This window comes from uncultured Dysosmobacter sp., from assembly GCF_947631635.1.
GTDB lineage: Bacteria > Bacillota > Clostridia > Oscillospirales > Oscillospiraceae > Oscillibacter.
This window is the reverse complement of the sequence record NZ_CANRMB010000024.1, coordinates 1-53,152: the sequence shown is the minus strand read 5'-3', so window position 1 is coordinate 53,152 and position 53,152 is coordinate 1. Positions and strand designations below refer to the sequence as shown.

Here is a 53,152-nt window from a genome sequence, read left to right as displayed (position 1 = left end):
CATTTCTTCCATGCCTCTTTTGTCTGTTTCCTCATATCCCTTATTATATCATCAAATCTTTATTTTGGACACTCCCGGGGCATTCCGTAAAAAAATGCAAAAAACGGAGAGGCGCGGCCTCTCCGTTTCCATCGCTGCCAGATCAGATTCCCAGCTTGGCCCTCAGGGCGGCGATCATCCCCTGATACTCCCCGTCACTCAGCAGGACGGGCTCGGGATTGGTGATGGCAAAGGCGCCGCCGAACTCAAAGCCGCCCTCGTACTTGGGGACGATGTGGAAATGCAGATGGGGATTGGTGTCGCCGAAGGACCCCAGGTTGATCTTGGTGCAGCCCCACAGCTCCTTGACGGCGCCGGCGGCCCGGGCCAGATCGTCGGCGTAGTCCGCCAGCTCCTGGGGCGTGCACTCGCACAGCTCCTTCTTGTGGTCCTTCAGAGCCAGGGCACAGCGGCCCTTGTGGGCCTGGTCCTTGAATAAGTAGAGAACACCGGCCTTCATCTCGCCGACCTTGAACATAATGGCCTCCCGGCCCTCGTGATGCTCGTCACAGTAAAAGCAGCCCATGGGTGATATCCTCCTGTCAAGATCCGGGAACCGTCCCGTTTTCCATACCATACAACCATCGGCGGTTTCCGTCAAGAGGAAGAGGCAAACCCAGCAGCCCTGAATCGGCGGAAACGCCTTGCCAGGGACGCTGTAAAAATGGTATCATGGAGAAAACACTGGAAATGGAGGCTGCGCCTATGCGGTGGAAGACCGTCCTTTTGGCCGCTTTATCTGCGGCGCTTTTAGCCGGATGCGGCGGACAAGTCGCGAGGGAGCCTGCTGAACAGGAGGCTGTGCCGCTCCAGAGGGAACCGGCGGCCCAGGAGCCAGCGGCGGAGACGCCGGAGAATGAAAATGCTCTGCCGCAGATGGCGGACGGCCTACCGGACTGGGCAGAGGCATATTTTATACAGGCGCTGGCCCATGAGACGGAAGTCCCGGAGGCGGAGTATGCGCTGATCGATCTGACCGGCGGAGAGATCCCGGCCCTGGCGGCGGGACACAGCGGATATGAAGCCAGTTTGTATCAGTACGGCGGCGGGGAGCTTCACACACTGATGGATCACTGGCCCTATGGCACCTGCGGGAATGGCGGCTATGCGTATCTGCCGGGGCGGAGCGTCATCCGCAATTACAGTACGGGTTCAGCAGGAGCGATCCTCTACACCAGCTATCATCGCGTGACGGCAGATTGGGGTCTGGAGGGCTACACTCTGGAGCTTTGGAACTTCCAGGACCAGAACCAGAACGGTGTGCTGGATGAAGAGGAAACAGAGACACTGGGGCAGACGGCCTATTACTACTATGACCCGGGAAAGCTGCCCCTCACCGCGGAGGAATATGACAGCTATGCCATCGGCGGGAAATTTGACTACGAGGAAATTCGCGGCGGCAAGTGCTGCCGGGAATTTTTAGAGGAATTGAACGGCCTGACGGTCAAAAACAACGAGGAGGACCTTTCATGAAACTGGGATTGGTAACAGACTGCCTGGCGGATAAGACGCTGAAGGAAGCGGCTCAAATCTGTAGTTCACTGGGGCTGGAACAGGTGGAGCTGGGCTGCGGCAACTGGTCGCCCGCGCCCCACATCGATCTGGATGCTCTGATATCGGACACCGGAAAACGGCGGGAGCTGACGGATACCCTGGCGGCTCACGGCCTCTCCATCTCCGCGCTGAACTGCTCCGGCAACCCCCTGTTCCCCGGTGAAAAGGGTGCGCGGGACCGGGCCGTCATGGAAAAGACCTTTCTTCTGGCGGAACAGCTGGGCTTAAAGACCGTGGTGATGATGAGCGGCCTGCCCGGCGGCTGTCCCGGCGACGCCATGCCAAACTGGGTGGTGTCCTCCTGGCCGCCCGAGACCCAGGAGATTTTGGACTACCAGTGGGGCGTGGCCATCCCGGCGTGGGAGAAGATCGCAGAGCAGGCCAACCGCCATGGTGTGGAACGGCTGGCGCTGGAATTCCACGGCTGGCAGCTGGTGTATAATGTGGAGACCTTCCGCCGCCTGCGGAGCGCGGTGGGCAGCATTGTGGGTGTCAACCTGGACCCCAGCCACCTGTTCTGGATGGGCGGAGACCCCCTGGCCATTGCCAGAGAGCTGGCGGGGTGCATCTACCATGTCCACATCAAGGATGTCCGCCTGGAACCCGCCGCGGGGGCCAACACCCTGCTGGACACCAAGGGCGTGCTGGAATTCGCCGCCCGCTCCTGGAACTATGTCACCCCCGGCTCCGGCCACGGGGAGGACTGGTGGCGACGGTTCTTGGCGGCCCTGGGGGATGTGGGGTACGACGGTCCGTTGAGCATCGAGCAGGAGGACTACACCATTCCCACCATGGATGCGCTGCGCCAGGGCGCGGCGCTGATGCGGCGGATATTGGCATCGTGAACCGCCGCTTTTTATATAGTCAATCAACCCGAAAAATCGCAAGGGACGGTAGCGCTTTTGCTGCCGTCCCTCCGCTGTCTGTCTGGAAAACCGGGCGGGGCTGTCGGCGGCGGGCAAAGCCCGCTCATCTTGGCCGTTGACCGGCTTGGCCGGGTCTGCTATTCCCTCGGCAAGCTGGAATTCCATTCTCCGCCCGTCAGCCCTTCAGCTTGCATTCGTATCACATAAAATACCCGCACCCAATCCAGCTCCTGTTCCATCGTTTCCGCCAGGGCAAGCAGCCGTCTCTTTCCCAGCCGCCGGTCAAGCAGGGCAAAAATGCGGACCAATGGGTTTTCACATGCAAGGCTTTTCTCGATGCTCTGGTTGTCGAAGATGTGGAACGCCTCATAGAGCGTCCAGTTGTCAAAGCATCCGGCCCGCAGGGCGCCCATATGGGCAAGCTGGAAGGTCCTTCGCGGCGTGTCCTCTTCGGGGATCCTCTCTTTTATTTCCTGATACCTTGTCCAGTATTTTTCCGCATAGGCGTAATAGTTGCTCCGGAGCACTTCAACACCGTCCAGCAGGATCGCGGCGCGTCCCTCATGGTCGTCGCTTTTGCTGTAACTGACTGCGTAATACCGGATATGTCCCCGCAGGGAAGGACACAGATAATCTTTTTCCAGCTTATTTCGTATCCCGCTCCAAGTGGATACTCTTTCTGATCCCATGCCGTCACTCCCCCTAATCCCCCATTTGCCCCATGGTAATTTGAGTTAAGTATATCATATTTCGAATGTTTTTCCAGGTATTTCCCCCCTCGATTTTTACGGAACAAGGGGTCTGCTGTTTTATGGCACATGCGCATTTCAGGCTGACAGCACACAGGCCGGGCAGAAGAGTGAAAGGCGCACAGCCATCTCGGCTGTGCGCCTTTCACTCTCACTATGATCCGATCACTTGAAACGTGGTCAATTTCCTTTTCAAGCTTCACAGCGGGCGATATCATTTACCATACGCCGCACGTCTTGCCGGCAGAGAGGCCCTTGGCCCCGGCAGGATATGCTCCCTGCGGTAGATCTCCCGCAGATGCTCTCCCACGGCCTCCAGGCTCCGCGCCTCCGCCACCTTTCGCCCCTCCGCAGTCAGATCCGGCAGGGAACCGTCCAGCAGACCCATTACGTTTCGTTGAAATCCATCCAGGTTCGACGATTTGTATATATTTTCTCCATGCCTGAGCCACCTCTGATACACCGGAATGTCCCGCACCACGGTGGGGATCCCGCAGGCAAGGGCCTCCAGCACCACGATGCCCTCCGTCTCCTCATGGCTCATAAAGGCGAACACGTCCGCGCCGCAATATGCCTCCCGCAGCCGCTCCCGGTCCACAAAGCCGGGGAACCGCACATTGGCCGGAGCCGCCGCCATGGCCACCCGGGTCCCGGCGGGGAGCAGGCGGGGGTCTGTCCATCCAAACCAGAGGAAGCGGACGTCCGGCATCCTCCCGGCCAGTTCCAGGAAGTCCGGCAGGCCCTTTCGGGCGATGGTGTGGCCCACGGAGATCACGCACCGCTCCCCCTCCTTCATGCCGTACCGCCTGCGGAAGGAGGCCCGCAGGGACGGGTCCGGATGGAACCAGGTAGTATCGACGCCGTTGGAGATGCTGTATACCGGCGGCTTCAGGCCGTAGCCCGTCAGCAGGTCCCGGGCGTATTCCGTGGGCGTCAGCACCACGTCGCCCAGACCGTAGCAAAAGGTGATCCACCGCCGGAACAGCGGCGCCAGCAGGTCGGAGCCCCGGAAGGAGCGGCGGAAATCCTCCTTGGTGGAGTGGCCGTACCAGATCACCTTCCGCCCCCGCAGACGGGCCGCCAGCGCCGCCGCCACGGAATCCGGCAGGACGGTATTGATATGGACGGCGGACACATCCGCTGTCCAGCGGTCCGTGACGGGGATCTTTGCCCGGCGGAGGCACGCCTCCTGCTGGCGGATGGCCTGTCCCACGCCGCTTTTGCCCACCAGCTTTTCGCCGCCGCGATAGATGTAGATGCGCATATTGGTCTCCTTATCCGATGAAGCGATTCCAAACCACTGTCAGCCCCAGGCTGTACAGGGCGATGGCAAAGGGCTTGCCCAGTAAAATGATGGCGGTGTAGCGCCGCCAGGTCATATCCGTGGTCCCCGCCAGATAGCACAGGAAGTCGTCCGGCGCCACCGGCAGAAAGATCGCCAGGGCGAACAGCCGGGCAAAGCGGTCCCGCTCCTCAGACCAGCGGCTGTACTTTTCAATGGTCTTTTCCGAAAACAGCAGGGACAGCAGGGGCTTGCCGCAGTTCCGCGCCACGCCGAAGGCCAGCAGGGAACCGGCGCAGATCCCCACATAGTTATAGGCAAAGCCCCACACCGGGCCAAACAGCAAAACGCCAGCCAGGCACCCCAGCCCGCCGGGCAGGATCGGCACCACCACCTGCACCGCCTGGAACACGGTGAACAGCAGCGCACCCGCCATGCCAAAGCTGGACACCAGCGCCTGCAGCCGCTCCTGAGAGGTCAGCACGCCTGTCCTCCAGCCCCAGACGGCCACCAGCACGCACAGGGAAAACCCGATGAGAGACATTGCCCGCAGGACCGTTCTTTCCACCGGCCTGCTCATGCGGGGACCGCCTTTCCCCGCCCGCTGCGGCGGGCGATCTGCGCCTGATACACGGCCTCCACGCTCTCGGCGAACCGCTCCGCGGAAAACGCCTGGGCGGACCGCCGGGCATTTTCAGACAGCTGCTTCCGGCGGTGGGGCTGGGCCAGGAAGCTGTCCAATTTTTTCTGAAAATCCGCCGCGTCCCGATACTGCCAGCCGTTCTCACCGTCCCGGATGACGTTGGTCAGGCAGGGGTCCATCCGGCACAGGGCCGGGACCCCGGCGGCCAGGGCCTCCACATAGGTCAGGCCCTGGGTCTCACTGGTGGAAGCGCTGACGAACAGGTCCCCCAGCTGATACCAGTCCGCCACCTGCTCCGGCGGCACCATCCCGGCAAACACCACGTCCGGCGCCGAGAGGCCCAGCGCCGCGGCAGCCCCCTCCAGCCGGGAGCGGTCCGGGCCGTCTCCCACCAAAAGGAGCGTCACGGCGGCGCCGCCCATGGCGGCGCGGATGCGCAGCAGCTCGTCGATATTCTTCTCCTCCGCCAACCGTCCCACAGACACCAGCACCAGGCGGTCCTGGGGAATATCCAGGCTGGCCCGCAGCACCGCCATCCGCCAGGGGTCCGGCTCTCTGCCGAACCGCCGCAAATCGATGCCGGAGGGCACCACGAACACCGGCTTCTCCACCCCGTAATTCTTCAGCAGGAGCCGCACCTTTCCCGTGGGGGCGATCAGGCAGTCCGTCTGTCCCGCCACCCAGCGGGAGAACACCGCCACCGCCTTTTTCCCAAAGCGGACGCTGGGAGAAAAATAGTGGGTGTAATCCTCATAGACCGTGTGGTAGGTGTGCACCAGCGGGATCTCCAGCTCCTCCGCGATGCGGCGGGCCAGGAAAAAGGTGGAGAATTCACACTGGGAGTGGACCACATCCGGCCCCCAGGCCACCAGCTCCCGCACCCATCCGCCCGCCAGAGCTGTCCGCAGGCGGGCGCCGGGATATATCAGTCCCGCGGCCACGGAGCCCAGATAGGTCACGCCGTCCTTCTCCCAGGAGCGTGTGGTCTGGGACAGGGTGAGCACCCGGACCTCATGGCCCCGGGCCTCCAGCTCCCGCCGCAGGTTCTTCACCGAGGTGACCACGCCGTTCACAGCGGGACTGTACCAATCGGAAGTGATCAAAATTTTCATCGGCTGTTCCTCGTTTCTTGCCATCTGTTTATCATACGATATTGCCGCGGGGATTTCTTCAAACTCCAGCTTGATTTTTAACTGTATTAACTATAATAGTACAGTTAATACAGATTGTCAAGCCCCGTGTCGCCGCTCTTTCTGTTTCCAATCTTATGCCAACTACTATGTATTGTCAAGTACTAATTTATACCTAGTAATGGCATCCCGCACAGGCACCTGGCTTTCAGGCGCTGTACAGGCGTTTTCGTTACATCTGCAAAATTTCCGACGGTCCGGCCGCTGCCGCGCCGCCCACGATCCGGTCATAGGTCCGGGCCGTCAGTCCAAACACCAGGGCGTAGATAGCGCCGAACACCAGCAGGCTCCCCGCCGTGCAGGCGGCGAACAGTCCCACATTGTCAAGGCCGAACAGCTCCAGAATGCGGCACAGCATCTGGAACGCCGCCAGGATATGCAGGCCCGCCGCCCCCAGGGGCAGGAAGAACACCAGCAGGATCTGGCTGTGGATGGAGGCCCGCACCTCCCGGCCGCTCATGCCCACCTGCCGCATGATCTGATAGCGCCGCTGGTCCTCATAGCCCTCGGAGATCTGCTTGTAATAGATGATGAGCACCGTCGCCAGCAGAAACAGCAGGCCCAGGAACAGCCCCAGGAACAAAAAGCCGCCGTACATGGCATAGAGGTCCTGGGCATTGTCCTGGCGGCTCTCCACCCGGAACACCCCGCCGGATGCCTCCTTCAGCGCATCGGCGCAGGCCAGCTTTTCCGTTTCCGTGCCCTTTAGATCGATCTGGACCCGGAACTGCCGGCGGAGATTTCCCTCCGGTGCCAGGGCCGCGATGCGCTCCAGCGTTCCGCTGCCCGCCACCAGCCCCAGCACTCCGCCGTCCCCTGAGATGATCACGGAATCGCTGTGGTCCACAAAGGCGGCCAGCCGCTCCCGCACCTGAAACGCCTGGTCCTGGATATAGAAAATATCCGGCAGGGCGATGCCCTCGGCATAGGCCAGGACCTCGCCGTCAGCCAGGCTGGTCTCCCGCCCGGTGAGGCGGCTGTAATCCTCCGCCGCTATCAGCTCCACCCGGGTATATACCCCCTCGCCGGGCTGGAAGGCGAGGGTGTTGCCGCCGTAGTTTCCCGTGGCGAAGCACCGGATGTACCAATTCAGCTGCTCCGCGCTCTCCGCCGTTATGGCCCGGACCTGTTCCAGCGTCTCCTCAGGCGTCTCATCGGGCGTCTCCAGCGTCTGGATGGCCTCCACATCGTGCGGATACATCCGCGCCAATGCATCCTCCATGCCCAGGTACAGGCACATGGTTCCGGACACCGTCACCAGCACCATGGAGGCCAGGATGCAGATGTTGGCAAGGCCCACGGCGTTCTGCTTCATCCGGTACAGCAGGCCGGATACCGCAGTGAAGTGCTTTGTCTGGTAGTAAAAGCCCGGATCTGCCCGCAGGCGCTTCAAAAGGGCGATGGAACCGGCGGTGAACAGGCAGTAGGTCCCGATCATCACCAGGAACACCGCCAGGAAAAACTTCACCAGCGCCTGCACCGGGTCCCTGGTGGTCAGGGCGATGAGATAACCGGCGCCCAGCGTCAAAACGCCCACAGCCGCCAACAGCCGCTTCGTCTTGGGCTCCCGCTCGCCGGCCGCGCTGCTGTGGAGCAGCTCGATGGGCCTGGCGCGGCCCAGCCGGACGAGGTTGCACGCCAGTGTCAGGACGAACAGGCCGCCGAACAGCGCCGCCGTCTCCGCGATGCCCTTTCCGCTGACGGAAAATCCGAATGCCACCGGCAGCCGCACCAGCCTGACGATCAGGCCCAGGATCAGCCGGGACAGCAGGATGCCGCCCCAAATGCCTCCGGCGATGGTGGCGGCGGCGCACATCAGCGTCTCCCAGAGCATCATGCGGGCGATGTGGCGCTTCTCCAGGCCCAGGATGTTGTAGAGTCCCAGCTCCCGCTGCCGCCGCTTCATGACAAAGCTGTTGGCATACAGCAGGATGACCACGGAAAACAGCGACACCACCACACAGCCGATGGACATCATGGCCTGCAAATAGGCGGCGCCCCGCACGGTGTTGATGACCTCGTTCCAGGTCAGAAACCGGAGGATATAATACATGGCGGCCACAGCGCCGCAGGAGAGCAGATACGGCCCGTAAAACCGGCTGTTCCGCGCCAGATTCACCAGGGCCAGCCGTGGGAAAAAGCCGGTGTTACGCATGGGCGGCACCTCCCTGGGGCAGCTCCGTCAGCGTCTGGGAGATCCGGCGGAACTGGCTCTCACGGCTCTCTCCGCCCCGCTCCAGCTGGTGGTAGACACGGCCGTCCCGCAGAAACAGCACCCGCCCCGCGTGGCTGGCGGCTTTGACGCTGTGGGTCACCATCAAAATGGTCTGCCCCGCCTGGTTGATTTCTCCGAACAGCTCCAGCAGGCTGTCGGCCGCCCGGGAGTCCAGCGCGCCGGTGGGTTCATCCGCCAGCACCAGCTGCGGGTCGGTGACCAGCGCCCGGGCCACCGCCGCCCGCTGCTTCTGCCCGCCGGAGACCTCATAGGGGTACTTGTCCAGCAGCTCCGCGATGCCCAGCCGGTCCGCAATGGGCCGCAGCTTTCGGACCATCTCGCCGTGGCTCTTCCCCGCCAGGACCAGCGGCAGGAAAATGTTGTCCCGGAGGGAGAAGGTGTCCAGCAGGTTGAAGTCCTGGAACACAAAGCCCAGGTGCGCCCGCCGGAACGCTGCCAGGTCCCGCTCCCGGACTTTGGACAGGGCCTTGCCGTTCAGCAGCACCTCTCCGGCGGTGGGGCGGTCCAGCGCCGCCAGGATGTTCAGCAGGGTGGTCTTGCCAGAGCCGGACTCGCCCATGATGGCCACATACTCCCCCGGCCCCACGGAGAAGGCCACATCGGCCAGGGCCTGGACCTGGCTGCCGCCGAAACGGGTGGTGTATACCTTTTGCAGATGCTGTACCTCCAGCAGTGACATGACGGATTCCTCCTTGATTTTTGTATTGTTGCATTAGTGTATTAGTTGTATAATACAAATAACACCTGAAACAGGATTTGTCAAGGGGAAACAGAAAAAAAGAGGATGGAGGGCATCCCTCCATCCTCTTTTTTCCGGCATTCACTGGGGGTCCTGAATGATGAACGTCTTGCTGCCGCCTTCCTCCACCTCTGTAACGGAGAAGTCCGGGGACCTGCCCTCCGCCAATTCCTCGTCGGTGATGGGCTCCGCCGGAATGCCCACAGACTGGACAAAGGACTCCGCCGCCGCAGGGTCGGCCTTGCTCTCATCCAAGGGCATGGTGAACATGACGCCCACCACACCGTCACGCATAGAGATCGCGCCATCCTTGGTCATGGAGAACAGGTCCACGGAGGGCGTGCTGCCCTCATAGACGGCAAAGTACACCCTGTGGTCGGCGAACATCTCCAGATTGCGGGTGTCGAACAGGTGATAGGCCACGCCGTCCCGGAGGAAGGACATCTGCCCGCCACCCAAAGTCCAGGCGTTGACGGCGCTGACATGGTAGCCCTCCACCAGCGGTGTGTAGGTCAGGTCCGGATAATCCTGCAGGGGTTCTCCGTCGGTGCGGGCCACATGGTATACGGCATACGTGCGGTCGCTGATGATCTCGCCATTGTACTCAGCGGCCTCCCTGCTCAGATCCGCACCGGAGACCATGCCGTCCATGGTGACGGTGTACTCCCCCACCTCGGCGGATTCGTTGATGGCTATGGCGCTTTCGCTCTGGAACGCGGCGGCCAGGGCCGGCTCCTGCGCCTCCTCCGCCACGTCGGCAGGGGACAGGAACAGCACAGCGGCGGACACGGACACGGCCAGAGCGGCCACGGACGCGGCGATCAGCACCGCCATTTTCTTGGTTGTTTGAATTGCATCATCGGTTTCTCCTTTTCCAGTTCACGGGCGCGCCGGCGCAGCAGGGCTTCGGTCCGGGACTGGAAGTCCGGTGAAAAGGAGAGCTCGTCAAAGGCCTTGCGGTATTCCTCGTGGTTCATCATACTTCCTCCTTCAGCATCTGCCGCAGCCGCTCCCGGCCACGGGCCAGCCGGGTGCCCACCGTGGGGGCGGGCAGGCCCAGCATGGCTGCGATCTCTTTGATGGAATAGCCCTCGTAATAATAGAGGTGGATGACCGCGCTGTACTTCTCCGGCAGGCCGCGCACGGCGGCCAGCAGGTCGCTCCCCCGCTCTGGTGCGGCGGCCTGAGCCGCTTCCTCCAGGGGCACGTTCCGCCTTTCCGCCAGACGCCGGATATCGCTGGCGCGGTGAAGGGTGGTTCGGATCAGCCATGCCTTCTCATGCTCCGCGTCCCGGAACACGGGCCGGACCGTCAGCAGCTTCAAAAAGGTCTCCTGCACGGCGTCCTCCGCGTCGGCGGCCGTGTCCAGCCGGGTGCTGGCCAGCCGCAGCAGCATGGAGCTGTATGTCTCTACCACACGGCAGATGGTCTCATCGGTACCAAATGGAACCACGTTCCTCACTCCCTTCACCCTAAACACGGACCAGGCCCGGGATTTTTTTCATCCCGCCGCAATTTTGCCTCCGCAAAAGGGAACGCCCGCAGATCCAAGGACCTGCGGACAGATGATCTATGGGTGCCTCTTCCGGCGGAACACCAGCGCCAAACTCCCCAAAAGGATGGCAAAGTCCGCCAGATTGAATACATACCGTTTCAGCCGTCCCGGCGCTCTGGGGAACTGCACGTAGTCGTACACCTTCCCCCGCCGCAGCCGCTCCAGCAGATTGCTGCCCCCGCCGCCCAGGATCAGCCCCACGCCCAGCGGGCTCCGCCGCCGCTGGCGCCACAGCAGCCACAGGGCCGCGCAGGAGGCCGCGGGCAGCAGCTTTCTCTCAATGGGCAGGCCGAAAGCCGCCCCCTCGTTCCACAGCGTCAGCAGACGGATGCGGCCTTTGCCCCACGCCGTCTCCCGGCGGCTGCTCCGGTCCAGATACCAGCGGGCGGCGGTACAGGCCCCCAGGATCACCAGCGCCGCGCAGATGGTCAGCATGATATCACCCCTTCTCTTTCGCCGCTTTTTCCATGGCGCTCCGCACCGCGCCGCTCTTTGTTGTCCGGTTGTTCCGCTCCAGCGCCGCGGCGATCTGCCCCTGGACCTGCTCCATCTCCGCGCGGAAGCTGGAGGCGGACATCCGCAGGGCGCCGTGGCCCAGGATGATGAGCTGCTCCGGCCCGTCGGAGGTGGCCACCTTCACCCGATGCTTCCTGCCGATCTCATAGGTGGCTTTTTCGATATAGGCGTCGGCGGTCTCCGCCTCTTTCGTATAGACCACGTGGATGTTGTGGTATTTCTCCACAGAGCCCAGGCCGCCCTTGACCTTGTAGGCGTCAAACACCGCGATGACCACGCACTTCTGATAGCCCTGATAGTTGCAGAGCAGGTCGCACAGGGCCTTGCGGGCGGCGTCCAGATTGTCCCGGGCGATGTCCTTCAGCTCGTCCCAGGCAAAAATAATGTTGTAGCCGTCCACCAGCAGGTATTCCGGCCCGGAGAACTGCTCCCGGATGGAACGCCTCTCCGCCGCCTCCCCCGCCGGGGCCCGTTTGGGCTCTCTGGGCTGGAGAAAGGTCCGCCGCTTGACCGGGCCGTAGGTCCGCTCAAAGATGGCCTGCAATTCCTTGTCCTGTTCAAGGGTCCCCGCGTAGGTGCTGGTCCGCCGGGGCTGGGGCGCTCTCTCCGGCTCCGCTTTTGCCTCCCCCAGCCGCAGGCCGCTGTCCACATGGGCGTGTTGGGGCACCTCGTCCCACTTCACCGTATAGCCCGCCCCATGGCCGCAGAACACGGAGTCCGGCGTGTTGTCCACGTCCCGCTCCGGGTCGTAGCCCATGGCCCCGATGACCTCCGCCGCGTTGGCGCAGGGGCGGTATCCCGCCAGCTGGCACAGCAGGCGGCCCTGGCCCCGGGTGTAGGCCGTGACCTCCCGGGCGTAGTCCCGCAGGGCCGCCACCGGGGCTGAGCCGGTGAGGACGGTCTCCTCCCCCGCGGTCTCCGGCGGCGCCGCCTCGCCGCTCATCCGCTGCAGGTCGCTCATGGCCCGGCCCACCTGCTGGCTGGGCAGCTCCAGACGGAAATCGTACCAGGGCTCCAGCAGGACGCTCTCAGCCTGCATCAGCCCCTGCCGCACCGCCCGGTAGGTGGCCTGGCGGAAGTCGCCGCCCTCGGTGTGCTTTTCGTGGGCGCGGCCGGCCACCAATGTGATCTTCATGTCGGTGATGGGAGAGCCGGTCAGCACGCCCAGGTGGGCTTTTTCCTCCAAATGGGTCAGGATCAGCCGCTGCCAGTTCAGGTCCAGCGTATCCGTGGGGCAGACGCTGTCAAACACCAGGCCGCTGCCCGCCTTGCCGGGCTCCAGCAGGAGATGGACCTCCGCGTAGTGCCGCAGAGGCTCAAAATGCCCGATGCCCTCCACGGCGCCGGCAATGGTCTCCCGGTAGCAGATGGCTCCCGCGCCGAAGGCGACCTCCATGCCGAACCGCTCCCGGACAAGGCGCTGGACGATCTCCAGCTGGACCTCTCCCATCAGCTGGATGTGGATCTCCCGCGCCGCCTCGTTCCAGACGATATGGAGCTGCGGGTCCTCCTCTTCCAGCTGCCGCAGGCGCAGCAGGGCGGTATGGGGATCTGTGCCGTCCGTCAATTCCACCTGATAGGTCAGGACCGGCTCCAGCACCGGCCCCGTCCAGGCGGTCTCAAAGCCCAGGCCCTCGCCGGGGGCAGTGCGGCTCAACCCCGTCACCGCGGTGACCGAGCCAGCCGGAACCTCCTCCACCGTGCGGAACTTGGCTCCGGAATAGATGCGCAGCTGGTCCGCCTTTTCCTCCCACACCGCCTCCTCCGGCACGCCGGAACGGCGGTTGGTCAAAAGGTCCTTCACCCGCAGGGTGCCGCCGGTGACTTTCAGGTATGTCAGCCGGTTCCCCTGACTGTCCCGGGCGATCTTGAAGACCCGGGCGCCGAACGCCTCCGGGTATGCGGGCACCGGGGCATACCGCTCCAGGCCCGCCAAAAGCGCGTCCACGCCCTCCAATTTCAGCGCCGAGCCGAAAAAGCAGGGAAACAGCTTCCGCTTCCCGATCATGGCGGACATGTCGCTGTCGAAGACCTCCCCGGCCTCCAGATACCGCTCCAGCACCTCCTCGTCGCAGACGGCAGCCTCCTCCGCCAGCTGCTCCGCCGGAGCGCCGAAGTCCACACAGCCGCCGTCCAGGTGCTGTTTCAGGTCCGCCAGCACAGCCGCCCGGTCCGCGCCCGCCAGGTCCATTTTGTTGACAAACAGGAACACCGGCACGCTGTACCGCTCCAGCAGCCGCCACAGCGTCCGGGTGTGGCCCTGCACGCCGTCGGTGCCGCTGATGACCAGCACGGCGCAGTCCAGCACCCGGAGCGTCCGCTCCGTCTCGGCGGAAAAATCCACATGCCCCGGCGTGTCCAGCAGGGTCACCTCCGTATCCGCCAGAGGCAGCACCGCCTGCTTGGAGAAAATGGTGATGCCCCGCTCCCGCTCCATGGCGTCGGTATCCAGAAACGCGTTTTTATGGTCCACCCGTCCCAGCTTCCGAATGGCTCCGCTCTGATATAAAAGGGCCTCGGACAGGGTGGTCTTTCCCGCATCCACGTGGGCGAGAATGCCCAGACAGATCTGTTTCTTTGGTCTATTTTCTGATGTGGCTCCCATCGGAAATGCCCCTTTCTGCTGCGTCTATCATATATGCACTATCATAGCACAGAACGGAGGATAAGTCGATAAGTTGCTGATTGAGCTTGCAGTATTCCCCGTTTTCATATATAGTAATGGTAGGCCGATCCTGTTGCCAAAGGGGGATATATTATGAATAAACATATGTTTTTAAAATCCATCCTGCCCCCTTTTCTTCTATTCCTATGCAGTATCCTGGTTTTACCGGCGGATGTATCCGCTGCGCCGGCAGATCCGGAACATGTATCCATCAGCCTCTCGGCGGAGGAGCTGGCCTATCGTGACCGGGCCGGTGAAATTATCATAGGCTGTCCAGTCAACAACTGTCCCATGCTCTTTCAGGATGAAAAAACGGGACAGCTTGAAGGCATTGCCATCGATATTCTGGACATGATATCGGAAATGACCGGCCTTACCTTCCGCTATCAGGCACTGCCCTCCGGCAGTATTACATATGAAGATCTGCAGCAGCTTCAGGTGGATATGCTGGCAGGCGTGGAATGCAATGAATTCAACGAGCATTCCCGCGGCATTGCCCTGACAGATGCCTATTTACATGCCGCAAAAGTATTTGTGTGCAAAAGGGGAACGGAATTCCATCCCGACAGCGCGATGACCATTGCCGTCCACTCCGGCTCACAGACGCTGGAAAAAATGATCCAACAGCAGTATCCCCTGTTCCAGATATTGTTTTATGACTCCACGGAGGATGCATTATCGGCGCTGCTCTCCGGGAAAGCGGACGCCGTTTTGCAAAATCAGTACACAATTGAACGTATCCTGCGCAAGCCCATCTACGACGACCTGCAAATCGTAGCTACGGCATCCATCGGCGACAGTCAATGTCTCGCGTGTCTTGTACCGATCAGCGGAGACGGGCAGAATCTCATATCCGATGATACGGCGCTTCTCCTGTCCATCTTAAATAAAGGCATCGGCAGTCTCGATCAGAGTCAGGTTTCCTTTTGCATTATCAAAGAGACGGCCGAAAACGCCTACCAGTTTACCATATGGGATACGATGTACCACTATCGTTTTGCAATGTTCGGCCTGTTTATCAGCCTGCTGCTGATCCTTGTCCTTCTGCGCAAAAATCGTATTCTGCACCTGAAACGCGCGGAGCAGATCGCAACCCAGCAGCGCGCAAAAGAGCTGGCGGCGATCAACGCACAAATGCAGGAGCAGCAGCTTCTTCTCATGGATGCGCTGAAACGCGCGGAGGAGGGAAACCGCGCAAAGACCTCCTTCCTGTTCAACATGTCCCATGATATCCGCACTCCGATGCATGCGATTTTAGGCTTTACAGAGATCGCCGGGCGCAACATAAACGACACTGCAAAACTGACAGACTGTCTGGAAAAAATACAGGCTTCCGGCAAACATCTGCTGCAGCTGATCAATAATGTCCTGGATATGACAAAAATCGAAAACGGAAAGGTCACGCTGACAGAGGATTGCTGTGATCTTCAAGAATGCATTGAAAAGGTCCGGGATATTTTACAGGCAGAGATCGACCAGAAACATCTGACGGTCCAAACCGATATGTCAACCGTAAAAAACGAATTGGTTTACTGCGACGTTCTTCGTTTTAATCAAATTTTATTTAATCTCCTAAGCAACGCCGTAAAGTTCAGCAAGTCAGGCGGCAATATTGGGGTCACCCTCCATCAGGAGCCATGCGCCATGCAGGAATATGCCGCATATGAAATACGTGTGAAAGACAACGGCATCGGAATGTCCCCGGAGTTTTTGTCGCACATTTTCGAACCGTTCGAGCGGGAACACACCTCCACCATAAGTCAGACACAGGGCACCGGTCTCGGCATGTCCATCACGAAAAATCTTGTCGATCTGATGGGAGGTACGATCCAGGTAACCAGTGAACCCGGTAAGGGGACTGAATTTGTCCTGCATTTCACGTTTAAATTACAGGAGACGCAGCAGCCGGAACAGCCGTCTTCCACGGAAGCTGTCTGCACAAGCGATTTTTCCGGAAGACGGCTTCTTCTGGTCGACGACAATGAGCTGAATATGGAAATCGCCCAGGAGCTTCTCTGCGAGGCAGGTTTTCTGGTAGAGACAGCCTCAAACGGGCAGATTGCCGTGGAAATGGTCCGGAATTCTGTGGCAGGATACTATGACGCAATCCTGATGGACATCCAGATGCCCGTAATGAACGGATATCAGGCTTCCCAGGAAATTCGAAGCCTTGAAAACAAAGATCTGGCTGAAATTCCGATCATTGCGCTGACTGCAAACGCTTTCGACGAAGATAAAAAGGAAGCCCTGGCCCATGGCATGAATGCCCACATTGCCAAACCGTTAGATGTTGCATTGCTGTATGAAACACTGAAAAATGTCCTGAAAAGCAGATAAATATCAATAAAATATCGCTCACGAATCATGATTGACACCAGCTTTTATTGGTTCTGATCTCTCTATTGTCTCTTCCCACAGTTCATTTTTTATTTCCAGGAAACCCCAGTAACCGCTGTCCCATCATTGCTCCCATTTCGGGCAATCCACGGCATCGTCTGCCTATCCGCCAGTTTTTTCCATTTTTTTGTGTTGAATAAAGCAAAGCTTTCTCACACAATTCCGCATCAAGATCTGCCGCCGGCGAATTTCTTTCTGGAAAGATCGCGGATCAAATTCTTTCACTGTCCTGCAGTTGTTATCATTAAAGAAGTGCCGCCCAATACTGCCGAAGCATTTTTTCTGCATGGAACATGGACTGCATCCGCATTCGCGGATCCTTGGTCTTTCTCCGGGCGTATCGCTTTATGGCATTCTGAAACACCCGGAATTGCTCCGTCTGCGAAGCAATTCACAGATTGTCCGCTCCACATCATAAACCGGCACTGTATAGCCAAACCGCGTCCACCTCATGCGGTTCCTTTTCCTCCGTATAGTCAAATAACTTGAAAAATAGCAAAGCTATTTTTCAAGCGGGCTACGCCCGCCCGCGTGTGAAACACGCAGTTATTGACTATGAAATCCAAATGATGGCCGCGGACCGCGGCCTGCCACAGCGCTTACGTGCTGTGGCACTTGAAAAGTGGTTTTACCACTTTTCAAGTTATTTGATTATAAAGACCTGAGCGCCGCCTTCCCGGCTGTGGGAAGGCGGCGCTCAGATTGTTTTTACAGAAAAGGAGCATCTTGGCGGCTCCCGGTCAGTCAGGCGGCCCGATAAACCGCAACCGGCATTTCCGTATCAGAAATGATCCGTTTTTCTCCATCAATCCCCATTACTGCCGCTGTTCCTCCCGGTTCAGCAGCCGCACCGTGGCCGCATCCCGGCGGAACACGTGGAAGTTGGCCCAGGACAGGCCGCTGTCCGCAAAGAAGTCTCCGGCCGCATGCAGGACGGCGGGCAGGTCCCAGGCGATGAAGTCCAGATAGCCGCAGCAGATCCCAGAGGCGCCGCCCAGGAACGTCACCGCGTCCGCTCCGGCGTTCTGCAAAATATCCGCTTCCAGACTGTCCCGGAAATCCAGCACCGCCTTGCCCCGTCCCTCTCCGGTGAAGCCGTCCAGGGGATAGCAGAGGAAGCCCGCCGCAGCGCCGTCCGCATGGTAATCGTCTATCGTCCCGCTCTGCGCTTCCAGATACTCATTGATGAGGGCGGGCAGGCGGGTGGAACCGGCGTATACGTCCAGCCGCCAGTCGGCATCCGGGTCCTCCACCGGCTCCAGCTGATAGACCAGGTAGCTGTTTTCCAGATAGGCCTCCGCGTCATTGCTGACAGACAGTCCCATCCCCTCCACCGCCTCCGGCAGCGCGGGCAGGGGGATGGGGGTTCCCTCCTTGGGCGTGTCCACCACGTCGAACCCACGGATCAGGGCAATGGACGCCACCTCGCCCAAAACCTGGTCGGTGAGGGTGGAGAGCAGCCACCACACCCGGTTCTTCTCCTCCCGAAGCAGGGGGCGCAGCTTCTCGCAGTACAGGGTCAGGCCAACGCTGTTTTCATTCAGCTTTTCCACCCAGACCTGCACATCATCGCTGGAGACGTCCCAGCCGCCGGACCGCAGGCCCACGCTCTTCATGGGCTGGCGGCCCACCCAGATGTTCCAATGCTCCAGGACGGCGGCCGGGGCGCGGCGCTGGAAGTAGACCAGCGGAAACAGCTTGGCCCGATCCCCCTCCGGGGTAAGGGTCAGCTCATATTTTTCTCCGTTGAAGCCCAGCTCAAAGGAGGGGCTGTTCAGCGCAAGCTCCAGCGCCTCGCCGCATTTCGCAATCACTTCATCGACCCGCTCACGGTTTTTGTCCTCGTCCATGATGCGGCGCAGTTCCGCCTCCATTCCGGCAAAGGCCGTCCAAGCCGCCTGCACACGCTCCCGGAAGTTCTTCTCAAACCGGGGCAGGGACAGGCGCCGGCGGCAGTCGTCGATGAGCTGCTGCGTGTCCTCGTCACCGGGGCGGGCCTCCAGCGCCTTCTCAAAATAGCGCAGGGCCGGGCCCTCCTGGTCCAGGAAGTAATAGGCATACCCCATGCGGAAATTCCAGCAGTGGTCGCCCTGGAAATATGCCTCATGGGGCTTCAGCAGGGCGAGGGCCCTGCGGAACATCTCCCTGTCCTCCGGCTCCGCCTGGTTGTTGTAGGCCCGGGCCAGTTCGCTGTCCTCTTCCGGGGTGCGCTCTGCGGCGGGAATGGCCTCCAGCGCGTCGATGATCCTCTGGTATTCGTCGTTCTCGTGCCAGATCCGGCACTGTTCCAGGATGTTCATGTCGGCTGCTCCTTTGTTGAAAATTTTTATCATCCACTGATAATCTTCACTTCAATTTCCGATTCACCGCTCTGTCCAACCCTCCGATCAAGCGGAATTTTCATCTCTCCGTCCATGCATCAAATCTTGTCGAGATCTGCGGGTCATATAAAGGACAGCCGTACTCGAATAAAATGTCCATCAGGGCATTCATATCAGCCTCCTGCATATGATAGCAATCGAACCTTACGATCTGCGGGGTTGTGAAGATCTGAAACGCCCCATGTCCTCTTTTTTCAAAATCTTTTCCATCATCCTGAATGGTCCAATCTGAAAAGACAGCGGCAACTTTCTCCATGATCTCGCTGATGGGAAGGGATTCCAGCACCTCCATCTGCTCGCCGTCACAGCAGGCTGTTTGATACACCGCTTCATTGTCATGGTCAGCGTCCGCTTTATATCTCCAAAAATTCAGGTCCATGCTCATTGGAAAATCCTCCTCATATCTGATCCCGATTGATTTTATTCTACCACCATGCCGAGCCGCCTGCAACCACGCCCATGGGGAAAAGCAAGCGAGATGACTCTTGATCTCTGCTGCCCGACAGCCATCTCCTGAAAACGCTCCGTCTCTTTCCCAGCAGCCCGCAAAAAACACGCCGGCAGGAACATCCTGCCGGCGTGTCTCTGCTGTTTTCAGATGCGGTTTCTGATCTGTTCGCCCATCTCCCGGCAGCCCACCAGGGTGCCGCCGCTTTGCAGGATATCGCCGCAGCGGTATCCCGCCTTCAGGGCGGCGTCCACGGCAGCCTCGATGGCGTCGGCCTCCGCCGCCATGTCAAAGCTGTACCGCAGCATCATGGCAGCGGCCAGGATGGTGCCGATGGGGTTGGCCTTGTTCTGGCCCGCGATGTCGGGGGCGGAGCCGTGGATGGGCTCGTACAGTCCCCGGGTGCCCTTCCCCATGCTGGAGGAGGGGATCATGCCGATGGAGCCGGTGATCTGGCTGGCCTCGTCGGAGAGGATGTCGCCGAACAGGTTCTCCGTCACGATGACGTCGAACTGGCTGGGGTCCCGGACGATCTGCATGGCGGCGTTGTCCACATACATGTGCAGCAGTTCCACGTCGGGATACTCCTTTGCCACCTCCGTCACGGTCCTGCGCCACAGGCGGGAGGTATCCAGCACGTTGGCCTTGTCGATGGAGGTCACCCGCTTCCGCCGCTTCCGGGCCATCTGGAAGGCCACGTGGGCCACCCGGCGAATCTCATGCTCCGTGTAAGCCATGATGTCCGTGGCCTTCTGCTCGCCGTCCACCTGGGCGGTGGAGTGCTCACCGAAGTACACGCCGCCGATCAGCTCCCGCACCACCACGAAGTCGATGCCCCGGGCGGCGATGTCCGCCCGCAGGGGGCAGGCGGCGGAGAGGTCGGAGAACATCCGGGCGGGCCGGACGTTGGTGTACAGGCCCATGGCGGCCCGCAGCTTCAAAAGGCCCCGCTCCGGCCGGTTGGCGGAGGGCTGGGCGTCCCACTTGGGACCGCCCACGGCGCCCAGCAGCACGCTGTCTGAGGTCAGGCAGGTCTCCAAGCTGGCCTCCGGCAGGGGCACGCCGAAGGCATCGATGGCATTTCCGCCCATCGGGGCGTCTTTGTAGGTGAAGGTGTGTCCGAACTTGGCGGCCACGGCGTCCAGCACGCCCATGGCCTCGTTCACGATCTCCGGGCCGATGCCGTCGCCCTTGATGACAGCGATCGTCTTGTTCATATTACGCCTCCTTGGCCTTCAGAGAGGCCATCAGTCCGCCCTTGGCGATCATGTCCTTGATGAAGGGCGGGAAGGGCTCGGCCTGGTAGGTCTCGTTCTTTGTGACGTTGGTAATGACGCCGGTGTCAAAATCCACCGCTACCTCGTCGCCCGCATCGATGCCCTCGCTGGCGGCGGGGCACTCCAGGATGGCAAGGCCGATGTTGATGGAATTGCGGTAAAAGATGCGGGCAAAGTTCTTGGCGATGACGCAGGAGATGCCGCTGGCCTTGATGGCGATGGGGGCGTGCTCCCGGGAGGAGCCGCAGCCGAAGTTGACGCCGGCCACCATGATGTCGCCGTCCTTCACCTTGGCGGGGAACTCCTTGTCGATGTCCTCCATGCAGTGGGCGGCCAGCTCCCTGGGGTCCTGAGTGGCCAAATAGCGGGCGGGGATGATCACGTCGGTATCCACGTGATCGCCGTATTTGTGTACAAATCCATGTGCGTTCATAGTAATCTCCATTCTGCCGGATAAACGGCGGGTATTGCAGTCAGTTTTCACCGCGGCGCGCTGGGGCGATCCGCACTGCGGCGGTTCCCCCGCTGCACGGGATGAAAAATCTCTCTCGGCCTGTGTGCGGGGGTGTGGAATCTGCCTGATGCGGATTCTGGAAAAGCGGAGCTTTTCAACGATCAAAGCTCATCAGGATGGCAGATATGGCCGGCCACGCCGGAGGCGGCGGCGACGGCGGGAGAGGCGAGGTAGACCTCGCTGTCCACGTGGCCCATGCGGCCCACGAAGTTGCGGTTGGTGGTGGAGACACAGCGCTCCCCGGCGGCCAGGATCCCCATGTAGCCGCCCAGGCAGGGCCCGCAGGTGGGGGTGGAGACGATGCAGCCCGCGTCTACGAAAATATCGATGTAGCCCAGGCGGATGCTCTCCTTGTAGACCGACTGGGTGGCGGGGATGACGATGCCCCGGACGCCGGGGGCCAGGTGCCTGCCTTTCAGGATGGCGGCAGCGGCGGCGATATCCGGCAGCTGTCCGTTGGTGCAGGAGCCGATGACGATCTGGTCGATGGCGATGTCCTTCCCCTCCCGGGCGCTGTGGGCGTTCTCCGGCAGGTGGGGCCAGGCCACGGTGCACTCCACTTTGGAGAGGTCGATCTCCACGGTGCGCTCGTACTCCGCGTCGGGGTCCGCCTCAAAGGCGGTCCAGGGGCGGTCCACCCGGCCCTCCACATAGGCCCGGGTCACGTCGTCCACCGGGAAGATGCCGTTCTTGCCGCCGGCCTCGATGGCCATGTTGGAGATGGTCAGGCGGTCATAGATGGTCAGTTCCTTGACGCCGGGGCCTGTGAATTCCAGGGACTGGTACCGGGCGCCGTCCACGCCGATCATGCCGATGAGGGTCAGGATCACATCCTTGCCGGAGACATAGGGTCCCAGCTTTCCGGTCAGATTCACGCGGATGGCGGAGGGCACCTTGAACCAGGTCTGGCCCGCGGCCATGGCCGCGCCCAGGTCGGTGGAGCCCACGCCGGTGGAGAAGGCGCCCAGCGCGCCGTAGGTGCAGGTGTGGGAGTCGGCACCGATAACGGTCTCACCGGGAGCCACCAGGCCCTTTTCCGGCAGGAGCGCGTGCTCGATGCCCATGGCGCCCACATCGTAATAGTGGTCGATGCCGAACTTCCGGGCAAAGGTGCGGCACTGCTTGCACTGGGTGGCGGACTTGATGTCCTTGTTGGGCGCGAAGTGATCCATCACCATGGCGATGCGGCTCTTGTCAAACACCTTGTCAAAGCCCGCCGCCTCGAATTCGTTGATGGCCACCGGGGTGGTGATGTCGTTGCCCAGCACCAGGTCCAGCTTTGCCTGGATGAGCTGTCCGGCCCGGACGCTCTCCAATCCCGCGTGCTGTGCCAGGATCTTCTGTGTCATTGTCATTCCCATGCTGATACTCTCCTTATTCTGAAACAATTGTGTTCTTTCTGCCTCGGGAGCCGCCCCGGAGGCAAACTAAAAAGGCCTCCGTCTCCTGAAAAAGAGACGAAAGCCTGAACTTCCGCGGTACCACTCTCATTGGCATCAAGATGCCCGCTCCCGGGATCGGCACAGCTGTGCGAACCCCGCCTCTCTGATAACGGTGAGGAGACCCGTTTTCACCTAAACCGTCCGGTCTCAGCGAAAATACTCGAGGGCCAGTGACATCCCCCCACTCTGCATTGCCTCGCAGCGTCCGGCAACTCTCTGAAGCGTCTGTGAAAGGACTTTTTCCCTGTCAGCGTATGTATCCTATTTGCTGTTGGGATATAAAATACCGGACAAATCGGGATTTGTCAAGTCCATTTTTTTCCTTTCCGCCGTTTTTTTCCGGCTCGTCCCATCTTTTGGGGAGCTTCCTTACACCCGGGAGGCTCCCGTGATAAAATAAAGCGTTCAAATTGGCGGCGGTCTGCCGCCTTGGAAGAGTCGTGAAGACAATGGGTGACCATGTTCAAAAATTTCAACAGATGGATGCACTGGCCCGGGAGGCTCTGCCCCTGTCCAGAAGCACATTGCTGGTGAACCTGCGGTTGTTCACCGCCCAGGCCATGGACCGCCGCTGTGCGCCGGGCATACGTCGAAGGGGAAGCTGTCTCTTTCGAAGTCAGCCCCAGCAGGATAACGAGGCTGTTTGCCCTTTCCATAAAACGCCGGACCGGCCTGCAAATGCAGGCCGGTCCGGCGTTTTGGGAGAGATAGGAGTATTTTTGCAATCAGATCAGGGTATCCAGGACCGCCTTGAAGTCGGCGATGATGTCCTCAGGATCCTCCAGGCCCACGCTGATGCGCACCAGGCCCTCAGAGATGCCGGCGGCCTTCAGCTCCTCCGCCGTATAGGTGGAGTGGGTCATGGTGGCGGGATGCTCCACCAGAGTCTCGGCGTCGCCCAGGGAGACGGCGATGGTGCCTAGCTCCAGCTTGTTCAGCGCGGCGGCAGTGGCGGCCTTGTCAGCCTTCAGCTCAATGGAGATCATGGCGCCGGGCAGTTTCATCTGCTTGGCGGCGATCTCATGGCCCTTGAAGCTCTCCAGCCCGGGATAATAGACCTTATCCACGGCGGGATGATTTGCGAAGAACTCCGCCACCTTCTTGGCGTTGGCGCAGTGGCGCTCCATGCGGATGTCCAGCGTCTTCATGCCGCGGGCCATCAGGAAGGCGTTGAAGGGGCTCATGACCGCGCCGGTCATATCCTTCAGGCCGAACATGCGGCACTGGCCGATGAACTCCTCGTCGCCCACGATAACGCCCGCGATCACATCGCCGTGGCCGTTGAGGTACTTGGTGGCGCTGTGGACCACCACGTTGGCGCCCAGGCTCAGGGGCCGCTGCAGATAGGGGGTGCAGAAGGTGTTGTCCACGATGACGCGGATGGCGGGATTGAACGCATGGGCGGTCTTGGCGATCAGCTCGATATCCAGCAGCTTCAGGGTGGGGTTGCAGGGGGTCTCGAAATAGACCACCTTGGTCTTGTCGGTCAGCGCCTTTCTCAGGTTCTCAATGTCGCTGAGGTCCGTCAGAGTGACCTTGACGCCGAACTTGCTCATGCCGTGGTTCAGCAGGGCATAGGTGCAGCCGTACAGCGTCTCGTCCGCCACGATCTCATCGCCGCCCACAACGGCGCTCCACAGCGCGGAGGAGATGGCGCCCATACCGGAAGCGGTGCACAGCGCGGCCTCGCCGCCCTCCAGAGAGGCCATCTTGGCCTCCACAGTGGCAACGGTGGGGTTGCCCAGACGGGAGTAGATGTAGCCGCCCTCCTGACCGGCGAAGCGGGCGCCGCCCTGCTCCACGGTCTCAAACTCAAAGGTGGAGGTCTGATAGATGGGGTCGCACAGGGAACCCGCGGCGTTTTTCACCTTTCCAACGTGAATCTGGCGGGTGGCAAACCCAAAATTCTTCTTCTGATCCATAATGCTGCTCCTTTCTTACTGGGTCCGGCATTTCGTCCTTATATGGCGGACGTTTATCCGGACATTCTATTTTTCGCTAACAAATTATTGATTTTTTTCTTGGTACAAAGAGAGAAGAGAGTTAAAAAGCACAAATATTCGGCGGCTTTTGTGTTGATGTTGACTACAAACACGCATATGTAGTTTTGCCATTTTGTCAACTTCTGACTATATAGTATCACACTTTTTCCAGATGTGTTAACATTGGTTTCCTTGAATTTGTTATCGGTAATTTGAATAACAGATTTCATGAGTGTTGACATCCTGTGAGACGGCTCCTATAATAAAGGCGGTTGGTCCTATTGCGATTTTGGAGGCGTCATTATGACTTTTCAACAGTTGACCTACGTGGTGGAGATTTCCAAATGCGGCTCCATCAACAAGGCGGCCCAAAAGCTGTTCCTGTCCCAATCCGGCATTTCCACCGCCGTGCGGGAGCTGGAGGAGGAGCTTGGCATCCAGTTCTTCGTCCGCAGCAACCGGGGCGTGGACTTTACGCCGGAGGGCAAGGAGTTCCTCAGCTACGCCGCCTCTCTTCTGGAACAGAAGCAGCGGATCGAAAGTATTTACGGCGAGGCCAGAAACACCGCCGCCCCTGTCCGCTTCTCCGTCTCCACCCAGCGGTATCCCTTCACAGAGGATGCCTTTCTTCGGATGCTGCAAACAACGGAGGACAACCGCTTCCTCTTCTCCATCAAGGAGACCGGCATGGACGCGGTCATTGACGATGTCTACGACCACCGGGCGGATATCGGCGTCATTTTTCTGTCGGAGCTGACGGAAAAGATCATTCTCCGCCTGCTGGATTCCCGCAGGCTGGACTTTCACGAGATCGCCGCTGTCGCCCCCTGCGTCTACGTACGCAACGGCCATCCGCTGACGGATCTGGACGCGGTGAATGAATCGGACCTGGCCGGCTATCCCTATGTCTCCTTTGAACATGAGCAGGGCGTTGCCACGGATTTCTCTGAGGAATATCAGATCGTATCCCTGAAAAAGCCCGCGAAATGCATCCGCGCCAACAACCGGACCACCATGATAAATATTTTAGCCCGCACCAATGCCTTTACCACCGGAAGCGGCCTGCTGGTGGAGGGCATCAACAGTCAGGCCGTCGTCACTATCCCGCTGGCCAACAAGGCCTGCATCCGCATCGGCTGGATCATACCCAGGAACAGCAAACTGTCCGCCCAAACAGAACAGTTCATTGACCTGCTGGAGCAGTCCGTGGCGGACTCCATCCGCTTCACGGAGCGGCTCCACCAGTCCCTGGGCCACAGCCCCGCATAAAAAAGGCATAAAAGAGCGGCGCCGGAATTCCGGCGCCGTTCTTATTTCTGGATTCAGACTTCCTCTTTCTCCATTTCCAGCATGGCCTTCTTAGCCGCTACGCCGGACTCCGCCACATCATATTCCCAGTTCCAGGGATCCTTGCGGCAAGTGCCATCCGCAAAGGGGATGAAGATGGACAGGATACCGACGATCGCCAGGACCCAGCAGTACCACAGGTTGGGGATGATATCCGTGGGGTTCATGGCAATGCCATAGGCGGTGGTCAGGGATGCGGCGGTCAGGATCTGCGCGCCGTAGGGGATGATGCCCTGGAACACGCAGGAGAACACATCCAGCAGGGAGGCGGTGCGCCGGGGATCCACCTTGTACTCATGGCTGATGTCCTTCGCCATGCTGCCGCTGAGGACGATGGCCACAGTGTTGTTGGCGGTGGCGCAGTCAGCCAGGGAGACCAGGGCGGCAATGCCCACCTGGGCGGACTTATTGCCCTTCATGATGCTCCGCAGCTTCTGGATCAGCCAGGTGATGCCGCCGTTGTGGGTGACCATTTCAGACATACCGCCGCAGAACAGGGTCAGGAAGAACACCTCGTTCATGCCGGTGAAGCCGCTCCAGATGTTCTGCGCAAAGCCGAAGATATCCAGAGAGCCGGTAGCCATGCCGACAATGCCGGCGACGAAGATACCGATGGTCAGCACCAGGAACACATTCATGCCCACCAGCGCCAGGACCAGGACCAGCAGATAGGGGAGAACCTTGACGATGCTGTACTCCAGCGCGCCGATCTCGGGCATCACATCCGGACGGCCGACGATCAGCAGCACGATGATGGTGATGATGGCGGCGGGCAGGGCGATCAGCAGGTTGACGCGGAACTTATCCCGCATCTCGCAGCCCTGGGAACGGGTGGCGGCGATGGTGGTGTCGGAGATCATGGACAGGTTGTCACCGAACATGGCGCCGCCCACGCAGGCGCCCACCATCAGGGGAACGCTGATGCCGCCCTTGTCGGCACAGCCGACGGCGATGGGGACGATGGCGCCGATGGTGCCCATGGAGGTGCCGGTGGCAGTGCCCATGAATGCGGAGATGATGAACACGCCGGCGGCCAGGAACTGGACCGGGATCAGGGACAGGCCCAGGTTGACGGTGGCGTCCCGTCCGCCCATGGCGGCGGCCACGCCGGAGAACGCGCCTGCCAGCAGATAAATTATCAGCATGGTCAGCACGTCGATATTGGCCGCGCCCTTTGCGAAGATGGCAAAGCGCTCATTGATGGTGCCCTTGGTCATGGCAAAGGCGACCAGCACCGCGATGAACATCGCAGCCACGGAGGGGAACTGGTAGAAAGCCATTTCCACGCCCTGCGCCTGCAGGATCAGGCCAGCGCCTAAGTAGATGATAACGAAAATCAAGAATGGGACCAGTGCGAAGCCGCTGCCTTTTTTATCCAAACGATGATCCATAAATTTTCCTCCTCTTTCTCTTCCGCCAATACGTGCCTTCTTTCGTCTTATTGCATAGTTTTCTTGGGGTCGTTCCTCTCTTCTCTGTGTAAAATTATATCATCTCCCAACCAAATCTGTTAATATCCAGTTTCAGGAATCAGTTATTACTTTTTTCGATACCGGATAATCATATTCTGCATTGCTCCTTTCTGTAGTTTTCCCTCCCAGCATTGACTTTTTTTGCGTTTTCGGGTATTGTTTGTTACATTCCCATCTATTGCAAAAGGAGCCATGTCCTATGCCTCAAACAAGTATTTCCGACTTCATGAATATCGCCGTGGGCGGCCTGACGCTGTCCAAGATCCTCTCCGCCGCCGCGACACTGCTGGTCTGCCTGCTGGCCGTCCGCCTGCTGACAAAGGTGGCGCGGAAGCTGCTGTCCGCCTCCAAGCTGGACGCCCGCATCCAGAAATACCTGCTCACCGGCATCCGGCTGGTGCTGTATGTTATCACGGTCGTCATCGTGGCCGAGAGCCTGAACATCAACACCACCTCCCTGGTGGCGCTGCTGTCCGTCGGCTCCCTGGGCATCACCCTGGCGGCGGAGGACATTCTGGGCAATGTGGCGGGCGGCCTGGTCATCCTCTCCTCCCACCCTTTTTCCATCGGGGATTTCGTGGAGGCCAACGGCGTCTCCGGCACGGTGGAGGAGATCAGCCTAAACCACACCAAGCTGGTGACGCCGGACGGCCTGCTGGTGATGATGCCCAACAAAGAGCTTGCCAGCGCCAGGATGACCAACTACACGGTCCGGGGCAGCCGCCGGGTGGTCCAGAAGGTCACCGCCTCCTACGACGCCCCCACGGAGACGGTGAAGGAGGCCTGCCGCAAGGCCCTCGCCATGACAGACGGCGTGCTGGAGGAACCCGCCCCAGCGGTCTATCTCACCAACTACGGCGAGAGCGCCATCGAGTACACGGTGTACTGCTGGGCCGCCGTCAACGACTACTGGAATGTCTACTTCGCCCTGGGCGAACACCTGCGGTCCGCCTTTGAGGCGTACGGTGTGGAGATGACGTACAGCCATCTGAATGTGCATATTGTGGAGAACAAAAACTGACCGCCCGGTCCAGCGCTGCAATAAGGGTTTGCCAACGGATATCCGCGGCGCCCCTCGCGCGAATCAGGGAAACAGGGCCCGTCGCTTCTATCGGAAGCGGCGGGCCTTGTTCATTCAAAATAGAACAGCTCTTCAAACTTCTTGTCCAGCGCGATGCACAGCACCAGCGCCAGCTTGGCGGTGGGGCTGAACTGCCCCGTCTCAATGGAGCTGATGGTATTTCGGGAGACACCCACCAGCTCCGCCAACTGGGTCTGGGAGAGATTCTTCTCCGCCCTGGCCACCTTGACACGGTTTTTCAGAACCAGCTGGTCGTCCATTCCACACACCTCCAAAGCCGGGCAACGCTCATGCAGCCGATCCCAAGACGGACCAGCGCCACCGGAACGGTGAAGATCAGAAAACACGTCAGGCTTCGTCTCTCCATGGCATCATCCCTGTGTAAAGAATTGTACCAGATTCCAGCCCAGAAATGCAAGGGATATCAGCAGGGTGATGATATCCGAAACGCTCCGCCGCTTCGTCAGGCGGTACAGCCGGTTGGCCGCGCAGGACATCCAGATCATGGAGAACACGTCCGCAGCCGGCATTCCATGGCGCCGCTTCCAATGGATCAGGACCAGGCCCAGCAGAAAGACGAACATCAAACTGAAGGACTCCCCCTCGAGATACACCGTCCGCTCCATCTCGTCCCGGTTCTTGTTTTCCCGCCTGCTCTTTTCCAAGATTTCCTCTTTGTTCATCACAGTCTCTCCTTTACATGCCAATGCCAGCCCGGATAACGGTCAGAATGTGGCACCCCAGCCAGCACACGGCGCCGACGCCGCCGAAAATCACCGTCCACAGGTGGGCCTTTGCCCCGGAGACCCGGTACTTTCCCCATCCTTCCGCCGCGATATACGCCCAAAACATGGCAAAGGGCGCGTAGCTGTTCTGCCCTGTTATCAAATTGAACACAACGATGGCGATAAACACCAGGCAAAACGCCATGACACCAGCCCTCCGGCCCTTGTCCGCGGCATAGGTCTCCCCCTCGTCCTCCTTCTCCGCACGGCTGCGTTTCAAAATCTCCTCTTTATCCATACCGGCTCCTCCTTGCCCAGTTTTCTTTTTATTTTACCAAGTTAACTTTGCAGATAGAGGATAGCATATACCAAGTATACTTGTCAATAGGGCAGCTTATATTTTTTCAGAGCAAGTGCTCTTCATACAAATATCAGCATTTCAGCTGCGGCAGCCGGGCATATCCCGGTCCCTGTGGAAGCGGTGTCCTCATGATTGCCGGACAGTACCGCACGGAAGAGGAAGTCTTTTCATCCTGAAAAGACTTCTGCCGGAGCAAAAAAATTCAGAGGGCAGTGCCCTCTGAATTTTTTCGCATGTTACCTGCCGTTCTTCCGGTCCTCTTCGATCAGCAGCTTCAGACCCTCCACTGCCACCCGCACGGCGGCGGAGGTGTCCTCGCTCATCTTCTGGTCCAGGCCGGCGGCCTCCCGCTCCTGGTTCCAGACCACATGGAAGCAGGAACCGCAGCGGCAGCCCAGCGCCGCCGCCACCACGAACAGCGCCGCGGACTCCATCTCGCTGGCCTTGGCCCCCAGCCGTTTCCAGGACTCCCACTTCTGCTTCAGCTCGTAGTATACGGGAGAGGCGTCGGGGCTGTGCTGGCCGTAAAAGCTGTCCTTGCACTGGACAATACCGGTGTGCAGGGGTTTTCCCATGGCCTTGGTGGCCCGGGCCAGGCAGTCCACGATCTCAAAGTCCGCCACAGCGGGAAACTCGATGGGCGCGTATTCCAGGCTGGTGTGTTCAAACCGGATGGCGCCGGTGGCCACCACGATATCGCCGGACTGGACGTTCACATCAATGCCGCCGCAGGTGCCGGTGCGGATGAAGGTGTCCGCGCCGCACTTGTGCAGCTCCTCCATGGCGATGGAGGCGGAGGGGCCGCCGATGCCGGTGGAGCAGGCAGTCACCTTTTCCCCCAGCAGCGTGCCGGTCCAGACGTTGTATTCCCGGTTGCAGGCCACCTGCTTCGCGTCGTCAAACAGTGCGGCGATGGCGGGCACCCGGCCCGGATCGCCGGGCATGATGCAGTACCGGCCCACATCGTCGGGGGTACAATGGATATGGAACTGCTTTTCAAGCTTTTGCATAGCATTCACCTCATTGTTGATTTTTTATCAGTATAGCAGAATTTTCCTCTGGTTGCAATCCATATTCAGCTTTCCGCCAGCTCCCGCAGGGTGTCCCCCGCCAGGCGGTATACCGTCCAGTCGCCCATGGGCTCCGCGCCCAGGGACCGGTAGAAGTCGATGCTGGGCCTGTTCCAGTCCAGGCACCACCACTCCAACCGGCCGCAGCCCCGCTCCACGGCGATGGCGGCCAGCTTTTGCAGAATGGCCTTGCCATAGCCTCTGCCCCGGCACTCCGGGCGGACATACAAATCCTCTAAGTACAGCCCCGCCCGGCCCAGGAAGGTGGAGAAGTTGTGGAAGAACAGGGCAAAGCCCACCTCTTTCCCCTCCTCCAGGGCGAAGAGCACCTCGGCGTTTTTCCTTTGGAACAGCTGGTCCGCCAGGGTGGCCTCGTCCGCCACCACCTGGTCCAGCATGTGTTCGTAATCCGCCAGCTCCCGGATGAACTGCAGGATCAGCGGCGTGTCGGATTCCACCGCGAATCGAAAAGTCAAGTCCATATATGTTCTCCTACTTTTTTTCGTGGCGCCTGCGATAATATGCCCGCCGTTTGCGTTTTTTGTCCCGGTCTGTCCAGTAATACCAGCGGCCATAAAAGCGCGATCCAATGATTGCAAGCGCAAACAAAAAAACGATCACGGTCGAAATTGCATCCACTGTGCCGTTCCAGCCCCGAAGCGCTCCGAGAAAAGCGATTGCATTCATCAGCTCCGCCGCGATAAATGAAAAATAAACATGGGAAATTCCCGTCCAAAAAGACACCTTAACCGGCTCTCTTTGACTTTTGGGCAGTTTCCAATGAGAATACGAGGCGATCCCCAGCAGGATCGTATCAGGCAGTTAAGATAAGAGGAAACCAGAGCCGTCTTTGTCCTCCTATTCTCCGGAAAATGACCGCGGCCAGCAGTATGGCCGCCATGCCTGCCAATTCCAATTTTTGATACGGCTTTTTTAGATTTTGAAAAAGTGTCAGTTTCGCCAGTCTTACTTCAGCGTCACCACAGTGACGCCGCTCTCGCCCTCGCCGTAGATGCCCAGGCGAAATGCCTTCACAGCCCGGTTTCGCCGGAGGATGTCGTGGACCGCTTTCCGCAGGGCGCCGGTGCCCTTGCCGTGGATGATGGTCACAGTGTCCAGGTGCCCCATGACGGCGGCGGAGATGAAGTTCTCCACCACGCCTTCAGCCTCCAGGGTCTCCAGGCCCCGGATATCCAGATCCCGTGCGGCGGAGGTCCGCAGGACCCGGTCCGCGTTCTGCCGGATGGTGACGGCGGGGTTCTTCTTTTTCGCCGCCCGCTCGTCGTCCTCAATGAGCCGCACCTCGTCGGCTTTGGCCTTCATCTTCAAAATGCCGGACTTCAATTGCAGGATGCCGTCCTTGGAGACGGAAACCACCTCCGCCGGGGTGCGGACGCCGGGGATCTCCACCAGGTCCCCCTCCCGGATGGGGCGGCTGGGCTTGGGGATGGGCTCCTGCCGCTGGTCCCGCTTCGCCACTGCGTCCTCCGCCTCGTTCAGCTTCCGCCGCAGCTCCGCCCGGGCCTCGTTGTAATTCTCCGTGCGCTCCGCCTTGGCCTGCTGCTTCCGCATCTCCGCCAGCTCCGCAAACACCGCGTCGGCAGCGGACCGGGCGTCCCGCAGGATGCGCTTGGCCTCCGCCTCGCCCCGGCCGCGGGCGTTTTCCTTGGCCCGCTCCATCTGCTCCCGGAACTCCCGGGCCTTGCGGGCGTCCTCCTCCCGCTGGCGGTACAGGCGGTCGGCCTCCTGCTCCCGCTTTTCCAGGGCCTGGCGCTTGGCCTCCAACTGGGTGAGGATATCCTCAAAGCGGACGCTCTCCCCGCTCATCTGCACCTTCGCGCTCTCGATCACCTCGTCCGGCAGGCCCAGCCGCTTGGAGATGGCAAAGGCATTGGACTTGCCGGGGATGCCGATCAGCAGGCGGTAGGTGGGGCTGAGGGTCTCCACGTCAAATTCGCAGGAGGCGTTCTCCACCCCCGCCGTGGTCATGGCAAAGGTCTTCAGCTCCGCGTAGTGGGTGGTGGCGGCCACCCGCGCCCCCACCTGCCGCACGCGCTGGATGATGGCGACGGCCAGGGCCGCGCCCTCCACCGGGTCCGTGCCGGCCCCCAGCTCGTCGAATAGGATCAGGCTATGGCGGTCCGCCTCGGCAATAATGGACACAATATTGACCATATGTGCCGAAAAAGTGGACAAGCTCTGTTCAATGCTCTGCTCATCACCGATATCCGCCAGCACCCGCTCATAGACGGAGATGACGCTCCGGTCCGCCACGGGGATGTGGAGGCCGCACTGGGTCATCAGCGTCAGCAGGCCCAGGGTCTTCAGGCTGACGGTCTTGCCGCCGGTATTGGGGCCGGTGATGACCAGGGTATCAAAGGTCTCCCCCAGCTGGATATCGATGGGCACCGCCTTCTTCGGGTCCAGCAGGGGGTGGCGGGCCCGCCGCAGATGGATGGCGCCGTCCCGCCGGACCTCCGGCCGCACGCCGTCCATTTTGTAGCTGAGCTGTCCCCGGGCGAAGATCAGGTCCAGATGCACCAGGGTATCGTAATCCCACTGGATATTCTCCCGGTGGGCCGCCGCCTCCGCGGACAGCTCCGCCAGGATGCGCTCGATCTCCTTCTGCTCCTTGGCCTCCAGCTCGATCAACTCGTTGTTGGCCTGGACGACGCCCATGGGTTCCACGAACAGCGTGGCGCCTGAGGAGGAGATATCGTGGACCAGTCCCGGCAGATCGCCTCTGTGCTCTGCCTTGACGGGCACCACGAAGCGGCCGTCCCGCTGGGTGATGATGGTCTCCTGCAAAATCTTGCCGTAGCTGGGCGAGGAGATGATCCTCTGCAAAATCTGCCGGCTCTTGGCCTGGGCCGCCCGCATATGGCGGCGGATGTCCGCCAGCTCGGTGCTGGCGGCGTCGGCGATGGTGTCCTCGTCCGTGATGCACCGCTTGATCTTCTCCTCCAGAAAGCGGTTGCCGTGGAGGGAGAGGAACAGGTGGTCAATGGTAGTCTTCTCTGCCGCCTCATCATTGAAATACTCCTTGGCCCGGCGGGCGGCGGTGAGGAGGCCGGCGATGGTCAGCAGCTCCCGGGTGTTCAGACTGCCTCCCCGGTCCGCCCGGTCCAGGGCCTCCGCCACCGGCTTCACGCCGGAGAAGGAGGGACTTCCATGGAGGCCGATCATGCTCCGGGCCGCGTCGGTCTGGTCCAGCAGGCGCAGGACCTCCTCCGGCTCCGTCTCCGGACGGAGCCGGAGGGCCCGCTCCTTGGCCTCTGCGCAGACCGCCTGGTCGGACAGCATCTGCAGCACTCTGGGCAGTTCCAGGGTGCGGATAGATTTGTCAAATAATTCGCTCATGGTATATCCTCCCATCGGAGCAGTGTTTCATGAAAGCAAGTGCGGATGAGATCCGGTCCCGCCGCATTTGGGGGCAGGCAGCTTCTTCAACGGGGATCTTCCTCGTTCAGCAGCCAGGGCTGCGGAACATCCGCCGGCGATCCATGGCAGCGGATAGGCCCGGTTGGTCTCCGCGTCCACCAGCAGGCGGTAAGGTCCAAAGGTAAATCCTGTCACAGTTCGCTCCCTATTGTATAAATTCTTGTAAATTATACAAAATGTATCTCATTTCGGCGGCATCTCCACCGGCTGCAAGCTCTTGTAAAAGTCCAGCGTCCGAAAGCCCCGCTCCAACTGGGCGGCCGCGAACGCCTCCGCCGCGCCGGACAGCCGCCCCAGGGCATCCTGTCCCAGCTTGAAGGCATACAGCCGTTTCGGATCGCCGTAAATGATGTGCCGCAGGGCCGCCAGGGAGTCCTGGCACAGGGGCATGGACAGGGCGCTCTCCTTTACGCCGCAGGTCCGGCACCGCACCACCCCCTGGACCACATCCAGCAGGGGCTGCTCCGGCTCCGGACAGCCGCAGTACGCGCAGCCGTCCGCCAGCGGCTCATAGCCGGTCAGGCACAGGAGCTTCAATTCAAAGGCCGCCTTCACCAGCGCGGGGGGCTTATGTAAAGCGGAGACCGCATACAGCCCGTTCAGCAAATGGCGCAGCAGCTCCTCTGCCGGCGTGCCCTCCGTGGTGACGCTCTCCGTCAGCTCCGCGAAGTAGAACCCCAGCGCCATGGCCTCCAGGTCGTTCCGCAGGCCGTCGAACAGCTCAATCGTGGAACCCTCGTTGGCATAGTACCAGTCGCCCTTTTGATAGAGCGTCCACTCGGAATAGGCCAGGGACTGGGCGCAGGCGGCAAATTTGCAGCCCTTCCGCCTCGCTCCCCGGGCGATGACGGCGACCTTCCCCCGGTCCTGGGTCAGGAGCGTCAGAATCTTGTCGCTCTCCTTGGTCTCGGTCTCCCGCAGGACGATGCCGCGGGTGACGGTGTACAGCGGTGCCGGCACCCCGGTCCCCCCTTCCAGCAAAAGATGTATGGCGGCGGGGAGACGCCCCGCCCCATGGGTCACAGCAGAGGCGGCAGCTCCCGGTCCCCCTCGATAGACCGGTAGAGCATATAGGCCATCGGCTCTCCGGTCATACAAAACAGTTCCCAAAACGGTTCCGCTTCCATACGGCAGACCTCCTTTTGGGAATAGTCTGCGGAAACTGTCGAAATTTATAGATGGAAAGATCCGTCAATCCGGGATCTCAAAATCCTCAGATTTGAAATTGCTGTAATACCGGCCCTTTTGAGCAGTGAATTTCAGCACACAGTAATCCGGGTCCGTGACACCTTTGGGATAGTACATCGTATCTCCTACCCGCCAGATCCGCTCTCTGGCCGCCGCTGTCTCCAGCACCTCCACAGTGCCGGACAGACTGGCTCCCCGGAAGAAGCGGCTGTCCACAAAATACACACTGGCCTTGGGATTTTTCCGAAAGGCCTGCACCTTGCGGGAGGAGGTGTTGGTGCTGAACCAGAAGGTCCGAATGCCCTCCCGCTCCCGTGGCCGCAGCATGGCCCGGGCGGTGGGAAAACCGTCCTCGTCCAAATAGCTGATATATGCCGTTTTTGCCTTGTCGGCCATCCCGCCGACGGTCTTTTCCGGGTCCCTCATGATCCGCCCCCACTTTCAAATATATTTCGGATTCAGATGGAGCCGCTGAGGATCTCCTCAAAAATCGTCTCCATCTCCTGGTCGGAGAAGTCGTGCCGCTCCTGCTCCACCCTCAAGCTCTCATAGACGGCCACATCCTCTCCGGCTTTGACAGAGAGATCTGTGCCGTTCGCAGTTCCAAATCCCTCTTTCAGCATCCGGGCAATGGCTTGCAGACGCTTTTATTCCCTCATTTTCCCTTCATCAGTCGTCATGATAACCGAAGTTCCGCACGTAATTCACATTGTCCCGCCAGTTCTCCTTTACCTTCACCCAGGTCTCCAGATACACTTTGGTGCCCATGAACTTCTCCATGTCGTGGCGGGCCAGGGAGCTGATTTTTTTCAGCATAGCGCCCTGTTTGCCGATGATGATGCCCTTGTGGCTGGCCTTTTCACAGTAGATGGTGGCGTCCACATCGACGACGCCGGACTCCCGCTCGGAGAACTTTGTGATCTCCACAGCGGTGCCGTGGGGGATCTCCTTGTCCAGGCACAGCAGCAGCTTTTCCCGCAGCAGCTCCGCCACCACCTGCCGCTCCGGCTGGTCGCTGGTCTCGCCGTCCGGGAACAGCTGGGGGCCTTCCTCGGCGTATTTGCGCAGCTCCTTCATCAGCTCCTCCAAACCGTCGCCGGTGTGGGCGGAGATGGGGATGATGGCGTCAAAGCCGTCCCAGGCCTCGTTGTAGGCCGCGATCACCGGCAGCAGCTCCGCCGGTTCCACGGTGTCGATCTTGTTGATGCAGAGGATGGCGGGGATGTGCTCCTCCCGGATGCGGTCGATGAGCGCCTGCTCCGGGCCGCCCACATGGGCGATGGGCTCCACCAGCAGCAGGGCGCAGTCCACATCGCTGAGACTGGAGGTGACGACCTTCACCATATAATCCCCCAGGGCGGACTTGGGCTTGTGGAGGCCGGGGGTATCCATCAGGATATACTGGGTGTCCTCCCGGTTCACGATCCCGTAGATCCGGTTCCGGGTGGTCTGGGCCTTGTTGGAAACGATGGCGACCTTTTCGCCCACCAGGGCGTTGGTCAGACTGGACTTGCCCACATTGGGGCGGCCGCAGACGGTGATCATGGCCACGTTTTTGATATCAGACATACAGGTGATCCTCAACTTTCTCTCATGTTAAGCAATTTTCTTAAGGCGATACCGCATAAATCGGCAAGAGCAATTTGCGTAAAAAATTTCAGCCAGAAAAAGGTGCAAAACCGCAGGAATACTGGACGTATTTCAAGGTTTTGCAACGCATGGATGGCAAAAATTTTTCGCAAAGTGCCGCAGACGCATTTGTGCGGGATTGCCTTAAAACCACAGGGCCGCTTCCTCTCGGAAACGCGGAGACGGTCCGGCTTGATAGGGGTCGTAATTTCTGCAATTGCATCCGAATTCCCTCAGGGAGGCGATCCTTCCATCCCCGTCCCATTGGATCAGGGACATGCCGTCAAAGCACTCCTCCCGGCCGCTGTCCATACGGTCATGGAAATGCCACTCCACCACCGTCTGGCCGCCCGCGTGGAGGAATTGACGGATGTCCCAGGTCAGGACCCGGCCTCTGGTATTCCACTCCTGAAACCAGTGGGCAATTTTCTCGATGCCCTCATATTTCGGCCCCCAGCTCTCCACATAGACGGCATTGGGAGCAAAGATCCGGCTGATCCCCAGGTCCCTGCCCCGCAGCCACATATCGAACCAGAGGCGCACCTTTTCTTCCCGCTGTTCCATACCGCCTCCGCTCACTTCTCCAGCATTTTCTTTAAATACTGTCCGGTGTAGCTCTCCTGACAGGCCGCCACGGTCTCCGGCGTACCGGTGACGACCACCGTGCCGCCGCCGTCGCCGCCCTCGGGACCCAGGTCGATCAGCCAATCGGCGCACTTGATGACATCCAGGTTGTGCTCGATGACCACCACCGTATTCCCGTTGTCCACCAGCCGCTGGAGGACCTCCAGGAGCTTGCGCACATCGTCGGTGTGGAGGCCTGTGGTGGGCTCGTCCAGGATATAGATGGTCTTGCCGGTGGCCTGCTTGCTCAGCTCCGTGGCCAGCTTTACCCGCTGGGCCTCACCGCCGGACAGCTCTGTGGACGGCTGGCCCAGCTTCACATAGCCCAGGCCCACATCCTGGAGGGTCTGGAGCCTGTTGCGGAGCTTGGGCAGGGCGGAGAAGAACTCCACCCCCTCGTCCACAGTCATGTCCAGCACTTCCGCGATGTTTTTTCCCTTATAATGGACTTCCAGGGTCTCCCGGTTGTACCGCTTGCCCTTGCAGACCTCGCAGGGGACAAAGATATCCGGCAGGAAGTGCATCTCGATCTTCAGCACACCGTCGCCGGAGCAGGCCTCACAGCGGCCTCCCCGGACGTTGAAGCTGAACCGGCCCGGGCCGTAGCCCCGGCTCTTGGCCTCCTGGGTGGAGGCGAACAGGTCCCGGATGTCGTTGAACAGCCCCGTATAGGTGGCGGGGTTGGATCGGGGCGTCCGGCCAATGGGACTCTGGTCGATATTGACCACCTTGTCCAAATACCCGATGCCCTCGATGGCGCCGCACTTGCCGGGATGGACCTTCATCCGCATCAGGTCCGCGCCCAGGCGCTTGAACAGGATCTCATTCACCAGAGAGGACTTGCCGCTGCCGGAGACGCCGGTGACCACCGTAAAGGTCCCCAGGGGGAACTCCACGTCCACATGGCGCAGGTTGTTCTCTGCCGCGCCCAGGACCTTGAGGAATTTCCCATTGCCGGGGCGGCGTTCCGCCGGGACGGGGATCTTCTTTTTGCCGGAGAGGTACTGGCCTGTCAGGGAGTCTGGATTTGCCATGACCTCCGCCGGCGTGCCGGCGGCCACCACCTGGCCGCCGTGGATGCCCGCGCCGGGGCCGATGTCGATCAGATAGTCGGCGGCCCGCATGGTGTCCTCGTCGTGCTCCACCACCAGCAGAGTGTTGCCCATGTCCCGCAGGTTCTGCAACGTGGCCAGGAGCTTGTCATTGTCCCGCTGGTGCAGGCCGATGGAGGGCTCGTCCAGGATATACAGGACGCCCATCAGGGAGGAACCGATCTGGGTGGCCAGGCGGATGCGCTGGCTCTCGCCGCCGGAAAGCGTCCCGGCGCTGCGGCTCAGGGTCAGATAACCCAGCCCCACGGACTGCAGAAAGCCCAGCCGGGACTTGATCTCTTTTAGGATGCGGTCGCCGATCAGGTGCTGCTGGTGGGTCAGCTTCAGTGTCCCCACCCAGTTCAGCTCGTCCACCACGGACATCTGGGTGAAGTCGTGGATATTCATGTCCCCCACCGTCACCGCCAGAGATTCCTTTTTCAGGCGCATCCCCTTGCAGGCGGGACAGGGGCACTCGCTCATGACCTCCTCCAGTTCCCGCTTCACGCTGTCGCTCTGGGTCTCCATGTAACGGCGCTGGATGTTGTTGCAGATGCCCTCAAAGGGCTGGTACAAAACGCCCTTGCCCCGGGGCTGATCGTAGTGCAGTTCCAGCTTTTCGCCTCCGGTGCCATACAAAATGACATCCCGCACCTCGCCGCTCAGCTCTTTCCAGGGGGTGGACAGGGAGAAGCGGTATTTTTTGGACAGGGCGTCGAAATACATGCGGGAGATCCCGTCGGAGCGGATATTCCCCCATCCGGAGGCGGTGATGGCCCCGTCCAGGATCGACTTCTCCACGTCCTCCACCACCAGAGCGGGGTCCACCTTCAGCTGGCTGCCAAGGCCCGTGCAGGTGGGGCAGGCGCCGAAGGGGTTGTTGAAGGAGAACATGCGGGGCGTCAGCTCCTCGATGGAGATGCCGCAGTCCTCACAGGCGTAATTCTGTGAGAACATCAAATCCCGCTCCTCCCGCAGGAGGTTCACCACCACAAGCCCGCCGGAGAGTCCGGAAGCCGTCTCCACAGAGTCCGTCAGCCGCTGCTGGATATCCGGACGGATGATGAGGCGGTCCACGATGATCTCAATATTGTGCTTTTTGTTCTTCTCTAATTTGATCTCCTCGTCCAGCTCGTAGAGATTCCCATCCACCCTGGCCCGGACATAGCCGGAGCGCTTGGCGTCCTCAAACACCTTGGCGTGCTCGCCCTTTTTGCCCCGGATCAAGGGGGCCATCACCTGGATGCGGGTGCCCTCCGGCAGGGCCATGACCTGGTCAATGATCTGGTCGATGGTCTGCTGCCGGATCTCCCTGCCGCACTTGGGACAGTGGGGCGTGCCGATCCTGGCCCACAGCAGGCGGAGATAATCGTAGATCTCCGTCACTGTGCCCACGGTGGAACGGGGGTTTTTGCTGGTGGTCTTTTGGTCGATGGAGATAGCCGGGGAAAGGCCCTCGATGTAGTCCACATCGGGCTTGTCCATCTGCCCCAGGAACATCCGGGCATAGGAGGACAGGGACTCCACATACCGCCGCTGGCCCTCGGCGTATATGGTGTCGAAGGCCAGGGAGGATTTTCCGGAGCCGGACAGGCCCGTCATCACCACCAGCTTGTCCCGGGGGATGGTGACGTCGATATTCTTCAAATTATTGGCGCGGGCGCCTTTGACAATGATCTTATCTTGCATGGGAGGTTCTGTTCTCCTTCAAAAAAGTATTCCAGGCAGATGGGATTTTTTCCGCCCACGGGGCGGAGACGGGGGGGGTGCACGGCTTTGCCGTGCGGGAATGCACCCCCCATTTTCTTTGGTTGCGCCAAAGAAAACGGGCCGTGCACGGTCCAAAAGAAAAACGCTTTTTGTGTCCAACTTTACCCCTCCGGGGTAAAGTTGGACGGACGGGAGTTGGTGGTTAGATGTGCCACCAAGCTTGGGAATCTTCTACCAGGTGCGCTATACCGGGTACGAAGGTAGGAGCGTGTGCCCGCATTTGAGGGTGTGGGCGCAGATTTGGGGCGGTCATCGAAAGGCTTTCAGCAACAAGCCCCGTGTGTTCCGCTTCGCTACACACTACCTGGGTGGTTAAATTGGCCGCCGACGGGTGCGCCGGACCGGGTGTGAGTTTAAAACTGCGCCGCCGCAAGTTGGGGGTGTGGGCGCAAATCCGGGGTCGTCAGCGAAAGGCTTTCAGCAACAAGCCCTGTGTGTTCCGCTTCGCTGCACACTGCCTGGGCGGTTACATTGGCCTCTGACGGGGACGCTATACCGGGTGCGGGTTTAGAACTGCGCCGCCGCAGGTTGAGGCTTGGGTGCAAATTTGAGGTGGCTGATAAAAAGCTTTCACCTCTGGCCCCGCTGCCGCTGCCTGGTCCCGTATAAGGCCCACACGCAGACACTTCCACAAGGAACCAAAGAGCGGCAGCGACAAGAGCCGCTGGTCCTTTCAGTCTTTGCCCGACCTCGCAATTCCAATTCGCGTGGCGCAAGGCCAAAAGATTCAGCAAAGCCGCGCCCGCGCCCAACGCAGAATCCAGCATCGACCACCATCGGTCTCTTTCTGGGACCCCACGCCTCGTCCACAGTTGGCCCGATGGGCCAACTGTGGACACCAAAGCGCCTTTCTTTTGACCGGGCGTGACCGTTTTCTTTGGGCAAGACCCAAAGAAAATGGGGGCGCATTCCCGTGCCGCAAAGCGGCACACCCCCCGTCCCGCGCCCACAGCACGAAACTCTCTGTCTCACCCGCAGGCCGAACGGATCACCGCTGATCCGACCGCCCCAGCAGATACTCCGTGGTCACACCAAAATAATCCGCCAGCGTGCATAATGTCAAGGTAGGAATGTTTACTTTTCCAGCTTCAATACGCCGATAATGCACATCTGTAATTTTCAAAACATCTGCCAATTCGCGCTGAATAAGCCCACGTTCTTTTCGAAGCTCCTTTAGCCTCCCACCTAGCACCTGTAAAGTTTCCATTTAAATTTCTCCTTGACAGAGAACTTATCATGTTCTATAATAAAATCATATAGAACATTTAAAGTTCTATTTTGAAAGGGTGACTTATATGAAACAAATCTACGAAAAGTTGTTTGATCACTACGGTATTGAGATTCTGGGAGAGGCCAAGAATTACGACGAAACTGCCATCCAAGCCCTGCTGGAAACCTTTCCATTAAGCCAGGATGCCCGCTGGACCCTTTCCGATGCCTTCAGTGATTTCTACTTTCAGTGGTCCGCGGATGCTTTCGCCGTAGGCCTCCACCTGGGCCTCTCTCTACTCCACGATGATATCCGCCGCATCCGCCCGCAATAGGTCCAGCAGCGCCTGGGGCGCAAGCTCCACCTGTGCGCCGATCTTCCCGGCGGAGATATAAATACTCTCATACTCCAACACCGTCTTGTGGAATACCGTGGGATACTGCTTCTTCATCCCCACGGGGGAGCATCCGCCCCGGATGTACCCGGTGACGGCATTGATCTCCGCCACATGGAGCAGTTCAATGGACTTCTCCCCCACCGCTCTGGCGGCCTTCTTCAAGTCCAGATTCTCTGCCACAGGCACCTCAAACACATAGATGCCCTTGGACGCGCCCCGGGCCACCAGCGTCTTGAAGCCCCGGGCCGGGTCCTGCCCCAGCGCCTGGGCCACATGCACGCCGTATTCCCGGGTGCCCTCCGGGCCCTCGCCCTCCTCATAAAAATGGGCGGTGTAGGGGATCTTTTTCTGATCCAGGATGCGCATCACGTTTGTCTTTTCTTCCCTATGCTTTGCCATGATTCACCTCAAAATATACACGCCCGCCAAAACCAGCAGGATTCCAACCACGATCATCAAACTCAGAGGTTCTCCCAGGAACAGGATCCCCGCCAGCGCCGCCACCACCGGCTCCACGCTGGCGATGATGGACGCCTTTCCGGCCTCCACACGGGAAAGGCCCCAGGTGTAGAGGATGTAGGGCGACACGGTGGAGCACACGATCAGCCCTGCCGCCAGCAGCAGTATCCGGGGCTGCGCCAGCGCCGCGCCGACCTCCGCCGGGCGCAGCAGCACCAGTGACGCAGGCCCCGCGAAGATGAACGTCCACACCGTGACGGTCATGGAGTCATAGTAGGCCAGAGCGTAGCGGCCGAAAATGCTGTACAGTGCGTAGAAAAACCCGGCTCCCAGCCCCAGCAGGATCCCCGGCACGGTGACGCTCAGTCCGCCGCTGAAGAGTCCGCATACGCAGGCGCAGCCCACCAGCGTCAGCAGCAGGGCCAGCAGCTTCTTTTTCGTCACAGGCTCCTTCCACAGGATGGCGGACAGGATCACCACAAAGGACGGGGAGGTATACAGCAGGACGGACGCCACCGCCAGCGAACAGATCTGCTGGCAGGAGAAATAGCACATGGTGAAGAACATCACGCTCACCACGCCGGTGCCGAAGAAGTATTTCAGATGCTCCCGTTTGACCCGGAACACGCTGCGGTCCCTGATGGCGAAAACCGCCAAAAGCAGCAGCATTCCGCCGAAATTCCGCACCACCACGATGCTGAGCGGCGAGAGGCCCCCAGCCATCAAGCTGCGGTTCCACAAGCCGATCAGTCCCCACAGCGTGGCCGCTGCCAAAATACCGGCATAGGCGCCCCGCAGGCTTTTCTTCGTCACTTTCGTCTCTTTCATATGCCGCTCCTCCCATACCGCGCCACAACCGGCCGCCGCATGATAAAATATATCGTTCCAGGCGCGCAGCACCCAGCCGATATGCCAGGATATTGTCTCTCAAAAGGCCCCCGTATCATTCCGCAGGATCGGCAAATATGGGTCTCTCTCCTCCATAGAAGCCGTCCCACTGTCCGATCACCGGCACCTTTTCAGCTCTGCAAAATTTCTCGCTGCACGTATTTCGGCAGCTTTTCCAGCACCAGCCGGTGGGACTCCCCGCACAGCTCCCGCAGGACCTCGTCCGGCAGGCCGCCGTCCAGCAGAACGGCGATCCAGGCGCGCTTGTCCGTGTAGAAGCCCGGCAAAACCTCCGGGTGCTGCGCCCGCAGCAGCTCCGATCTTGCCGGATCACACTTCAGATTCACCAGGTCGTGGCCGCCGTAGGTCTGGTATTTTACATCCGGCGAACAGACGGCGGCAAACAGCTTGCCCCGGATCATGTACCGGAACCAGGCCCACTCGGGTTTATAATCCTTCTCTGCCCCCGGAAGGGACAGAAGATACTCGTCCAGCCACTCATATTTCATCGTGATATCCCCCTATATTTCCCGGTGAGAACGCATCCCGACGGCAAAACCGGAGAGGCGACAAACCGCCGCGGTCATTTCTCCCCCCGCAGCTCGATGATGCGGTCGCGCAGCACCGCCGCGTACTCAAATTCCAGCATTTTGCTGGCTTCCTTCATTTCCTTCTCCAGCTTGGCGATCTCCGCGGCCCGCTCCTGTTCCGAGAGCTTCCGCTTTCTGCGGCCCCGGATGGTCTCCTCCTCAGCCGTCTTGGAGATCTCCAGCACCTCCCGGACGCCCTTGATGATGGTCTTGGGCACGATGCCGTGCTCCCGGTTGTAGGCGTCCTGAATAGAGCGGCGGCGCTCCGTCTCATCCATGGCCGCCCGCATGGAGGGGGTGATCTCGTCGGCGTACAGGATGACCAGGCCCTCCGCGTTTCGGGCGGCGCGACCGATGGTCTGGATGAGGGAGGTCTCGCTGCGGAGGAAGCCCTCCTTGTCCGCGTCCAGCACCGCCACCAGGCTGACCTCCGGCAGGTCCAGCCCCTCCCGCAGCAGGTTGATGCCCACCAAAACGTCGAACTCGCCCAGCCGCAGGTCCCGGATGATCTCCATCCGCTCGATGGTCTGCACGTCCGAGTGCATGTACCGCACCCGGATGCCCGCGTTTTTGAAAAATTCCGTCAGGTCCTCCGCCATCTTCTTGGTGAGAGTCGTGACCAGCACCCGCTCGTTTTTGGCCGCGCGTTGGCTGATCTCCTCCATCAAATCGTCGATCTGGCCGGTGACGGGCCGCACCTCCACCCGGGGGTCCAGCAATCCCGTGGGGCGGATGACCTGTTCCACCACCTGGTCCGCCCGCTCCCGCTCATAGGGGCCGGGGGTGGCGGAGACGAATACGGCCTGGCCCACACGGCCCTCAAACTCCTCGAATTTCAGGGGGCGGTTGTCATAGGCGCAGGGCAGGCGGAAGCCGTACTTCACCAGGCTGTCCTTCCGGGCGTGGTCGCCGTTGTACATGGCCCGCACCTGGGGCAGGGTCACATGGCTCTCGTCCACGAACAGCACAAAGTCGTCGGGAAAGAAATCCAGCAGCGTCATGGGCGCCGAGCCGGCGGGCCGGTCGGAGATGATGCGGGAGTAGTTCTCAATGCCGGAGCAATAGCCCAGCTCCGCCATCATCTCCATGTCGTACTCCGTCCGCTGGCGGATGCGCTGGGCCTCCACCAGCTGGCCGTTGTCTGTAAAGTATCGGACCTGCTCCTCCATCTCCTTCCGGATCTCCCCGATGGCCCGGTCCATTTTGTCCTTGGTGGTGACGTAATGGCTGGCAGGGTAGATGGCGATGTGGTTCAGCACCCGGTTCACAGAGCCGGTGACGGGGTTGAAGTCGCTGATGCGGTCGATCTCGTCGCCGAAAAACTCCACCCGAATGGCGTGGTCCTTGTAGTAGGCGGGGTACAGCTCCACTGTGTCCCCCCGGACCCGGAACATGTTCCGCTCAAAGGCGATGTCGTTGCGCTCGTAGCGGATCTCCACCAGGCGGCGCAGCAGCTCGTCCCGGTCCCACTCCGCTCCCACCCGGAGGGACACCACCAGCTTGGCGAAGTCGTCCGGCTCGCCCAGGCCGTAGATGCAGGAGACGGAGGACACCACGATCACGTCCCGCCGCTCCAGCAGGGCACAGGTGGCCGACAGCCGCAGGCGGTCGATCTCCTCATTGGTGGAAGCGTCCTTGGCGATATAGGTGTCCGTGTGGGGGATATAGGCCTCCGGCTGGTAATAGTCGTAATAGGACACAAAATACTCCACCGCGTTGTTGGGGAAAAACTCCTTGAACTCGGCGCAGAGCTGGGCGGCCAGGGTCTTGTTGTGAGCCAGCACCAGGGTGGGCCGCTGGATCCTCTCAATGACCTTGGCCATGGTAAAGGTCTTGCCGGAGCCGGTGACGCCCAGCAGCACCTGCTCCTTCAGTCCGTTCTCGATGCCCTCCGCCAGGGCGGCGATGGCCTGCGGCTGGTCTCCAGAGGGCTGGTATTCAGAAACGACTTCAAATTTTGGCATAGATTCATTCTCCGCAAACAGCATTGTATTCTCACTGTGGCTGTCTTTCTATGGATTCTATAATCAAATAACTTGAAAAGTGGTAAATCCACTTTTCAAGTGTCACAGCGCATGTGCGCTGTGACAGGCTGCGGACCGCGGCCTTGATTTGCATTTCATCATCCATCCCTGTGCGCTTTACCCACAGCGGGCACCGTCCGCTTGAAAAATCCCATGCGATTTTTCAAGTGAATTGACTATATCATATCAGCCGGCAAAAAGCAAACAGTTGTTCGATTTTATGGAGCAATTTCCGCCATACCGTCCAGATATCCGGAATCCGCCATAGACACGAAATCGCCGTCCGCCACGATGATGTGGTCCACCAGCTCCACGCCGATGGTATGCAGCGCCATCTTGACCCGGTCTGTCGCCGTATAATCCTCTTTGGACGGCAGGGCCAGCCCACTGGGATGGTTGTGGGCCAGGATGATGGCGCTGGCGGAGGTCAGGATGGCGTTCTCCATCACCTTGCGGAGGTCCAGCTCCGCGTTGGTCACACTGCCCTCCCCCAGGCGCTTGCAGGCCAGGAGCTTTCCCTTCCGGTCCAGACACAGCTGATACACCACTTCATTTCTCTCATCCGCAAACCGTTCCAGCAGATAGGCCCCCGCCCGCTCTGTGGAATTGAGCACCGTCTCCTGTTCCACGTCCGCGATTCGGGCCTTGCGGGACAGCTGCGGCACCAGCTTCAGCAGGATGGCCGCGCTCTCCCCGATGCCCTCCACCCTTTGCAGGTCCTCCACCGGAGCCGTCAGCACGGCGGACAGGGAGCCGTACCGGTCCATCAGGGCGTGGGCGATGGGGTTGGTGTCCCGCCTGGGGATCGCATAATAGAGCAGCAGCTCCAGCGCCTCGTGGTCCGCATAGGACTCCAGGCCGCCCTTCAAAAAGCGCTGTCTCATTTTCTCCCGATGTCCGTCATGGATGCCCATCCCGGCGCCCTCCTCTGGCTGAAATCCCCAGTTTTTTGATAGATCTGGAATGTCATATTATACCACGCTTCCATATGGGCCACAAGACATTTTCCCTTCCCAAAATTCCGCAGCAAACAGGAAAATATTATTACAACTTTAAAAACAGTGAATGGTACAGCATCCGCACCGTAACAAAGCAAGACTGGCTGAAATTGAATAGACCCAAAAAAATGTGGTTCTGCAGCAATTTCAGGTGACGCAGCCAAACCATACCTGGGTCAGTGACGTTACCTGCTTCAAACTGAATGAACGATATTACGATGTCTGCGTGATCCTTGGCCTGTATTCGCGCATGGTCATCGCTTATAAAGTTTCCAAAAAGAACAGTACCCAACTGATTACCGCCACTTTCAAATCGGCGTATGACCAACGCACACCTTCGCCGGGCCTTATCTTCCATGGCGGCCGCGGTTCACAATACGCATCAAATCCGCTTTCCAGCTTTCGCAGGGCTGGTCTGAGGTGTTTTTTACCGTCAGCATGTATTGGTAAAATTGCTGACCGTTCGCTTCCCAGCTGTTATCAAGCACCGCCGTAACCTTCATATCGCCGCTCTGGACAGCCGTATTCCGGCTGCCGCTTTGAACGGCCGGAGCCTGGCCGCTGTCTGCAGGCAAAGCATCCCCTGTCAGGATTTGATACAGCCATCTGCCGGAATCGCTTAGATCCTCTTCGGAAAAACCGGAGGTTTTCTCCACCGCACTTTGAATAATCGCCGAGGTTTCGTTTTTATTGGAAATATTCCAGGCCACATAGCTGACCTTGTACTGGTCCATAACCTGTACCCAGGCGTTGGCCTGCGCCTCGTCGATCCCGCCGTTTCCGCTGGCATCGCAGATTCCATATTCCGATACGAACACCGGAAGCCCTGCATCAATCGCTGCTGTCATGGTATTGCGCAGATCATCCTTATGGGTTGCCGCATAGAAATGCAGTGTATACATAATATTGTCGTAACCGGTAATCGGGTCTGCTGCCGCCTCGTTGACATACTGTGACCAGTTGGGGGTTCCCACCAGAATCACAGCATCAGGCGCATTGGCGCGGATAACAGGTATGACCTTCTGTGCATAGGATTTTATTTCTCCCCAGGAGGTGCCGCCGTTCGGCTCATTGCAGATCTCATAAATCACATTCTCATAACCGGAAAATTCTTTTGTCATCTGTGCAAAAAAATCGATTGCTTCCGCTGTATACTGGTTGGGATTGCCATCCGACAAAATATGCCAGTCCACAATGACATACAGATCCTGATTCGCGGCATATTCCACGCCCCTGCGAACCAGATTTTTCAAATACTCTTTGTCACCGTCTGTGCAATACCCACCGGATTCCGCCGTATACATGGCAAGCCGTATCACATTTGCTTTCCATTCCTGGCGAAGCTGTCCAAAAAGCGCTTCATTGACATATTGAGGATAGAATGACAGCCCATGTGTGCTTAAGCCTCGCAGCTGCACAGCCTCCCCGCTCTCGTCAACAAGCTGTGTGCCCTCAACAGAAAGCCTGCCGCAGACGGAAGGCGACGAAATATCCGGCTCCTCTGGTTCTTTATTCTCCTCTTCCTTTGCTTTATCAGACTCTGACTTTGCCTCCACCGAAGCCCTATCTGAGCGTTCCCCAATTTGTTGATTCTCTTTTGCAGGCTCCTCTGCTGCCTTTCCACACGCAGACAGACAGGCACCTGCCAAACACAGGCATAAAATAACAGCAATAATAGCAATAAAAGTTCTGTTCTTTTTCATAAGTATGACCATTCCTTTCCACTACGCTGCAAAGCACAGTATATCATCAAATAACGATTCTTCAATTACATTTTTCTTAGCAATAAATAATTTCTGAAATCCCGGCATTTGGGCAGCAAAAAAACCGGCAGAATCGGGGCTTTTGCGGAACATATCATTTTTCCGCAGAGCATGCTAACGCGCAACCGGGCGAAGTCTGGCTCTTGGCGCGTAGTAAACCGTCAGGGTTTTCCTGCACGATTTTAATCAGCCCGCCGCAGCAGCCCGGTTTGTCCTTGGCAAACCGGGAAAGCACCAAAAGGAAAAGACAGGCTGTGCCTGTCTTTTCCTTTTGCACCAAGGCAAGAAAAATGCTTTCTTACGCAACCCTGTCCTTTCCGACCGCGAATCCAGCGGAGCGAATCGCGGTCGGAAGCGAAGAAAAAGCACGTCCGGCGTATGAAAAGGCCCTAAGGCCTTTTCATCGCCCTAGGGCTTTTTCTGAGCTGCAATAAGAGGTTAAAACCGATTTTTCCATAGATGGATCGCATCTCCCGTCCCCTCTCCGCCCGAAGCTCAGCGGAGCGGGTTCGGGTGGAAAGCGAAGAAATTCCTATCGGAGCGCAGTTTTCGCCGCAAGGCGAAAACGGAGCGGTGATAGGAATTTCTGAGCTGGTGCGCCTGAAGGGACTCGAACCCATACGCATTGCTGCACGAGAACCTAAATCTCGCATGTCTACCAATTCCATCACAGGCGCATATTCAATTTTGAGGGGTTTGCGGCGCTAAGACGGCGCGGCAAAAGCCTTCACCGAGGTCACAACGCCTAAATCCCGCATGTCTACCAATTCCATCATGCCCGCTTTTTTCCTATATTAGAGTTTTGTTGATTATAGCACATCCGTACGCTGCTGTCAAAATCCCATTTGCGTATGAAAGTCATTTTGATGTTTTTATTTCTGTGAAATCCTCCCGCCTTGTCGTTTCCGCTATTGAACAATCTCAAAATCTGCGATACAATGGCATAGATTTTCTGATTTGATGAAACGAGGGATCTCTTCATGTCAACACCCCGTGTCGCCGCCATCCATGACATGTCCGGCTTCGGCCGCTGCTCCCTGACGGTGGCTATCCCCATCCTGTCCGCCATGGGCGTGCAGTGCTGCCCCCTGCCCACCGCCTTTCTGTCCACCCACACCGGCGGCTTCGAGGGCTTTACCTTTCTGGACATGACCGGCGAGATGCCCAAAGTCGCCGCCCACTGGAAGTCTCTGGGGCTTGACTTTCAGGCCATTTACAGCGGATTTCTGGGCAGCGAGCGGCAGATCGGCATGGTGGAGGACTTTATCCGGGACTTCCGGGCTCCAGGCACCATCGCTGTGGTGGACCCGGTGATGGGGGACCACGGCAAGGTCTATCAGACCTACACCCCCGCCATGTGCGCCGGGACCGCCCACCTGGCGGAACAGGCCGACGTCATCACTCCCAATCTGACGGAGGCCGCCCTTTTGCTGGGCGTTCCCTACGAGGCCCTTCCCTCCGGCGGGGATGGCTGCCGGGAGATCGTGGAACGGCTGAGTCTCGGCGGCAGGCGCTCTGTGGTCCTCACCGGCGCCTCCACCGCGCCGGAACTGACCGGCGCCATGTGCTATGACGCCAGGACCGGCCGGACCGAAGCCGTGCAGACCCGCCGGGTGCCCCGGGTGTTCTACGGCACCGGCGATGTGTTCACCAGCGTCCTCACCGGCGCGCTGGTCAAGGGGAAGTCCCTGACAGACGCCGCCGGGGAGGCCGTGGAATTTGTCCGGGCCTGCGCGGAACGGACCGCCCGGATCCAGCTCCCCCTGCGGGAGGGTGTGGATTTCGAGCCGCTTCTGGGCCTGCTGACAGGCGGAGCCCCATGAGTGCCGGGCTTCCCTCCCTCCGGAAAATAAATCTGATGAACACGCTGGTCCAGCTGCTGTACTGGGCGGCGGGACATCCCCAAAGCACGCACTAAAAAAGGGAGGACAGCGGCAGTGCCGCTGTCCTCCCTTTTCACCCCCGGAAGGGACTTGATTTTCTTGGCCGTATCGGTTACACTTGGAAATGGAAACATGAACCGCGGCAGGAGACGGCGGGCGGCAACCCGCCATCTCCCTATGGGAGTGTCACGACCACTCAACACAACAGCTTTTGCTGCACCGTATCCTCCATTATACTGTTGCACCGTCTCTTTTTCAAGAGCGAACAGCGGGAAATGGGGCTTGTGTGCCGCGCCTTGATTGAAAAATCAGGCGGTGTTGAGTCTTGCGCTCAACGCCGCCTTTGTGTTTCCGGCAGACGCCGGGAGCGGTGCGCCGCTCCCGGGACCGCCTGTTGGAACATGGGAGGTCCTGATTTTTTACTTGACCTTCCCCCTGGTGGAGGGTTTATCCTGACACTGTAAAACCAACGCGCCCCACCGGGGCGGGAAAGGAACGAACATGAAGTATCTGCAAACACGCTGCCGCGCGCTGCTGCTGGCGCTGGTCCTGGCCCTCAGCCTGACGGCTCCGGCCCTGGCGGCGGAACCCTCCGCGTCTCCGGCGGAGCCCGCCGCGCCCACGCTGGACAGCGCCGCCCAATCGGCCGCCAAGGCCGCCCTGACCTACAGCGCCGCCAACAGCATCAGCTGGGCCGTCTGGGAGGACGGCAGGATCACCGTCTCCGGCAGTGAGACGGCGGCCCAAGGCACCGGCGAGGCCCCGCTCCCAAGCTCCGCGGACTTGGACCAAGACCTCTACGGCGTCGGTTCCGTCAGCAAGATCTACACCACCGTGGCCGTCATGCAGCTGGCGGAGCGGGGCAGACTGTCCCTGGACGCCCCCGTCACCCGGTACCTGCCGGACTTTAAAATGGCGGACCCCCGATACAGGCAGATCACCGTGCGGATGCTGCTGAACCACTCCTCCGGCCTGATGGGCTCCACCTTTACAGACGCCATGCTGTTTGACGACGCAGACCCCGCCGCCACGGACCAGCTGCTGGAGCGCCTCGCCACCCAGCGCCTGAAAGCGGACCCCGGCGCGTACAGCGTCTACTGCAACGACGGCTTCACCCTGGCGGAGCTGGTGGTGGAGGCCGTCTCCGGGAAGGACTTCATGGACTATGTGCAGGCAAACATCCTAACACCTGCCGGACTGGACAGCACCTTCGCCCCCGGCGGCAGCTTTGACACCGGCCGCCTGGCCGACACCTACTTCGGCGCTGACCCCTGCCCCCTGCCCCAGGACTGCCTGAACGTGGTGGGCGCTGGCGGCATCTACGCCTCCGCCGCGGACCTGGCGGCCTTCGGCGGCGCCCTCACCGGGACCAAGCTGCTGCGCCAGACCTCCCTCGCCGCCATGGCCGCCCCGGAATACGCCAGGGGCATCTGGCCGGACGACACGCTGGACCTGCTGTCCTACGGCCTGGGCTGGGACGCCGTGGAGTGGTTCCCCTTCCGTCAGAACGGCATCACCGCCCTGGTAAAGGGCGGCGACACCCTGGTGTACCACGCGGGACTGGTGGTGCTCCCGGAGCATCACATGGCCGCCGCGGTGCTCTCCTCCGGCGGCGTGTCCACCTACAATGAGCTGGCTGCCGCCCAGATGCTGGCCGCCGCGCTGAAGGCCAAGGGCGTGGAATTGGACGAATCCGTCCCCGTCATCCCCCAGTCCGCCCCCGCCGCCATGCCCGGGGAGCTGATGGAGAATGCCGGATATTACGGCTCCACCGCCGCCCAGTATCAGGTGGCGGTCTCCGCTGACGGCGTGCTGTCCATGCGCTGCCTCGCCTATCCCTCGCTTCCGGCCCAGACCTTCACCTACTGCGCCGACGGCACCTTCCGGGACGCCTCCGGCGCCGCCTGCGTGCAGTTCGTCAAGGAATCCAACGGCGAGACCTATCTCTACCAGAAGGCCGTCGGCCAGCTTCCGGAGCTGGGCGTCATGCCCGCCTCCAACTACGCGGCGGTGAAGCTGCCGGAAAACACCGTCTCCCAGGATGTAGCGGACTTCTGGGCGGATATCTATACTCTGAGCGTCCTGCCCATGAACGAGAAATACACCTCCCAGGTCTATCTGGCAGTGGCCAGTACCGGCACGGAGGAGACGCCGGAGACCGTGCCCGGCTACTTCGGCGCCGCCCGCATCGCGGATAAGACCTCCGCCCGGTATGAGCTTCAGGTCCCCGGCACCGGCGGCCGGGATGGGCAGGACATCACTGTGTCCAGCCGGGACGGCGTCACCTGGCTCCAGGCCAACGGCGCGCTGTACATGGAGGAGGCCGGGGCGCCGGACCTCTTCACCGGGGACGGCCGGTCCTATACCACCGTCCAGGAGGACGGCTGCGCCCGCTGGTACCACGCCGCCGGAGCCGCCGGCAAGACCATGACCGTCCAGCTGCCGGAGGACGGCGGCTTCTGGGTCTACGACGCCGATGGCCAGGTCACGGCCTCCTCCGTCCTGTGGGGTGATACCTCTGCCGTTCTGCCCGAGGGCGGCCTGCTGGTGTTTGCCGGAGACCCCGGTGCCCGATTCCATTTGTCTTTCCAGTCATGACCACCCGTAAAACGGGTGGCATGCACCACCCCTATAAGGGGTTTTTACTGGCTGAGCCTCAAGGCTCA

Annotated in this window: 48 protein-coding genes, 1 tRNA gene, 2 pseudogenes and 1 other annotated feature; of the genes and pseudogenes, 9 read left to right on the top strand and 42 right to left on the bottom strand. The window is 60.0% G+C overall.

Features of this window, described 5'->3' with window-relative positions; all coding sequences use genetic code 11:
* Positions 1-142 precede the first annotated feature (142 nt).
* Entirely contained in the window at positions 143-565 is a 423-nt protein-coding gene (locus tag Q0Z71_RS12150; protein WP_298022988.1) for an HIT family protein, read from the bottom strand.
* Positions 566-744: 179 nt separating this feature from the next.
* Here Q0Z71_RS12150 and Q0Z71_RS12145 point away from each other — a divergent pair, with 179 nt between their 5' ends.
* Both Q0Z71_RS12145 and Q0Z71_RS12140 read left to right on the top strand, forming a co-directional pair.
* Positions 745-1,512 (top strand): hypothetical protein, encoded by a 768-nt coding sequence (locus tag Q0Z71_RS12145; RefSeq protein WP_298022986.1) that lies wholly within the window; start codon positions 745-747, stop codon positions 1,510-1,512.
* Complete coding sequence (locus Q0Z71_RS12140; RefSeq protein WP_298022983.1) at positions 1,509-2,438, top strand: sugar phosphate isomerase/epimerase; 930 nt, start codon at positions 1,509-1,511, stop codon at positions 2,436-2,438. The genes Q0Z71_RS12145 and Q0Z71_RS12140 overlap by 4 nt, the downstream gene beginning before the upstream one ends.
* Positions 2,439-2,596: 158 nt before the next feature.
* Here the strand turns inward: Q0Z71_RS12140 and Q0Z71_RS12135 are convergent, their stop codons facing one another.
* The 11 genes from Q0Z71_RS12135 to Q0Z71_RS12085 all read right to left on the bottom strand — a co-directional run bounded on the left by Q0Z71_RS12135 (position 2,597) and on the right by Q0Z71_RS12085 (position 13,974).
* Positions 2,597-3,148 (bottom strand): hypothetical protein, encoded by a 552-nt coding sequence (locus tag Q0Z71_RS12135; RefSeq protein WP_298022980.1) that lies wholly within the window; start codon positions 3,146-3,148, stop codon positions 2,597-2,599.
* Positions 3,149-3,422: 274 nt separating this feature from the next.
* Complete coding sequence (locus tag Q0Z71_RS12130) at positions 3,423-4,472, bottom strand: glycosyltransferase family 4 protein (protein WP_298022973.1); 1,050 nt, start codon at positions 4,470-4,472, stop codon at positions 3,423-3,425.
* Between the two features lie 10 nt (positions 4,473-4,482).
* Positions 4,483-5,070, bottom strand: a complete 588-nt coding sequence (locus Q0Z71_RS12125; RefSeq protein WP_298022969.1) for a TVP38/TMEM64 family protein — start codon at positions 5,068-5,070, stop codon at positions 4,483-4,485.
* Positions 5,067-6,245, bottom strand: a complete 1,179-nt coding sequence (locus Q0Z71_RS12120; protein WP_298022966.1) for a glycosyltransferase family 4 protein — start codon at positions 6,243-6,245, stop codon at positions 5,067-5,069. The genes Q0Z71_RS12125 and Q0Z71_RS12120 overlap by 4 nt, the downstream gene beginning before the upstream one ends.
* Before the next feature lie 250 nt (positions 6,246-6,495).
* Positions 6,496-8,478, bottom strand: a complete 1,983-nt coding sequence (locus tag Q0Z71_RS12115) for an FtsX-like permease family protein (protein WP_298022963.1) — start codon at positions 8,476-8,478, stop codon at positions 6,496-6,498.
* Positions 8,471-9,238, bottom strand: a complete 768-nt coding sequence (locus Q0Z71_RS12110; protein WP_298022961.1) for an ABC transporter ATP-binding protein — start codon at positions 9,236-9,238, stop codon at positions 8,471-8,473. Before Q0Z71_RS12110 ends, Q0Z71_RS12115 begins: the two co-directional genes overlap by 8 nt.
* 141 nt (positions 9,239-9,379) lie before the next feature.
* Entirely contained in the window at positions 9,380-10,132 is a 753-nt protein-coding gene (locus Q0Z71_RS12105; protein ID WP_298022958.1) for a hypothetical protein, read from the bottom strand.
* A complete protein-coding gene (locus Q0Z71_RS12100; RefSeq protein WP_298022955.1) occupies positions 10,120-10,275 on the bottom strand; it encodes a hypothetical protein in 156 nt (51 codons plus the stop codon). Before Q0Z71_RS12100 ends, Q0Z71_RS12105 begins: the two co-directional genes overlap by 13 nt.
* Entirely contained in the window at positions 10,275-10,751 is a 477-nt protein-coding gene (locus Q0Z71_RS12095; protein WP_298022951.1) for an RNA polymerase sigma factor, read from the bottom strand. The genes Q0Z71_RS12100 and Q0Z71_RS12095 overlap by 1 nt, the downstream gene beginning before the upstream one ends.
* Positions 10,752-10,868: 117 nt before the next feature.
* Positions 10,869-11,288, bottom strand: coding sequence for a signal peptidase II (locus tag Q0Z71_RS12090; protein WP_298022948.1), 420 nt, complete (start codon positions 11,286-11,288; stop codon positions 10,869-10,871).
* Between the two features lie 4 nt (positions 11,289-11,292).
* Positions 11,293-13,974, bottom strand: coding sequence for a translation factor GTPase family protein (locus Q0Z71_RS12085; RefSeq protein ID WP_298022945.1), 2,682 nt, complete (start codon positions 13,972-13,974; stop codon positions 11,293-11,295).
* A 153-nt stretch (positions 13,975-14,127) separates the two neighbouring features.
* Here Q0Z71_RS12085 and Q0Z71_RS12080 point away from each other — a divergent pair, with 153 nt between their 5' ends.
* Positions 14,128-16,371, top strand: coding sequence for an ATP-binding protein (locus Q0Z71_RS12080; protein WP_298022942.1), 2,244 nt, complete (start codon positions 14,128-14,130; stop codon positions 16,369-16,371).
* Positions 16,372-16,675: 304 nt separating this feature from the next.
* On the opposite strand, the pseudogene Q0Z71_RS12075 reads toward Q0Z71_RS12080, so the two are convergent.
* The 7 genes and pseudogenes from Q0Z71_RS12075 to megL all read right to left on the bottom strand — a co-directional run.
* Positions 16,676-16,869 (bottom strand): annotated as a pseudogene (locus Q0Z71_RS12075) (abortive phage infection protein); the annotation flags it as partial.
* Between the two features lie 377 nt (positions 16,870-17,246).
* A complete protein-coding gene (locus tag Q0Z71_RS12070) occupies positions 17,247-18,731 on the bottom strand; it encodes a hypothetical protein (protein WP_298022939.1) in 1,485 nt (494 codons plus the stop codon).
* 100 nt (positions 18,732-18,831) lie between these two features.
* A complete protein-coding gene (locus Q0Z71_RS12065; protein WP_298022937.1) occupies positions 18,832-19,197 on the bottom strand; it encodes a hypothetical protein in 366 nt (121 codons plus the stop codon).
* 209 nt (positions 19,198-19,406) lie between these two features.
* Positions 19,407-20,477 (bottom strand): 3-isopropylmalate dehydrogenase, encoded by a 1,071-nt coding sequence (gene leuB / locus Q0Z71_RS12060; RefSeq protein ID WP_298022934.1) that lies wholly within the window; start codon positions 20,475-20,477, stop codon positions 19,407-19,409.
* A 1-nt stretch (position 20,478) separates the two neighbouring features.
* Positions 20,479-20,970, bottom strand: a complete 492-nt coding sequence (gene leuD / locus Q0Z71_RS12055; protein ID WP_298022931.1) for a 3-isopropylmalate dehydratase small subunit — start codon at positions 20,968-20,970, stop codon at positions 20,479-20,481.
* Positions 20,971-21,152: 182 nt separating this feature from the next.
* Entirely contained in the window at positions 21,153-22,412 is a 1,260-nt protein-coding gene (leuC, locus tag Q0Z71_RS12050) for a 3-isopropylmalate dehydratase large subunit (protein WP_298022928.1), read from the bottom strand.
* Between the two features lie 89 nt (positions 22,413-22,501).
* Positions 22,502-22,753: a binding site (T-box leader), on the bottom strand.
* A gap of 465 nt (positions 22,754-23,218) precedes the next feature.
* A complete protein-coding gene (gene megL / locus Q0Z71_RS12045; protein WP_298022926.1) occupies positions 23,219-24,415 on the bottom strand; it encodes a methionine gamma-lyase in 1,197 nt (398 codons plus the stop codon).
* A 363-nt stretch (positions 24,416-24,778) separates the two neighbouring features.
* Between megL and Q0Z71_RS12040 the strand changes: the two genes are divergently transcribed.
* Positions 24,779-25,744 (top strand): LysR family transcriptional regulator, encoded by a 966-nt coding sequence (locus tag Q0Z71_RS12040; RefSeq protein WP_298022923.1) that lies wholly within the window; start codon positions 24,779-24,781, stop codon positions 25,742-25,744.
* Between the two features lie 53 nt (positions 25,745-25,797).
* On the opposite strand, the gene Q0Z71_RS12035 is transcribed toward Q0Z71_RS12040, so the two are convergent.
* Positions 25,798-27,213 (bottom strand): Na+/H+ antiporter NhaC family protein, encoded by a 1,416-nt coding sequence (locus Q0Z71_RS12035; protein ID WP_298022920.1) that lies wholly within the window; start codon positions 27,211-27,213, stop codon positions 25,798-25,800.
* 280 nt (positions 27,214-27,493) lie between these two features.
* Here Q0Z71_RS12035 and Q0Z71_RS12030 point away from each other — a divergent pair, with 280 nt between their 5' ends.
* Positions 27,494-28,315: a mechanosensitive ion channel family protein gene (locus Q0Z71_RS12030; RefSeq protein WP_298022917.1), complete on the top strand. Its 822-nt coding sequence runs from the start codon at positions 27,494-27,496 to the stop codon at positions 28,313-28,315.
* A gap of 110 nt (positions 28,316-28,425) precedes the next feature.
* Here Q0Z71_RS12030 and Q0Z71_RS12025 read toward each other — a convergent pair whose 3' ends face one another.
* From Q0Z71_RS12025 to Q0Z71_RS11955, 15 genes are all read right to left on the bottom strand, one after another.
* A complete protein-coding gene (locus Q0Z71_RS12025) occupies positions 28,426-28,635 on the bottom strand; it encodes a helix-turn-helix transcriptional regulator (protein WP_298022914.1) in 210 nt (69 codons plus the stop codon).
* Complete coding sequence (locus tag Q0Z71_RS12020; RefSeq protein WP_298022911.1) at positions 28,614-28,742, bottom strand: hypothetical protein; 129 nt, start codon at positions 28,740-28,742, stop codon at positions 28,614-28,616. The genes Q0Z71_RS12025 and Q0Z71_RS12020 overlap by 22 nt, the downstream gene beginning before the upstream one ends.
* 4 nt (positions 28,743-28,746) lie before the next feature.
* On the bottom strand, positions 28,747-29,058 hold the full coding sequence (locus Q0Z71_RS12015) for a DUF6442 family protein (RefSeq protein WP_298022908.1): 312 nt from the start codon (positions 29,056-29,058) through the stop codon (positions 28,747-28,749).
* Between the two features lie 13 nt (positions 29,059-29,071).
* Positions 29,072-29,398: a DUF6442 family protein gene (locus Q0Z71_RS12010; protein WP_298022905.1), complete on the bottom strand. Its 327-nt coding sequence runs from the start codon at positions 29,396-29,398 to the stop codon at positions 29,072-29,074.
* Positions 29,399-29,697: 299 nt separating this feature from the next.
* Positions 29,698-30,471 carry a uridine phosphorylase gene (gene udp, locus Q0Z71_RS12005; protein ID WP_298022902.1) on the bottom strand — a complete coding sequence of 258 codons (774 nt, stop codon included), beginning with the start codon at positions 30,469-30,471 and terminating at the stop codon, positions 29,698-29,700.
* Positions 30,472-30,536: 65 nt separating this feature from the next.
* Positions 30,537-31,013: a GNAT family N-acetyltransferase gene (locus Q0Z71_RS12000; protein ID WP_298022899.1), complete on the bottom strand. Its 477-nt coding sequence runs from the start codon at positions 31,011-31,013 to the stop codon at positions 30,537-30,539.
* A 10-nt stretch (positions 31,014-31,023) separates the two neighbouring features.
* On the bottom strand, positions 31,024-31,275 hold the full coding sequence (locus tag Q0Z71_RS11995; RefSeq protein ID WP_298022896.1) for a hypothetical protein: 252 nt from the start codon (positions 31,273-31,275) through the stop codon (positions 31,024-31,026).
* Between the two features lie 222 nt (positions 31,276-31,497).
* A complete protein-coding gene (locus Q0Z71_RS11990; protein ID WP_298022893.1) occupies positions 31,498-33,891 on the bottom strand; it encodes an endonuclease MutS2 in 2,394 nt (797 codons plus the stop codon).
* A 264-nt stretch (positions 33,892-34,155) separates the two neighbouring features.
* Positions 34,156-34,932, bottom strand: a complete 777-nt coding sequence (recO, locus tag Q0Z71_RS11985) for a DNA repair protein RecO (RefSeq protein ID WP_298022889.1) — start codon at positions 34,930-34,932, stop codon at positions 34,156-34,158.
* Positions 34,933-35,163: 231 nt separating this feature from the next.
* Positions 35,164-35,586, bottom strand: coding sequence for a pyridoxamine 5'-phosphate oxidase family protein (locus Q0Z71_RS11980; RefSeq protein ID WP_298022887.1), 423 nt, complete (start codon positions 35,584-35,586; stop codon positions 35,164-35,166).
* Positions 35,587-35,618: 32 nt separating this feature from the next.
* A complete protein-coding gene (locus tag Q0Z71_RS11975; RefSeq protein ID WP_298022884.1) occupies positions 35,619-35,783 on the bottom strand; it encodes a hypothetical protein in 165 nt (54 codons plus the stop codon).
* A 46-nt stretch (positions 35,784-35,829) separates the two neighbouring features.
* Entirely contained in the window at positions 35,830-36,729 is a 900-nt protein-coding gene (gene era, locus Q0Z71_RS11970; protein ID WP_298022882.1) for a GTPase Era, read from the bottom strand.
* A gap of 204 nt (positions 36,730-36,933) precedes the next feature.
* On the bottom strand, positions 36,934-37,353 hold the full coding sequence (locus Q0Z71_RS11965) for a nuclear transport factor 2 family protein (protein ID WP_298022879.1): 420 nt from the start codon (positions 37,351-37,353) through the stop codon (positions 36,934-36,936).
* Between the two features lie 11 nt (positions 37,354-37,364).
* Positions 37,365-40,193 carry an excinuclease ABC subunit UvrA gene (gene uvrA / locus Q0Z71_RS11960; protein ID WP_298022875.1) on the bottom strand — a complete coding sequence of 943 codons (2,829 nt, stop codon included), beginning with the start codon at positions 40,191-40,193 and terminating at the stop codon, positions 37,365-37,367.
* Between the two features lie 1,069 nt (positions 40,194-41,262).
* Positions 41,263-41,481, bottom strand: a complete 219-nt coding sequence (locus tag Q0Z71_RS11955; protein ID WP_298022872.1) for a helix-turn-helix domain-containing protein — start codon at positions 41,479-41,481, stop codon at positions 41,263-41,265.
* An 88-nt stretch (positions 41,482-41,569) separates the two neighbouring features.
* Between Q0Z71_RS11955 and Q0Z71_RS11950 the strand changes: the two genes are divergently transcribed.
* On the top strand, positions 41,570-41,818 hold the full coding sequence (locus Q0Z71_RS11950; protein WP_298022871.1) for a hypothetical protein: 249 nt from the start codon (positions 41,570-41,572) through the stop codon (positions 41,816-41,818).
* On the opposite strand, the gene ybaK is transcribed toward Q0Z71_RS11950, so the two are convergent.
* From ybaK to radC, 5 genes are all read right to left on the bottom strand, one after another.
* Entirely contained in the window at positions 41,780-42,280 is a 501-nt protein-coding gene (gene ybaK / locus Q0Z71_RS11945) for a Cys-tRNA(Pro) deacylase (protein ID WP_298022868.1), read from the bottom strand. The genes Q0Z71_RS11950 and ybaK overlap by 39 nt on opposite strands.
* Positions 42,281-42,283: 3 nt before the next feature.
* On the bottom strand, positions 42,284-43,168 hold the full coding sequence (locus Q0Z71_RS11940; RefSeq protein WP_298022864.1) for a DMT family transporter: 885 nt from the start codon (positions 43,166-43,168) through the stop codon (positions 42,284-42,286).
* A gap of 191 nt (positions 43,169-43,359) precedes the next feature.
* On the bottom strand, positions 43,360-43,737 hold the full coding sequence (locus tag Q0Z71_RS11935) for an MmcQ/YjbR family DNA-binding protein (protein ID WP_298022861.1): 378 nt from the start codon (positions 43,735-43,737) through the stop codon (positions 43,360-43,362).
* Between the two features lie 74 nt (positions 43,738-43,811).
* On the bottom strand, positions 43,812-45,782 hold the full coding sequence (gene uvrB / locus Q0Z71_RS11930; RefSeq protein WP_298022858.1) for an excinuclease ABC subunit UvrB: 1,971 nt from the start codon (positions 45,780-45,782) through the stop codon (positions 43,812-43,814).
* A gap of 278 nt (positions 45,783-46,060) precedes the next feature.
* On the bottom strand, positions 46,061-46,756 hold the full coding sequence (gene radC, locus Q0Z71_RS11925) for a DNA repair protein RadC (protein WP_298022855.1): 696 nt from the start codon (positions 46,754-46,756) through the stop codon (positions 46,061-46,063).
* A 214-nt stretch (positions 46,757-46,970) separates the two neighbouring features.
* Between radC and Q0Z71_RS17145 the strand changes: the two are divergent.
* Positions 46,971-47,183 (top strand): annotated as a pseudogene (locus Q0Z71_RS17145) (DDE-type integrase/transposase/recombinase); the annotation flags it as partial.
* Positions 47,184-47,187: 4 nt separating this feature from the next.
* Here the strand turns inward: Q0Z71_RS17145 and Q0Z71_RS11920 are convergent.
* Both Q0Z71_RS11920 and Q0Z71_RS11915 read right to left on the bottom strand, forming a co-directional pair.
* Entirely contained in the window at positions 47,188-48,543 is a 1,356-nt protein-coding gene (locus tag Q0Z71_RS11920; RefSeq protein WP_298022852.1) for a cellulase family glycosylhydrolase, read from the bottom strand.
* Positions 48,544-49,195: 652 nt separating this feature from the next.
* A tRNA-Leu gene (locus tag Q0Z71_RS11915) sits at positions 49,196-49,280 on the bottom strand.
* Between the two features lie 303 nt (positions 49,281-49,583).
* On the opposite strand from Q0Z71_RS11915, the gene Q0Z71_RS11910 reads away from it, so the two are divergent.
* Positions 49,584-50,426 (top strand): pyridoxamine kinase, encoded by an 843-nt coding sequence (locus Q0Z71_RS11910; RefSeq protein ID WP_298022849.1) that lies wholly within the window; start codon positions 49,584-49,586, stop codon positions 50,424-50,426.
* Positions 50,427-50,987: 561 nt separating this feature from the next.
* Positions 50,988-53,084, top strand: a complete 2,097-nt coding sequence (locus Q0Z71_RS11905) for a serine hydrolase (RefSeq protein ID WP_298022846.1) — start codon at positions 50,988-50,990, stop codon at positions 53,082-53,084.
* Positions 53,085-53,152 lie beyond the last annotated feature (68 nt).

What these genes read in the sequence shown, in the direction of transcription:
- Q0Z71_RS12150 (WP_298022988.1), bottom strand. Translation starts at nt 565, where the DNA reads ATGGGCTGCTTTTACTGTGACGAGCATCACGAGGGCCGGGAGGCCATT.
- Q0Z71_RS12145 (WP_298022986.1), top strand. Translation starts at nt 745, where the DNA reads ATGCGGTGGAAGACCGTCCTTTTGGCCGCTTTATCTGCGGCGCTTTTA.
- Q0Z71_RS12140 (WP_298022983.1), top strand. Translation starts at nt 1,509, where the DNA reads ATGAAACTGGGATTGGTAACAGACTGCCTGGCGGATAAGACGCTGAAG.
- Q0Z71_RS12135 (WP_298022980.1), bottom strand. Translation starts at nt 3,148, where the DNA reads ATGGGATCAGAAAGAGTATCCACTTGGAGCGGGATACGAAATAAGCTG.
- Q0Z71_RS12130 (WP_298022973.1), bottom strand. Translation starts at nt 4,472, where the DNA reads ATGCGCATCTACATCTATCGCGGCGGCGAAAAGCTGGTGGGCAAAAGC.
- Q0Z71_RS12125 (WP_298022969.1), bottom strand. Translation starts at nt 5,070, where the DNA reads ATGAGCAGGCCGGTGGAAAGAACGGTCCTGCGGGCAATGTCTCTCATC.
- Q0Z71_RS12120 (WP_298022966.1), bottom strand. Translation starts at nt 6,245, where the DNA reads ATGAAAATTTTGATCACTTCCGATTGGTACAGTCCCGCTGTGAACGGC.
- Q0Z71_RS12115 (WP_298022963.1), bottom strand. Translation starts at nt 8,478, where the DNA reads ATGCGTAACACCGGCTTTTTCCCACGGCTGGCCCTGGTGAATCTGGCG.
- Q0Z71_RS12110 (WP_298022961.1), bottom strand. Translation starts at nt 9,238, where the DNA reads ATGTCACTGCTGGAGGTACAGCATCTGCAAAAGGTATACACCACCCGT.
- Q0Z71_RS12105 (WP_298022958.1), bottom strand. Translation starts at nt 10,132, where the DNA reads ATGGCGGTGCTGATCGCCGCGTCCGTGGCCGCTCTGGCCGTGTCCGTG.
- Q0Z71_RS12100 (WP_298022955.1), bottom strand. Translation starts at nt 10,275, where the DNA reads ATGAACCACGAGGAATACCGCAAGGCCTTTGACGAGCTCTCCTTTTCA.
- Q0Z71_RS12090 (WP_298022948.1), bottom strand. Translation starts at nt 11,288, where the DNA reads ATGCTGACCATCTGCGCGGCGCTGGTGATCCTGGGGGCCTGTACCGCC.
- Q0Z71_RS12085 (WP_298022945.1), bottom strand. Translation starts at nt 13,974, where the DNA reads ATGGGAGCCACATCAGAAAATAGACCAAAGAAACAGATCTGTCTGGGC.
- Q0Z71_RS12080 (WP_298022942.1), top strand. Translation starts at nt 14,128, where the DNA reads ATGAATAAACATATGTTTTTAAAATCCATCCTGCCCCCTTTTCTTCTA.
- Q0Z71_RS12070 (WP_298022939.1), bottom strand. Translation starts at nt 18,731, where the DNA reads ATGAACATCCTGGAACAGTGCCGGATCTGGCACGAGAACGACGAATAC.
- Q0Z71_RS12065 (WP_298022937.1), bottom strand. Translation starts at nt 19,197, where the DNA reads ATGAGCATGGACCTGAATTTTTGGAGATATAAAGCGGACGCTGACCAT.
- leuB (WP_298022934.1), bottom strand. Translation starts at nt 20,477, where the DNA reads ATGAACAAGACGATCGCTGTCATCAAGGGCGACGGCATCGGCCCGGAG.
- leuD (WP_298022931.1), bottom strand. Translation starts at nt 20,970, where the DNA reads ATGAACGCACATGGATTTGTACACAAATACGGCGATCACGTGGATACC.
- leuC (WP_298022928.1), bottom strand. Translation starts at nt 22,412, where the DNA reads ATGGGAATGACAATGACACAGAAGATCCTGGCACAGCACGCGGGATTG.
- megL (WP_298022926.1), bottom strand. Translation starts at nt 24,415, where the DNA reads ATGGATCAGAAGAAGAATTTTGGGTTTGCCACCCGCCAGATTCACGTT.
- Q0Z71_RS12040 (WP_298022923.1), top strand. Translation starts at nt 24,779, where the DNA reads ATGACTTTTCAACAGTTGACCTACGTGGTGGAGATTTCCAAATGCGGC.
- Q0Z71_RS12035 (WP_298022920.1), bottom strand. Translation starts at nt 27,213, where the DNA reads ATGGATCATCGTTTGGATAAAAAAGGCAGCGGCTTCGCACTGGTCCCA.
- Q0Z71_RS12030 (WP_298022917.1), top strand. Translation starts at nt 27,494, where the DNA reads ATGCCTCAAACAAGTATTTCCGACTTCATGAATATCGCCGTGGGCGGC.
- Q0Z71_RS12025 (WP_298022914.1), bottom strand. Translation starts at nt 28,635, where the DNA reads ATGGACGACCAGCTGGTTCTGAAAAACCGTGTCAAGGTGGCCAGGGCG.
- Q0Z71_RS12020 (WP_298022911.1), bottom strand. Translation starts at nt 28,742, where the DNA reads ATGGAGAGACGAAGCCTGACGTGTTTTCTGATCTTCACCGTTCCGGTG.
- Q0Z71_RS12015 (WP_298022908.1), bottom strand. Translation starts at nt 29,058, where the DNA reads ATGAACAAAGAGGAAATCTTGGAAAAGAGCAGGCGGGAAAACAAGAAC.
- Q0Z71_RS12010 (WP_298022905.1), bottom strand. Translation starts at nt 29,398, where the DNA reads ATGGATAAAGAGGAGATTTTGAAACGCAGCCGTGCGGAGAAGGAGGAC.
- udp (WP_298022902.1), bottom strand. Translation starts at nt 30,471, where the DNA reads ATGCAAAAGCTTGAAAAGCAGTTCCATATCCATTGTACCCCCGACGAT.
- Q0Z71_RS12000 (WP_298022899.1), bottom strand. Translation starts at nt 31,013, where the DNA reads ATGGACTTGACTTTTCGATTCGCGGTGGAATCCGACACGCCGCTGATC.
- Q0Z71_RS11990 (WP_298022893.1), bottom strand. Translation starts at nt 33,891, where the DNA reads ATGAGCGAATTATTTGACAAATCTATCCGCACCCTGGAACTGCCCAGA.
- Q0Z71_RS11980 (WP_298022887.1), bottom strand. Translation starts at nt 35,586, where the DNA reads ATGAGGGACCCGGAAAAGACCGTCGGCGGGATGGCCGACAAGGCAAAA.
- Q0Z71_RS11975 (WP_298022884.1), bottom strand. Translation starts at nt 35,783, where the DNA reads ATGCTGAAAGAGGGATTTGGAACTGCGAACGGCACAGATCTCTCTGTC.
- era (WP_298022882.1), bottom strand. Translation starts at nt 36,729, where the DNA reads ATGTCTGATATCAAAAACGTGGCCATGATCACCGTCTGCGGCCGCCCC.
- Q0Z71_RS11965 (WP_298022879.1), bottom strand. Translation starts at nt 37,353, where the DNA reads ATGGAACAGCGGGAAGAAAAGGTGCGCCTCTGGTTCGATATGTGGCTG.
- uvrA (WP_298022875.1), bottom strand. Translation starts at nt 40,193, where the DNA reads ATGCAAGATAAGATCATTGTCAAAGGCGCCCGCGCCAATAATTTGAAG.
- Q0Z71_RS11955 (WP_298022872.1), bottom strand. Translation starts at nt 41,481, where the DNA reads ATGGAAACTTTACAGGTGCTAGGTGGGAGGCTAAAGGAGCTTCGAAAA.
- Q0Z71_RS11950 (WP_298022871.1), top strand. Translation starts at nt 41,570, where the DNA reads ATGAAACAAATCTACGAAAAGTTGTTTGATCACTACGGTATTGAGATT.
- ybaK (WP_298022868.1), bottom strand. Translation starts at nt 42,280, where the DNA reads ATGGCAAAGCATAGGGAAGAAAAGACAAACGTGATGCGCATCCTGGAT.
- Q0Z71_RS11940 (WP_298022864.1), bottom strand. Translation starts at nt 43,168, where the DNA reads ATGAAAGAGACGAAAGTGACGAAGAAAAGCCTGCGGGGCGCCTATGCC.
- Q0Z71_RS11935 (WP_298022861.1), bottom strand. Translation starts at nt 43,737, where the DNA reads ATGAAATATGAGTGGCTGGACGAGTATCTTCTGTCCCTTCCGGGGGCA.
- uvrB (WP_298022858.1), bottom strand. Translation starts at nt 45,782, where the DNA reads ATGCCAAAATTTGAAGTCGTTTCTGAATACCAGCCCTCTGGAGACCAG.
- radC (WP_298022855.1), bottom strand. Translation starts at nt 46,756, where the DNA reads ATGGGCATCCATGACGGACATCGGGAGAAAATGAGACAGCGCTTTTTG.
- Q0Z71_RS11920 (WP_298022852.1), bottom strand. Translation starts at nt 48,543, where the DNA reads ATGAAAAAGAACAGAACTTTTATTGCTATTATTGCTGTTATTTTATGC.
- Q0Z71_RS11910 (WP_298022849.1), top strand. Translation starts at nt 49,584, where the DNA reads ATGTCAACACCCCGTGTCGCCGCCATCCATGACATGTCCGGCTTCGGC.
- Q0Z71_RS11905 (WP_298022846.1), top strand. Translation starts at nt 50,988, where the DNA reads ATGAAGTATCTGCAAACACGCTGCCGCGCGCTGCTGCTGGCGCTGGTC.